The organism is Nocardioides hwasunensis, from assembly GCF_014779665.1.
Taxonomy (GTDB): domain Bacteria; phylum Actinomycetota; class Actinomycetes; order Propionibacteriales; family Nocardioidaceae; genus Nocardioides; species Nocardioides hwasunensis.
In genome coordinates this window covers 52,492-108,973 of record NZ_JACXYY010000001.1, presented here as the reverse complement: position 1 = coordinate 108,973, position 56,482 = coordinate 52,492, and the positions used below count along the sequence as shown (strand labels likewise).

Genomic DNA, 56,482 nt, shown 5'->3' with positions numbered 1-56,482 from the left:
GGCGTTGCTCGCCTCGAGGTCGCGGACCTGGTCGGCGAGGTCGCCCTTGCTGCGGAACCACTGCGGCACGGCCGTGAAGGGGCGTACGGCGGCGTCCGCGGCCGTCTCGGCCGGGCCGAACGCCTCGCCGACCGCGCGGCGCACGGGCTCCACCGGCGAGCTGCCACCGCCGGACACGTCGAGGGTGATGACGGTGACGCTCGCGAGCACGAGCGCGACCAGCAGCGAGCGCGGCGCGCGGTTGCGCGACTCGAGGCGGTCGAGCCCGGTCCAGCGGCGCTCGCGCCCGTCGTTGCCGAAGGCGCCCATCAGAACCGCCGCACGTCGGACACGAGGACCTGCTGGAGGGCTTCGAACTCCTCGACGCACTTGCCGGCGCCGTAGGCGACCGAGGACAGCGGCTCCTCGGCGACGTGCACCGGCATGCCGGTCTCGTGGCGCAGTCGCTCGTCGAGGCCGCGCAGCATCGCGCCGCCGCCGGTGAGCACGATGCCGCGGTCCATGATGTCACCGGCCAGCTCCGGCGGTGTCTGGTCGAGCGTGGTGCGCACGGCGTCGATGATGTTGTGGATCGGCTCCTCGATCGCCTGGCGCAGCTCGGAGCTGGAGACGACGACGGTGCGGGGCAGGCCGGAGACCATGTCGCGGCCGCGGATCTCGGCGTCGGGCTCGCTGGGGAGCGGGAAGGCCGACCCGAGGGTCATCTTCATCTCCTCGGCGGTGCGCTCCCCCAGCATGAGGGAGTACTCCTTCTTCATCCACGCGATGATCGCCTGGTCGATGTCGTCGCCCGCCGTGCGGATCGACAGGCTGGTGACGATGCCGCCGAGGCTGATCACCGCGACCTCGGTGGTGCCGCCGCCGACGTCGACGACCATGTTGCCGGTGGCCTCGTGGACCGGCAGGCCGGCGCCGATCGCGGCGGCCATCGGCTCCTCGACGATGTAGACCCGGCGGGCGCCGGCCTGGTAGCCGGCCTCCTTGACCGCGCGCTGCTCGACCGCGGTGATGCCGCTCGGCACGCAGATCACCATGCGGGGCTTGGCGAAGTAGCGGCGGCGGTGCACCTGGTGGATGAAGTAGCGCAGCATCTGCTCGGTCGCCTCGAAGTCGGCGATGACGCCGTCCTTGAGCGGCCGGATGGCGGCGATGTTGTCGGGCGTGCGGCCGATCATCCGCTTGGCCTCATGGCCGACGGCGAGGACCTCGCCGGTCGTGGTGTTCATCGCGACGACCGACGGCTCGTCGAGCACCACGCCCTTGCCGCGGACGTAGACCAGCGTGTTGGCGGTGCCGAGGTCGACGGCCATGTCGCGGCCGATGAAGCCCCCGCTCGTGATGTTCAGTGCCATTGCCGCTGCTGCCCCCGCAGGTCGGGTCGTTCAAAGGGAAGTGGGGTCAGCGGTGCATCCGACCCACGCTCAGGTTAGGTACGTCTCTCCCCGGTTCGCGGTAGGACACGCGCGGGGCGGGTGGGGCGTGTGCGACACCGGTGGCGGGGTGTCGCGGCGCGGGTGGCGGCGCCAGTCCTGGACACGTGTCCGCGATGTCGACCCTGTCCGGGGCTCGGGCGGGCAGCTTCTCGGACACGTGTCCGCGATGTCGACCCTGCGCGGGGCTCGGGAGGGCAACTTCTCGGACACGTGTGGGGTTCGGGCCCGCCTGGCAGGGTCGGCGTACGACCGTGGCGGCACGCGACATCGATCCGGCCGCCCCGGATGTCGTACGCCGCCAGGGTGGCGGAACCCGGTGTCGTACGCCGCCAGGGTGGCGGCGGTCAGGCCGGAGGGTTCAGAGCTGGGGGAACCAGATGCCGATCTCGCGGGCGGCGGACTCCTCGGAGTCGGAGCCGTGGACGAGGTTCTGCTGAACGGCCAGGCCCCAGTCACGGCCGAGGTCGCCGCGGATGGTGCCAGGGGCGGCGACCGTGGGGTCGGTGGCCCCGGCGAGGGACCGGAAGCCCTCGATGCAGCGCTGACCCTCGATGACGACGGCGAGGACCGGGCCGGAGAGCATGAACTCCACCAGCGGGGCGTAGAACGGCTTGCCCTCGTGCTCGGCGTAGTGCTCGGCGAGCAGCTCGGGGGTGGCGTCGCGCAGCTCGACGGCCGCGAGCGCGTAGCCCTTGGCCTCGATCCGGCGGAGGATCTCGCCGGAGAGGCCACGGCGTACGCCGTCGGGCTTGACGAGGACGAGGGAACGCTGCACGTCGGTCATGCGAGCAGCCTAGCCAGCGCTCGACCCGCCGCTGACAGCGGTCAGGAGGACGGTCACCGCTAGCTGGCCTGCTCCTCGTGCCAGGCCGCCCACGCCGCGGCACGCTCCCGCTCGATCTTGCGACCCAGCAGGTCGGCGGTGGCCCAGAGGGCCGCGAAGATCGCGCCGAGCACGAACATCACCGGGATGACGAAGCCCAGCGCGACGGCAGCCGCCTGGACGGCGTAGCCGGCGCCGTACGCCCACTCGGCGCGCAGCGCTCCGGCCAGGAGGAGGCACACCAGGGCCAGGCCCAGCCCCACGCTGAGCGCCGTCGCCGTGCCGACCCCGGCGATGGTGATCATCACCGGGGTGGTCAGACCGAGCGTGATCGCCTCCAGGCTGAGCACCGCGGCGCACATCCCACGGCGGGGCGAGCGCTCGGTCCTGGCGGCCGGCGCCGGATCGGGGGCGGGGGGCTCGCTCTCGCTCATCGGCGGCCCTTGAGCAGGGCCCGCGCCTCGCCCACGGTCACCACGGAGCCGGTGACCAGGACCGCGCCGGAGCCGATCGAGACGTCGATCGCCTCGCCGGCCTCGGCGAGGGTGGCGCCGCGCTCGATCGCCTCGGCGAGGTCGGGCACGACGCTCACCCGGTCCTCGCCGAAGACCTCGACCGCGACACGGCCGAGGGCGGCGGCAGACATCGACCGCGAGGTGGAGTTCTGGGTGCAGACCACGTAGGCGAGGTGCGGCTCGAGCGCAGCGAGCACACCCTCGTAGTCCTTGTCCTCCATCACGCCCATCACGCCGACGAGCGGACTGAACGAGAAGGAGTCCTCCAGGGCCTCGCCGAGCGCCTCGGCGCCGTGCGGGTTGTGCGCGGCGTCGAGCACGATCGTGGGGCTGCGTCGGATGATCTCCAGGCGCCCGGGCGAGGTGACCTCGGCGAAGGCGGCGCGGACCAGGTCGGCGTCGAGCTCACCGGTGCCGAACGCCTCGACGGCCGCCAGCGCGAGTGTCGCGTTCTGCGCCTGATGGGCACCGTAGAGCGGCAGGAAGACGTCGTCGTAGTGACCCCGCAGCCCCTTCAGGGTGACCACCTGCCCGCCGACGGCGGGAGAGCGGGTCACGACGCCGAACTCGATCCCCTCGCGGGCGATCGTCGCGCCGACCTCGGTGGCGCGCTCGAGGAGCACTGCGGCGACCTCGGGCGTCTGCTCGGCGAGCACGGCGACGGAGCCGGGCTTGATGATCCCGGACTTCTCGACCGCGATCGTGGCAGGGTCGGACCCGAGGTACTTCTCGTGGTCGACCGCGATCGGCAGCACCACGGCGACGTCGGCGTCGATGACGTTGGTGGCGTCCCAGGCCCCGCCCATCCCGACCTCGACGACGGCGACGTCGACCGGGGCGTCCGCGAAGGCGGCATAGGCCATCCCCACGATGGTCTCGAAGAAGCTCAGCGGGTGGTCCTGCTCGGCATCGACGAGATGGGTGTAGGGAGCCACGTCGTTGAACGCGCGCACGAAGGCCTCGTCGTCGAGCGGCTCCCCGTCGACGGAGATCCGCTCGCTCATCTTCTCCAGGTGCGGGGAGGTGAAGCGTCCGGTGCGCAGGTCGAGCGCGCGCAGGAGGGTCTCGATCATCCGGCTGGTGCTGGTCTTGCCGTTGGTGCCGGTCAGGTGGATCGACCGGAACGAGCGCTGCGGCTCGCCGAGCAGCTCGGTGAAGGCCTGGATCCGGTCGAGGCTCGGCTCGAGCTTGGTCTCGGGCCAGCGGGACAGCAGGGCGTCCTCGACCTCGGCGAAGGTCTGGGCGAGGCGGGGCGCGTCGGGGGTCTCAGTCATCTCGCAGCGAGTCTATGGGCCCTCGGTTCCGACACGCTCGCTGCGCTCGCCGCAGCTACGCCCCGGTCGGGACCTTGACGAGGTGCTCGGCCATGTCGACGACCGGCTCGTAGCCGAGCCCGGCGTAGACCTTGTTCGACGTGGGATTGGCGATGTCGGTGAACAGGCACATCCGGTCCCCGGCCTCCAGGCCGCGTCGGGTCAGCTCGCCGACGACGTACGACGCGATGCCGCGGCCGCGGAACTCGCGCGGCGTGAACACCGGACCGATCCGCGCGACGCCGTACGACGGCAGGCCGGAGCCGGTCAGGTGGGAGAGCGTGCCGTCCGGCAGCTCCCACAGCCACTCCACGCCCTCGCGGATCCGGATCAGCACGCTGTCGAGGGTGTTGTGCTCGCCCGAGGCGGGATCCGGCACGCGGCCGGCCTGCTCGTCGGCCTCCTCGTGGAAGGCGGCGAACCACGCGAGGACCAGCTCCGCGTCGTCCTCGGTGGCGCGCCGCAGCCGACCCTCGGGCGCGGGTGGGACGGTGACGCCGGTGCACTCCCACAGGCGGGTCGCCTTGTCGCTGACCATCTCGCCGCCGATCAGGTCGGCCGTGGCGCGGGCCAGGACCGCGGACCCCGGCAGCGCGCCGTTCGCGCCGCCGAGGAGCTCGCCGCGCTCGTGGAGTGCGCTGGCGAGCGCCTGCGCAGCGGCCTCGGGCATCGGCATCGAGAAGGTCGGGTACGACTTGAACGGCGCGGTCCGCATCGCCGCGCTCACCGGCGTACCAGAGCCGTCACGGACCACCACCCACCAGCGCGCGAACGGTGCGCCGACGTCGGCCCAGGAGTCGATCCCGGCGGCGATCTCGCGATCGGTGCGCTGGCTGACGCTGGCGATCACGCTGCCCAGCACCGGCTCGGCGGCGAGCACGCCGGCAGCGGCCTCCAGGAACGGCGCGGGGGTGCCGAAGAACTCCAGCGTGAAGGTGTCGCTCATGGAGCCACGCTAGGACTCCCACCCCGCGGGTCGATACTCGTTTTCGCAGGCAGGAGGCCCGTCAATAGACTCGGAGCATGACTGAGAACCCCACCACCCCGACCACGGATACGACGAGCACCGAGCCGCGTGCCGTCGTCGTACCCGAGCGTCCGGCGCTGGAGGGCCTGGAGGACAAGTGGTCGCAGGCGTGGGCCGCGAACGACACCTACGCCTTCGACCGCACGCAGCCGCGGGAGAACGTCTACTCGATCGACACTCCCCCGCCGACCGTCAGCGGCTCGCTGCACGTCGGCCACGTCTACTCCTACAGCCACACCGACCTGATCGCGCGCTACCAGCGCATGCAGGGCAAGGCCGTCTTCTACCCGATCGGCTGGGACGACAACGGCCTGCCGACCGAGCGCCGCGTCCAGAACTACTTCGGCGTCCGCTGCGACCCCGCCCTGCCCTACGACGCCGACTTCACCCCGCCGGAGAAGCCGGACCCGAAGAAGCAGGTCTCGATCAGCCGGCCCAACTTCATCGAGCTGTGCGAGCAGCTCGTCGTCGAGGACGAGAAGGCCTTCGAGGCGCTGTGGCGCCAGCTCGGCCTCTCGGTCCAGTGGGACCCGACCTACACCACCATCGGCGACCACTCCCGCACGGTCAGCCAGCGCGCCTTCCTGCGCAACTTCGCCCGGGGCGAGGCCTACCTCTCCGAGGCGCCGACCCTGTGGGATGTCACCTTCCAGACCGCGGTCGCGCAGGCCGAGCTCGAGGCCCGCGACTACCCGGGCGCCTACCACCGCGTCGCGTTCCACCGGCCCGACGGCACCCCGATCCACATCGAGACCACCCGTCCCGAGCTGATCCCGAGCGTCGTCGCGCTGATCGCGCACCCCGACGACGAGCGCTACCAGCACGTGTTCGGCACCACCGTCACCTCGCCGGTCTTCGGCGTCGAGATCCCCGTCCTCGCCCACCCGGCCGCCGAGCCCGACAAGGGCGCCGGCATCGCGATGTGCTGCACGTTCGGCGACCTCACCGACGTCATGTGGTGGCGCGAGCTCGACCTGCCGGTCCGCACGGTCGTCGGCCGCGACGGACGCCTGACCCGCGAGACGCCCGAGTGGCTCGGCGCCGACGGGGCCGCGACGGCGTACGCCGAGATGGCGGGCAAGACGACCTTCAGCGCCCGCGAGGCGATGGTCGCCCTGCTCCGCGAGTCGGGCGACCTCGACGGCGAGCCCACGGCGACCCAGCGGATGGCGAACTTCTACGAGAAGGGCGACAAGCCGCTCGAGATCATCGCCACCCGCCAGTGGTACATCAAGAACGGCGGTCGCGACGCGGCGCTGCGCAAGGAGATGCTCGTCCGCGGCGAGGAGATCACCTGGATCCCCGCCCACATGAAGCACCGCTACGACAACTGGGTCGGCGGGCTCAACGGCGACTGGCTGATCTCGCGCCAGCGGTTCTTCGGCATCCCGTTCCCCGTCTGGTACCCGCTCGACGCCGACGGCGAGCCGGACCACGACCACCCGCTGATGCCGTCGGAGGACCAGCTGCCGATCGACCCGTCGACGCAGGCGCCGCACGGCTACACCGAGGACCAGCGGGGCAGGCCCGGCGGCTTCGTCGGCGACCCCGACGTGATGGACACGTGGGCGACCTCGTCGCTCACCCCGCAGATCGCCGGTCAGTGGGGCGTCGACGACGACCTCTTCTCGCGGGTCTTCCCCTTCGACCTGGCCACCCAGGCGCACGACATCATCCGCACCTGGCTGTTCTCCCGGGTCGTGCGCGCCGACCTCGAGCACCAGGTGGTGCCGTGGTCGCACGCGATGATCTCGGGCTTCATCGTCGACCCCGACCGCAAGAAGATGTCGAAGTCGAAGGGCAACGTCGTCGTCCCGACCGACATCCTCGACAAGTACGGCGCCGACGCCGTGCGCTGGCGCGCCGCGATCGGCCGCCCGGGCATGGACTCGCCCTTCGACGAGTCGCAGATGAAGGTCGGGCGTCGGCTCGCGATGAAGGTGCTCAACGCCTCGAAGTTCGTGCTCGGCAACGTCGGAGCCACGGCGCTGAGCCCGGCCGCGGTCAGCGCGCCGGTCGACTGCGCCCTGCTCGGCGCGCTCGAGATCGTGGTCCGCCGGGCCACCGAGGCGTTCGACGACTACGACTACACCACCGCACTCGAGGTCACCGAGAAGTTCTTCTGGGAGTTCTGCGACGACTACCTCGAGCTGGTCAAGGAGCGCGCCTACAGCTCCGAGGGCGGCGCCGGCACCGACTCGGCCCGGGCCACGCTCGCGATCGCGCTGCACGTGCAGCTGCGCCTGCTCGCACCGTTCCTCCCCTATGCCACCGAGGAGGTCTGGTCGTGGTGGCAGGACGGGTCGATCCACCACGCACCGTGGCCGACCGCGGCCGACCTCGGCTCCGCCGCCGCATCGCAGCCCGTCGTCCTCGAGGCCGTCGCCGCCGCGCTGACCGGCATCCGCGGCGCCAAGTCGCAGGCGAAGGCCAAGATGCGCGCGCCGCTCTCCCGCGTGGTGATCACCGGGCCCGACCACCTGGTCTCCGCGGCCCGCGAGGCGGCCGACGACCTCCGTGCCGTCGGCACCATCGTGGGCGACCTCGAGTTCGTCACCAACGACTCGGCCAACGAGCTCGGGGTCACCGCCGAGCTCGCGCCCACCGAGGACTGACGGCTCGCCGCTCCTTCTGTCCCGCAGCGGTGAGTGAGACATCATCCGAGCGTCGAGAACGTGCCTCACCCACCGCTCACGGCACGGGAGCGACGTGGGGGTCGGAGCGCACCGCCCGTCGGCCCGACCCCCACAACCGGGCCGACGGCGGCTTGCGCCCACTGCAGGAGAGACGTCGTCGGACGACGGTCATGACGCCGAAGGCGCAGAGGACTAGACCACCGGGTGATCGGGCATCCCGATGACCGGGAGGGTCAGGCGGACTTCTTCTTGCGGCCCTCGGACTCGCGCAGGACGAGCGTGGGTGCGACGTCGTCCTGGACGACCTCGCGGGTGACGACCACCTTCGCCACGTCACCGCGCGAGGGGACGTCGTACATCACGTAGAGGAGGACCTCCTCGATGATGGCGCGCAGGCCACGGGCGCCGGTGCCCCGCTCGAGCGCGGCCTCGGCGATCGCGTCGATCGCGTCGTCGGTGAACTCGAGCTCGACACCGTCGAGGTCGAAGAGCTTCTGGTACTGCTTGATGAGCGCGTTGCGCGGCTCGGTGAGGATCTGGACGAGGGCCTCACGGTCGAGCTTGCTCACGCTCGCGATCAGCGGCAGACGGCCGATGAACTCGGGGATCAGGCCGAACTTGGTGAGGTCCTCGGGACGGACCTGGGCGAGCAGGTCGTCGGCCTCGCGCTCGGCGGCCCCGCGGACCTCGGCGGTGAAGCCGAGCGACTTCTTGCCGACACGCTGCTCGATGATCTGCTCGAGCCCGGCAAAGGCACCACCCACGATGAACAAGATGTTGGTGGTGTCGATCTGGATGAACTCCTGGTGGGGGTGCTTGCGACCACCCTGCGGAGGAACCGAGGCGGTGGTGCCCTCCAGCATCTTCAGCAGCGCCTGCTGGACGCCCTCGCCGGAGACGTCGCGGGTGATCGAGGGGTTCTCCGACTTGCGGGCCACCTTGTCGATCTCGTCGATGTAGATGATGCCCGTCTCGGCCTTCTTGACGTCGTAGTCGGCGGCCTGGATGAGCTTGAGGAGGATGTTCTCCACGTCCTCACCGACGTAGCCGGCCTCCGTCAGCGCGGTCGCATCGGCGATCGCGAACGGGACGTTGAGCATCCGGGCGAGTGTCTGCGCGAGGTAGGTCTTGCCGCAGCCGGTCGGACCGACGACGAGGATGTTGGACTTGGCGACCTCGACGACGTCGTCCTTGACCTTGCCGCTGACGGGCTGCAGGCCGGACTGGACGCGCTTGTAGTGGTTGTAGACGGCCACGGCCAGCGACTTCTTGGCGTGCTCCTGGCCGATCACGTAGGAGTTGAGGAACTCGAAGATCTCGCGAGGCTTGGGCAGCTCCTCGAGGCTGACCTCGGAGCCCTCGGCGAGCTCCTCCTCGATGATCTCGTTGCAGAGCTCGATGCACTCATCGCAGATGTAGACGTTGGGGCCAGCGATGAGCTTCTTGACCTGCTTCTGGCTCTTTCCGCAGAAGTTGCACTTGAGCAGGTCGCCGCCGTCACCGATTCGTGCCACGAGTCGTGTCCTCCAGTTCTGCCGAGAGGGGGCCTCGGCATCCCACACCTTGCACCGTGCTGCTCACCAACGAGCCCCACGACGGTACCCCGTGCCGGCCCCGGGAAGGGGCCGGACACGGAATGTCGCGGGGCTTGACCATTCTCGCGCGCCGGGCCTCAGACGAGGGCCGGAGCGCCCTTGCGCGACTCGATCACCGCGTCGATCAGGCCGTACTCGACGGCCTGGGCGGCGGTGAGGATCTTGTCGCGCTCGATGTCGGCGCTGACCTGGTCGATGTCCTTGCCGCTGGAGTCGGCGATCATCCGCTCGAGCAGCTCGCGCATGCGCAGGATCTCGTTGGCCTGGATCTCGATGTCGGAGGTCTGGCCGAACGTGCCCTCGGTGTAGGGCTGGTGGATCAGGATGCGGCTGTTGGGCAGCGCCATCCGCTTGCCCTTGGCGCCCGCGCCGAGCAGGATCGCGGCCGCCGAGGCCGCCTGGCCCAGGCACACCGTCTGCACGTCGGGCTTGATGAAGCGCATCGTGTCGTAGATCGCCGTCAGCGCCGTGAACGAGCCGCCGGGGCTGTTGATGTAGATGCTGATGTCGGTGTCGGGGTTCATCGTCTCCAGGCACATCAGCTGCGCGATGACCGCGTTGGCCACGTCGTCGCTGATCGGGGTGCCGAGGTAGATGATGCGCTCCTCGAAGAGCTTCGCGTAGGGGTCGATCCTGCGGAAGCCGTAGGAGGTGCGCTCTTCCCACTGCGGGATGTAGTAGTTCATGTCAGTCCTTCGTCCTGGCCGGGCGGCCCTCGTCGGCGGCTTCGCGCGCACTGGTGATGACCTGGTCGACGAGGCCGTACTCGACGGCCTGGTCCGAGGTGAACCAGCGGTCGCGGTCGGCGTCGGCCACGACCTGCTCGACGCTCTGGCCGGTGTGCTCGGCGATCAGGTCGAGCAGCACCTTCTTGATGTGGAGCGACTGCTGGGCCTGGATCTTGATGTCGGAGGCCGAGCCGCCCATGCCCGAGGAGGGCTGGTGCATCATGATGCGCGCGTGGGGCAGGGCGTAGCGCTTGCCCTTGGTGCCGGCGCACAGCAGGAACTGGCCCATGGAGGCCGCCAGGCCCATGCCCACGGTCGCCACGTCGTTGGGGATGTAGTTCATCGTGTCGTAGATCGCCATGCCGGCGTCGACCGAGCCGCCGGGGCTGTTGATGTGGAGGAAGATGTCGGCCTCCGGGTCCTCCGCGGAGAGCAGCAGGAGCTGCGCGCAGATCGCGTTCGCGTTCTGGTCGCGCACCTCGGAGCCGAGGAAGACGATGCGCTCACGGAGGAGGCGCTGGTAGATGTGGTCGTCGAGGCCATACATCCCACCGGCGCCGTTCATCTCGGGCGAGAGGGCTGGGCTGGAGTTCTGGTTCACGCTGGCGACACTAGCCGGAAGGACGGACACATCCACGCGATGACCCGTCTTGTTCGCCCACAGCGGATCGACGCACGCCGCGCCCGGCTCGTCCGTGGCACTCCGGCCCCAGCCGGCCGTGTGGTCTACTCGGGCCCATGTTGCGGGTCACGCTGCGAGGGGCAGACCTGCCCACGGCCACGCTCGGCACGGGCGAGCGCCTGCTCTTCGGCCGCTCGCCCCACCAGGGCCTGCGCACGGAGGACCCCGACCGGGCCCTCGACGTCACCGTGCTCGAGCTGCCGCGCTGCGCGCCCCACGTGTCGCGGCTCCTGGGCGAGCTCGAGATCGGCGAGGAGATCGCTCGGCTGAGGTGGCACGGCGCGGGCGAGACCCAGGTGGCCAGCCTGTTCGACGCACCCGGCGGCGCGCGCCGGGTGACCCTCGTCGAGGGCATGTCGCTGCTGCTCGACGAGGGCGAGAACCACCTCGTGGTGATGCGCGGGCGCGAGCTCGGCCCCGACGACTTCGACGACCTCACGATCGTCGTCGACGTGGCGACGCCCGGCGACGACGCAGCCGCGCGCGTGTCGGTCGCCGCCAGCGGGATCGACCGCGACTCCTCGGCCACCGCCCCCTCGCCCGGGCTCGTCGCGCACTCCCGGGAGTGGTACGTCGCCCTCGCGCTCGCCGAGCCCTGGCTCGTCGGCACCGACGACTATCCGCGTCCGCCGACCAACCGCGAGATCTACGAGCGCGTGCTGCGGTGGCACGGCTACGCCTGGAACCTCGAGCGCTCACAGCGCGTGGACGACGCCATCAAGGCCATCTCCTCCCTCGCCTTCAGCCTTCGCGACGATCCCTTCCGCTCCACCAACGGACGGGCGAGCAACGTCCGCTTCGCCGTCGGCCGGCGCACGGCCGAGGTCCGGCTCGTCACCGCCGACGACCTCGTCCGGGTGGAGCAGGCGGTCCGTGACCGCGCCGCGCAGGTGTCCCCCCGCCCAGGCCCGGAGGCCTGAGCCGAGCCCGTCCCCGGCACGGCGGAACGTTCCGCCCCGTGGTTTGCGGCTGTGGTGCGGGGGGCAACCGTCCTGTGAGGATGGAGCCGACCGGCACACCACACGGACGTGCCGGCCACACGAGGGGTGGATCGATGGGGGCAGGACGCGCGAGGGCAGGACGCGCGAGGGCCGACGACGCGTCGGGGCGTACGCCGCGGGCCGGGCGCCTGCGCCGGATCGCCTCGCGTCGTCAGTCGAAGGGCGCCGCCGAGCTGTCCGTGGTGCTCGTCGCGGTCTCGCTCGTCGCCGGCGTCCTCTTCGGCAACGGACTGTCCCGCACGGCCGTCGAGCTGGCCGACGGGCTGACGTGGCTGACCGACGACCCCAACGGCGACGTCATCCAGGTCAACCCGGCCCTGGGCCGCACCGAGGTGCGTCGCTCGGTGGCCGAGCCCGGCCACGACCTGTCCCTCGCCGAGTACGCCGGCTTCCTCTACGTCATCGACAACACCGACGGGGTGCTGTCGACCATCGACGTCACCACCCTGGAGCAGGCCGGCCGCCGGGGCGTCGCGGGTGGCGGCGCCGCGGAGACGCTGACCGACGGCACGACCGTGTTCCTGGTCGACCGCGCCGAGCACACCGTCGCGGCCATCGACCCCCTCACCACCGACGAGATCGGCCGGGTCTGGGTCGAGCGCCGGGGACTGGCCGACGTGACGGTCGACGGCGAGGGCACCCTGTGGTCGCTGGACCGGACGGGGCGACTCACCGGCCTGCGCTGGTCGCCGACCGAGGGGAGCTTCGAGGAGCAGGACTCCCGCCAGCTCGACGCCAGGGGCGCAGCCGTCGTCGTGGGGCACGAGCAGGGCGCCACCGTGACCGGGGCGGAGCCCGGCCTCGTCGTGCAGGTCGGCACCGACCGCGACGTCGAGCAGGCGACGGACGTGCTGGCCGACCCGCTGCTGGCTCCGCTGCGCACCCCGGGCGCGCTGACCGCCACCGCGTCCCCGGAGACCTCGCGCATCGTGATCCTGGCGCGGGGCCGGCTGGCCGAGGTCGCCCTGGCGGCCTCCGGCTGCGCGGCTCCCGGACGACCCGAGGTGTTCGGCGAGCGGGTCTACGTGCCGTGCTCGGGCGAGGCGAAGGTCCTCCAGCTCGACGCCCAGGGACGTTTCGCGGGGCCACCGATCTCCACCCCGCCCGGCCAGGACCCCGAGCTGGTGCTCGACGGCGACACGCTCCTCATCAACGTGCCCGGGGCACGCACGGGCGTCTCCGTCGGCCAGGACGGCTCCACCACCGAGTTCTCCCGAGGCGGCGGCGACACCGCCGTACGCGATCCGCAGGACATCGAGATCCCCGACAGCCAGGACACCACCGATCCCGACCAGGACGAGGAGTCCGTGCAGGCGGACCCTGAGTCCACCCAGGGCGGACGCGACCCGGGACGCGACGGAGGCAGGGGTCCCGGCCGTGGCAACGACGGCCCGACGTCGACCCCCACCCCGACGTCCACCCCCACTGCGACCCAGACGCCCACCCCCACGCAGACCCCCACCCCCACGCAGACACCGACACCGACGCCCACCCCGACGCCCACCCCGACGCCCACGCCCGGCGCCGAGCCGAGCGCTCCCACCGACGTGCGCGCCACGGCCCTCGGCAGCACGCAGGTGCAGGTCGACTGGTCCTACGGCGGACAGACCCCGGAGGACTTCGCCGTCACCGAGGTCGGTGGCCCGGTGCTCGCGACGGCCGGCGGGGCGGACCGCAGGGCGGTCGTGACGGTCGTGCCCGGCCGGAGCTACACCTTCGTGGTCACCGCCCGGCTCGGTGATCGCTCGGCGGCCTCCACGGTCTCCAACACGGTGACCACCCAGCCCGACCCCGTCCTCGGCACGCCCGCCTCGGTCCGGGCGACGGTCGTGTCCTCCACCCAGGTGCAGGTCGACTGGGCCTACACCGGCGACGTACCCGACGAGATCGTCGTCGCCACGGCCGGCGGCACCCAGGTCGGTCGCGTCGGCGGTGCTCAGCGCCAGGCCGTCGTGACGGTCCCGGCGGGAGAGCAGGTCTCCTTCCGGGTCACCGCTCGTCTCGGGGGCGAGTCGAGCACCTCCTCGGCGTCCAACGCCGTCACGCCGGCGGGCGTGCCCGGTCAGGCGCCCGGCGTGTCCGCCGCGGGCGTCTTCGGCGGCACCTGGCAGGCCCCGACCTACGCCGTCACGGTGTCGTGGGACGCCGCACCGGCCAACGGCTCCGCCATCACCGGCTATCGCGTCACGGTCTCGACCGGCACCCGGTCGGAGACCGTGACGCTGGGTGCCGGCGCGCGATCCCACACGCTCACCAGCTCGTGCGACCGCACGGCCAACGCCTCGTGCTCCCCAGGTGGCGGCGGCTCGGCCTCGGTGACGCCGATCAACGGCGAGGGCACCGGGCCCCAGGCCGACGCGAGCGCGACGGACTCCGGGAGCATCCCGGTGGAGCCCCTGCCGGGTGGTGGCGCCGACCACGTCAGCGGTCAGAACATGCAGTGGGAAGGGCCGGCCTACGAAGGCAGCGGCACCCTCACGCTCACAATCAGCCCGCCACCGGACTGGCGCACGTTCGGCGGCTCCTGCACTTACCAGGCGTCGGGAGCCGGAGTACGCGGTGGCGGATCGGGCACGATCCCCTGCGGTGCCACCTCGCTCGCCATCCCTGTCTCGCACGGCATCGTCCGGAGCCAGAACGCCGGCACGGTGACCCACTACTACTCCGTGACGTTCCAGGCCGCCAACACCGGTGGAACCGTCACCAGCGCTCGCCACGACGGGACCTACACCGGCGGTTCGCTGTGCCAGACCTGCCCCATCCCCTGATCGTCCCCGCCGAACGTCCTCCAGGAGACCCGTTGTGACCACCCTTGCCCCGACCACTGCCACCACGGAGCAGGAGGTCGCCGAGTTCCGGCGCGCGCACCAGCGCCTCGGCGACGCCGTCGAGGTCGCGGTGCGCGGCAAGCGCTCGGTCGTCGACCTCGTCCTCGTGGCCACCTTCGCCCGCGGGCACGTGCTCGTCGAGGACCTCCCCGGCACCGGAAAGACCACGCTCGCCCGGGCCCTCGCCCGGGCGCTCGGCGGGGAGATGCACCGCGTCCAGTTCACCCCCGACCTGCTGCCCAGCGACGTCACCGGCACCAGCGTGTTCGACCCCCGCGACGGCCAGGTGCGCTTTCGACCCGGGCCCGTCTTCGCCCACGTCGTGCTCGCCGACGAGATCAACCGGGCGGCCGCGAAGACCCAGTCGGCTCTGCTGGAGGTCATGGAGGAGCACACCGTCAGCGTCGACGGCACCGCGCACCCGGTGCCGGAGCCGTTCACGGTCATCGCGACGCAGAACCCGATCGACCTCGACGGCACCTACCGGCTGCCGGAGGCCCAGCTCGACCGGTTCATGGTGCGCACCAGCCTCGGCTTCCCCGACCTCGAGCACGAGCTCGAGGTGCTGCGTCCCGGGAGCACCGCCGGTCGCATCGACGACGTGCCCGTGGTCAGCGACCCAGGGGAGATGGCCCGGCTCTCGGCCGTCGTCGAACGGCTGCACGTGGCCGACCCGATCCTGACCTACGCGCGCCAGGTCGGCGTGGCGATCCGCGAGGACCGCCGGGTGCGCCTCGGTGCGAGCACCCGCGGGCTCCGGTCCCTGGTACGCGCGGTGCAGGCCTACGCCGCCTCGTGCGGTCGCCACTACGCCATCCCCGACGACGTACGCCGTCTCGCCGAGCCGGTCCTGGCGCACCGGACCGTGCTCACCCGCGAGGCCGTGCTCGAGGGCCACACGGCGATCGGCGTCGTGCAGGCGGCCCTCGACGACGTCGCACCCCCGCAACCGGACCGCGTGTGAGGCCCTGGCGAGCCACCACGCCCCGCGGTCGGTGGATGCTCGTCACCGGCCTGCTGCTCGCAGTGGGCGGCGTGCTGCTGCGCTACCCGGTGATCGCCGCGCTCGGCGCGTTCGTCGTCGCGCTCGTCGTGGTCGAGGTGGTCGCCGTCCTGCGTCGTCCCGACGTGGAGGTCCACCGCACCGTCGATCCCCTCGTCGTGGTCCGGCAGGACCCGTGCGTCGGCCACCTGAGGCTCGCCGGTGGCCGCGCCGGCCTGGTCCGCACCCTCGCGCAGGAGAGCATCGACGGCGTCCTGACCGCTCCCACCCACGTCGATCCGCGCGGCGCCGAGACGACGTACGACATCGCGACCAACCGTCGCGGGCTCCTGGAGGTCGGACCGCTCCGGCTGCAGCGCGTCTCGCTGTGCGGCATGGCAGCGACCACCACCCAGGGCGGCGACGTCGTCCGCCTCCGGGTGCTCCCCCGACGCATCCCGCTGGCCTCGCTCCCCCCCGGCCACCGGCGCGCCGCCACCGGCGGCGGTGACAGCCTCGAGCTGGGCGGCACCGACCTGGTCGGGCTGCACGAGTACGCCGTCGGAGACGACCTGCGGCGCCTGCACTGGGCGACCAGCGCCCGCACGGGCACCCTCATGGTCCGCGAGGACGCCGACCCGGCCCAGCCGCACGTGTGCGTCCTGCTCGACGACCGCGAGGAGAGCTATGCGGCCGGCGACGACTTCGAGGAGGCGGTCGAGCTCGCCGCCGCACTGTGCCGCGTCGCGGGTGAGGCCGGCGACCCCCTGCGGTTCACCACGGCCAGCGGTCGCCACGACGTCCTCGTGCCCGGGTCGACCACCCGGCAGGTGCCACGGGAGGCGCACGAGCTCGAGCTCCTGCTCGCCGAGATCGACGCGGCGCCGGGCCGCGAGCTCCGGCAGGTGCACCACCGCGGGCTCGACGTCGCGGTGGTCGTGACCGGCAGCGCGGCGGAGCTGCCCCTCCTCGCCCTCGCGGTCGGCGAGGCGCTCGACCCGACCCTGTGCGTCGTGGACCCCGATCCGGCCGTCCCGTCCGGGGCGGTCGGCACCACGACGGTGCTGCGCGCGCCCGGCTCGCGGACGCTGGCGCGCCTGTGGGACGGGCAGGTGCGATGAGGACGACGTCCGGCACCTGGACCATCGTCTGGGCCGGGGCGCTGCTGGTGCTGGGCGGCCTGTCGCTCGCCACGGCGTGGAGCGGCCCGGTCCCCGCGCTGTGCCTGGCCGGCGCGGCCGTGGTCCCGCTGGCGATCGGCCGGGCCGTGCTGCGGCTCGGGATCTCGGCGTGGGCGACGGCCGCGGTCCTGGTGTCCCTGCTGGTGCTGGGCGCCTACGTCCTCGCCGCCGACGCCGGGTCGTCGTTCTCCGACACGGTGACCGACGCCGTGCCGCGGCTGCTCACCACCGCGCGGCCGCTGCCGGTCCGTGCCGACCTCCTCGTCGGCCCGCTCCTCCTGACCGCGCTGGTGTCGCTGCTGGTCGCGATCCGGCTCACCTCCGACCGGCGGGTCGCCCCGGTGGTCGGTGCCCTCGTCCTCTACGTCGCGGGCACGTTGCTCACCGCCGGTGAGGGAGACCCCCGCGGCCTGCTGGCCTCGCTCCTCGTGGCGTGCACGCTGCTCGGCTGGGTGGTGCTCGACGAGCACCGCCACCGCACCGCGCGCCGCACCGCCCTCGCAGCGGTCCTCGCGCTGAGCGCGACCGGCCTGCTCGCCGCGTCGACCACGCTCGCGTGGTCGCGACCGTTCGAGCCGCGCACCCTTGTCGACCCGCCGACCGTCGACGTGGTCGCCAGCAACCCCCTCGCCCACCTGGGTGCGTGGACCAGCGACCCCGACCGGCTGCTGCTCGAGGTGGCCGGGCCGGTCCAGCCGCTCCGCCTCGTCACCCTCGACACCTACGACGGCGCCGGCTGGACCACCGGCACGCGCTACCAACCCGTCGGCGAGGTGACGTACGACGACTCCCGGCCGCTGCTCGGCACCAGCCCCCGCACGTCCACGGTCCGGGTCGAGATGGTCGACATCGAGGGCCGCTGGCTGCCCAGCCCGGGCTGGCCGACCGCGGTCTCCGACCCGGACGCCGTGGTCGAGCCCACCTCCGGCAACCTCTACCTGCCCAGCAGCGACGGCATCGTGCGGACCGGGACCTCCACCTCGACACGCGACCTCACCTACAGCGTCACGGCCGTCGCCGACTCACCGGACGAGCGTCGCTTGGCGAGCGCGACGGTGCCGTCCCGGGCCGACCTCGCGCCCTACCTCGCACTGCCCCCGCTGCCCCAGCCGCTCGCCGCCTTCGCCGAGCGGTCGGTGACCGACGCAGTGACGCCCTACGACCGGGCCGTCGCCATCGAGACCCTGCTCCACGACCGTGCCCGGCTCTCACCCACCGCCGTGTCCGGCTCGCAGCTGTGGCGGATCGGCACGTTCCTCCTGGCCGAGCGCGGCACCCCCGGGGCTCGCGTCGGCACCGCGGAGCAGTTCGCGACGTCGTTCGCGATCATGGCCCGGCACAACGGCCTGCCGACACGGGTCGTGGTGGGCTTCCGCCCCGACGCGGACGCCCGCGCAGGGGCTGGGGGGTGGTCCGTGCGCGGACGCCATGCGACGGCCTGGCCGGAGGTCTACTTCGACGAGCTGGGCTGGGTCCCCTTCACGCCCACCGACGAGCGCCCGCCGCAGCGCTCGGACGAGGAGACCATCAAGCGGGGCCGCGGTGAGGACCCCGGCCCCGGACCGGACGCCGACGACCGGGAGAGCGGGACCGGGAAGGTCGACGACCCGGCCACGCCTCCGACCTCAGAGCGGACCGACGGACCCGTCGTGCCGGCAGCCCTCGTGGTCGGTGCGCTGCTCGCGATCCTCGCGCTGCTGCTGGCTGCCCGCCGGATCCGCTCGTGGCGGCACCTGCGCGACGGCGCGGTGGGGGCCTGGGCCGAGGGGCGCGACGCGCTCCGCCTCGCCGGGATGCCCGTCGCCGCCCACCAGACGGCCGACCAGGTCGCGACGATGGCCGGCGAGCGCCTCGGCACGGACGCCGTCCACGTCCTGGCGGCCGAGGCCCAGCGGGCGGCGTTCGCGCCACCCGGGACCACCGTCGGGGAGGTCATGCCTGCGCTGCACGACGTACGCCGTTGCGCACGGCGGGCGGTGCCCGGCTGGCGTCGGTGGTGGTGGCGCTTCGACCCGTCGGTGTTCCTCAGGTGAGGACGAGGCACCGCTGGTCGGACTGACCCACCGCCCCGTCGGGCATCTGGAGCACCATCACGAAGCACACCCGGCCGGGGGGCTGCGACAGGGTGAAGCGCGCCTCGGTGCGACCCGCCTCGAAGTAGCGGACCGGACGCTGCTCGGGGCTCGTCTGGGCGAGGATGAACGTCGCCTCGCCGTCGCTGGGGTCGGTCCACTCGACGGTGATCTCACCGGCGTCCTCGAGCAGGCCCCGCATCCGGAACGCGAGCTCGGGGTCGAACCTGTCGACCGGCTCGCCCTCCGGGTCGGGCGTCACCTCGTCCACCGGCTTCGTCCCCGACGTCGCGTCGAGCGGCGGTGCTGCGGACGGGTCGTCACGCAGAAGGGCACCCGCGATGCCGAGGGCCGCGCCCACCAGGACGGCGAGCACACCGAGCAGCACGACCGGCCGGCGGTGCCGCGCGGGTCGCTCCGTGCCGACGCCGTCGGCCGCCTCGTCGGGTTCGTCTCCCGGTCGCGACCGGAGGTGGGTGTGCTCGTGGACCGGCTCGACCGGAGCCGCCGGCACGTCGCCCTCGCGCTCCTCGCCCGGCTCAGCACCGTCCTCTGGGTCCGGCTGGGGGTCGACGGACAGAGCCGGGACGTCGGCGAGCGCACCTCGGCGTCGCGTCGCCTCGTGCGGGGGCGGCCCGCCCGTCGGCGACGAGTCACCCGCGGCGCGGGCGGCAGCGCCACCGCCGGGCTCCCAGGCGCCGTGCCGCAACCGCAGCAGCGCCTCGTGCACCTCGGCGACCGAGCCCCAGCGAGCCGTGACGTCCTTGACGAGGCAGCCCGCGATCACCTCGCCCAGCTGTCCGACGTCGGTGGAGAACGGTCGGGGCGCCTCGGTGCGGGCCCGACGCAGGTAGGCCAGCGCGGAGTCGTCGTCGGGATCGTCGCTGGCGAAGGGCGCGCGCCCCTCGAGCAGGGTGTACAGGGTGGAGCCCAGCGACCAGATGTCGTCGGCGGGGGTCGGCGGGTGACCGTCGAGGATCTGGGGCGAGGCGTGCCGATAGGTGAACGCCTCGACCGAGGAGGTGTACTCCGCGTCGACCAGCCGGGCGATGCCGAAGTCGGCCAGCACCCACGAGGTCGGCAGCACCAGCACGTTCTGCGGCTTCACGTCGCGGTGCAGGAAGCCCTGGGCGTGCGCGAAGGAGAGCGCGTCGGAGAGCACCAGCCCGATGCGGACGACCTCGTCGGGCGGGAACGGCCCCTGCTCGCGGAGGCGGTCGTTGACGGTGCCGCCGTCGTAGTACTCCATGACGATGGCCGGGCGCCCGGAGGCGGTCGTGCCGGTGTCGAGCACCGTGACGATGTTGGGGTGCTGGCGACCCAGCCCGACGGTGATCTCGATCTCGCGGGCGAAGCGTGCCGAGCTCTCCGCGTCGTCGACGAGCAGCACCTTGACCGCCACGTCGCGGCCCAGCCGGGGCTCGCGGGCGCGGTAGACGACCGACTCGCCGCCGCGGCCCACGACCACGAGGTCGGTGTAGCCCTCGAGGGCCTCGACCGGAGGCGGCGGCCCGTCGGTAGGCGGACGCCACGCGTGGTGCCCGCTCCCGCTGTCGACCATCCGTTCTCCCCCGGTGCTCCCCCTGCGCCCGCCGGGTCGGACGGGCCCGGCGATCGTACCGGGCGGCTACGGTCCGAGCGCGACTTCGGCCAGGACCTCGCGGAAGACGCGGAAGCGCTCCTCCCCGACCTGGTCGGACCATGCCTGCTCGCAGCTGGCGAGCACGTCGGCCGCGCGCGCCACGCCGTCGCGCCCGCGATCGGTGACGCGCACGACCTTCGCCCGCGCGTCGTGGTCGGCGACCGCCACCTCGACCATGCCGAGCGAGGTGAGCTGGCGGACGAACTGGCCGCATCCCTGCGTGGTCATCTCCACCCGGTCGGCGAGCTCGCTGATGGTCAGGCCCTCGGGCGGGAGCGACTCGAGCACCCGCAGCTGGGAGGGACGCAGCTCGGGCGCGTCCGCGGCCAGCTGGCCGCGGAGCCGGCCGAAGACCATGCCCAGGAGGATCGCGAGGTGGGGCTCGGTCGACGTCGGCAGCCCGACCAGACCACCCTTGACTCCAGTCATGAAAGCAACTTACCTTTTCAGACCATGAAAGCAACTTTCGCGCCTGGCTCCCACCGGCGGGAGGTGCTCGGCGACGACGACGTCGCGGACGGCGAGCTCGAGGCGATGGTCGCCCGGCTCTGGGGCGTCGCGTCGGTCTCGCTGCTCGACTCGGAGGCGGAGCCGGTGGCCTACGACGTCGCGTCGATCCTCACCGGCGCCCGCACCTGGGTGCGCGGTCACGCAGACGCCGGCAACGGTCCGCGGCCGTTCGTCCTGTTCGTCAAGCGGGTGCACAGCTGGCGGCACTCCCCCGCGTTCGCGCAGGTGCCGGTGGAGATCCGCGAGTGGGCCGCCGCAGGTGTGCCGTGGCGGGCCGAGCCGCTGGTCTACGCCTCCGACCTGGCCGACCGGCTGCCCGAGGGGCTGACCATGCCGCGTGCGCTGAGGGTCGAGGAGCACCCGGACGAGACCGCCGTGGTCTGGCTCGAGGCCGTCGACGCCGATCCCGTCCCCTGGACGGCGGACGACAGCGTCCACGCCGCCCGCCTGCTCGGCCGGCTCGCCGCCAGTCCGGCCGTGGTGCCGCTCGCCGCGATCGACCCGCTGCCGTGGCACATCCAGTCGTTCGTCGACGGCCGACTCGCCCACACCGTGCTGCCCGGGCTGCACGACGAGGCCACCTGGCAGCACCCGGCGGTGTCGCGGCACTTCGGCGACCTGCGCGAAGCCCTGGCGGCGACCGCGCGCCACCTCGACGCGCTCGCTGCCGAGTTCGCCGCCTCGCGCCACCTCACCGCGCACGGCGATGCCTGCCCCAACAACCTGCTGCGCCGTGAGGGCGACCCGGGCTTCACCGTGATCGACTTCGGATTCTGGCGCCCGCAGCCGGTCGGCTTCGACCTCTCGCAGCTCCTCGTCGGGGACATCCAGATCGGCCGGCAGGACGTGGCGGACCTGCCGGAGCGCGCTGCCGCCTGCGTGGAGTCGTACGCCGCTGGGCTTGCGGACGAGGGGCTCGAGGTCTCGCTGGCCGAGGTCAGGCGCAGCCACGCCGTGAGCCTCATGCTGTTCAACGGACTGCCCAGCCTCCCCACCGAGATGCTCCAGGAGGAAGCCGGGCTCGTCGCCGCCGGCGGCGTCACCGCCGAGTTCCGCGACGCCTTCGACCACTGGGCCGAGCAGCGAGCCGGCATCGCCCGCTACGCACTCGGCGTGCTCGCGCAGACCGAGCCGGCCTGAGCCGACCCACCCTGCCGCGGCCCACGAACGACGAACCGGCGCCCACCCGAGGGGTGGACGCCGGTCGCGGTGCGCTGGTGGTGCGGGTCAGTCCTCGTCGGACTTCGCAGCAGCCTCGTCGCCGGCCTCGTCGGTCGACTCGGCCTCGGCGGACTCCGCCTCCGGCTCGCCGATGGTGCCGTCGGGGCGCAGGTTCTTCAGCTCGACCACGTTGCCCGAGCCGTCCTTGACGGTCGCGGCCTCCACGATCGTCGCGAGCGCCTTGCCGCGCATGATCTCCTGCACGAGCTCGGGGATGTGGTTGTGCTCGAACATGTGGTTGGCGAACTCCTGCGGGTCCTGGCCGGACTGCTGGGCGCGCCGCACGAGGTGCTCGGAGAGCTCGGCCTGGTCGATGCCGAACTCCTCCTTCTTGGCGATCTTGTCGAGGATGAACTGGGCGGCGACGGCGTCGCGGACCCGGCGGTCGAGGTCGGCCTCGAACTCCTCCTGGGTCTGGCCCTCGTCCTCGAGGTACTTCTCCATCGTGATGCCGGCCATGGCGAGCTGCTGCTCGACGTTCTGGCGGCGGGCGTTGAGCTCGTCGGTGACCATCACCTCGGGCAGCGGGATGGAGACCTTCTCGAGCAGGGCCTCGAGCACCGCGTCGCGCGCAGCGGCGGCCTGCTCGAGGCGCTTGCCCCGACCGAGGCGCTCGCGGACGTCGGCGGTGAGCTCCTCGGCGGTGTCGAACTCGGAGGCGAGCTGGGCGAACTCGTCGTCGAAGTCGGGGAGCTGCTGCTCCTGCACGGCGCTCACCTTGACGGTCACCTGGACCGGCTCGCCGACCAGGTCGCCGCCGACCAGCTCGGAGTCGAACGTCTTCTCCTCGTCGGCCGAGAGGCCCACGAGGGCCTCGTCGAGACCGTCGATCATGCCGCCACGGCCGACCTTGTAGGACATGCCCGTGACCTCGCCACCCTCGACGGTCTCGCCACCCTTGGCGGCGACGAGGTCGATGGTCACGAAGTCACCCTCGGCGGCGGCACGCTCGACGGGGGCGAGGGTGCCGAAGCGCTCGCGGAGTGCCTCGACCTGCTCGTCGACGTCGGCGTCGGTGATCTCGATGTCCTCGACGCTGGCCTCGAGGCCGTCGTAGGAGGGCAGCTCGAAGTCGGGCTTCACGTCGACCTCGGCGGTGAACTCCAGCACGTCGTTGTCCTCGAGCTTGGTCACCTCGATCTCCGGCTGGGCCAGCGGCTCGAGGTCGTGCTCCTGGAGCGCGGCCATGTACTGCTCGGGCACGACGGCGTTGATGGCCTCGTCCAGGACCGGACCGCGGCCGATCTGGCGGTCGATGACCGCCGGCGGGACCTTGCCCCGGCGGAAGCCGGGGACGTTGATCTGCTTCGCGATCTTCTGGTACGCCGCGTCGAGGCTCGGCTTGAGCTCCTCGAAGGGCACCTCGACGGTCAGCTTGGCCCGGGTCGGGCTCAAGGTCTCGACGGCGCTCTTCACAAATGTCTCCTGGTGCAAGTGGATGGGGGTGGTGCCGCGTCATGGCAGCCACAGGCAGTCATGGGCTCTGCGGCACGCCCGGCGGCAGCCGCAAACCCGATGAGTCTATCGACGGTGTGGGCGCAGGCCGAATCACGCCCACACCGTCGTCCGGAGGTGGCCCGCGCGCTCAGTCGACCGTGTCGAACGCCGCCCGCAGGCGCGGGACCCGACGCAGGACCAGCTGGTCGAACGCCAGCACCGCCAGGAGGGTCACCCCGAAGAGCGGCAGGAAGATCCCGAGTGCCGCGAGCGCGGCCACGAGCCACCACGTCGCCCGTACCGGCATCTTCCCGCGCGGTGCTCCCATCGATCCACTGCGTGCGGGCCTGCGACGCCACCACATGAGCGGCCCGGAGACGCACATGAACAGCACCGCGACGCAGAACGCGAAGGCGAACCAGAAGCTGACGAGCCCCAGGCTGCGTCCCTCGTGGAGGCCGATGCCCTGCGCGACGGCCTTGGCCGCCAGGGGGTAGTCGTCGAAGCCGTACTGCGAGCGCACCTCACCGGAGTACTGGTCGACGTGCACCGTGCGTTCGCGGCTCGGGTCGTGGAACGCGTCGCCGATCACCGAGAACACCCCGTCGTTGCCGCTCGGCAGGGCGATCGTCATCGGGTGGGTGAGCCCCTCCCGCTCGGCGACCACGACGGCTGTGTCCACGTTGGCCACCGAGTCCAGGTCGGCCCCGTCCGGGTCCGACGACGGCACCTCGGTGGCTCCCTGCGCCCACGGCACCTCGCGTACGGCGTGGCTGTGCGGCAGGGACTCGTCGAGCCGTGAGCCCGGCTGGGACTCCGCCCCGTGGTCGAGGCTCCACATGGACGTGCCCTGGGAGGTCGCGATCTCCTGCACCTTGGCACCCCAGAAGCCGGTCCAGGGCAGTCCGGTCACGACCATCATCAGGAGCCCGACGCCGGCCACGGACCCCACGAGGGCGTGCCGGCTGCGCAGCTTGGCCCCCGGTGCCTTCTTGGTGCGCCGTCGGAGCCGGGCCTTCCGTCCGGCGAAGAAGAGGTAGTAGCCGGTGAGCGACATGACGATCGCCCAGCACACCGCCACCTCGATGAGGCGGTCGCCGAGGACGCCGCCCATGAGGTCGGCGTGCAGACGGACGGCGTAGCCGGACAGCGTGGTGTCGGGGTCGAGCTCCCCGAGCACCTCGCCCCGCCAGGGGTCGACGAAGACGTCGACCGTCGTCCCGTCGTCCTTGGTGACGGCGAAGGCGGTCGTGTCGTCGGGACCACGGCCCTCGCGGATCAGACCGATCTCGTCGTCGGGATAGGCGGCCTGGGCGATGTCGAGCTGGTCCGACAGCACGTAGGGCAGCTGCTGGCCGGCCGGGGCCTCGGCCTTCATCAGGTCGCCGTGCATGAGCGGCTCGAGCTGGAACCTCAGCAGGTAGATCAGCCCGGTCACGGCCAGGACCGCGAAGATCGGCACGACCACGAAGGATGCGTAGAAGTGCCAGCGCCAGAAGGCGCGGAACAGGCCGGAGGGGGTGACCCGTGGACGCACTGACGGCGTCCGCGGTCGTTGGAGGGTGGTCATGGTGGAGCTCCTCGCACAAAGAGACGTGTGACACGCCCCGGGCTCACGTCGACGTCAACCGGGGCGGTGCAGGACAGCGCTCACCCGAGGGGTCCGGCCGTGTGCGGTCGGCGGACGGGCTCAGTGAGGCAGGAGCGCCACGGGCGGGCCACGTCGGGCGGGGCCGCGGGACCAGACCGGAAGGAGCGGGAGGGGATCGAGCGCCACCCGGCGTACGCCGACCGCGCGCCGCCCGGCGAGCAGCACGACGGGGTGCAGGCCGACGGCCACCGCGGCGCGGGCGAGCAGGCTACGGGCTGAGCACCGAGCGAGGCGGACGAGCGTCCAGAGCGCGCGCTCCCCCACAGCGAGCCACAGGGCGACGGCCGCGGCCGCACCGATGTGCGTCGCGGCCATGACGGGATGGGCCACCATGTCGTCGATCCCGTGCGTGAGCCAGGCGGGCGAGGGCCCGCCACCCGGGTGCACCATCTCGCCGTGGGGCCCGTGCGCCATCGCTGCCCCGGCCGCGTGGCCGCCCAGCCCGGACAGCACCCCGTGGACGACCACCTGGCCGCCGACGGTGAGGGTGACCAGGCGCAGCGCCGAGGCCTCGCCGCCGAGCACGACGGCGCAGGCCCCGGCGACGACGGCGTACAGCGTGAGCATGCTCGCCCAGCCCGGCATCGCCCCCGCGGCCGACACGTGCGCGAACGTCCCGGCGGCCACGACGACGGCGGCCAGCAGCAGCGCGCGCACGGACCGCACGAGCAGGCTGGCGCGGAGGTCCATGTCGGGGCGACAGGACTCGAACCTGCGGTCTCCTGCTCCCAAAGCAGGCGCGCTAGCCACTACGCTACGCCCCGTCAAGCGGGTCCCGTCGTGCCTCCGGGGGCCTGCCTGGAGCGGATGACGGGAATCGAACCCGCGTAGCCAGTTTGGAAGACTGGGGCTCTACCATTGAGCTACATCCGCGCTGCACGGCGGCGTCGTCGACGCCGGTGCGGGAGTCATGGTGCCACACGCGGCTCAGCGCCGGTGCACCAGGAGCAGGGCACGGTCGTCGTTGCGCGACCCCAGGGCCTCCACGAGCCGCTTGGCGCCGCCCTCGAACTGACCGCGGAGCAGGCGCTCGGCCTGGCCGAGCATCCGGTCGATCCCGAGGCTGATGTCGCGCGTGCGGGTCTCGACCATGCCGTCGGTGTAGAGCAGCAGGGCGTCGCCGGGGCGCATCTCGCCCGAGACCGCCTCGTAGGTCACGTCGTCGATGAGGCCCAGGACGGGGCCCTCGGTCTCGAGCACCTCCCAGCGACCCGAGCCGGCGTGGCGCAGCGCGGCGGGCGGGTGTCCGGCGCTGCGGAGGTCGTAGTGGCCGGTGGCGAGGTCGAGCGAGAGGTGGATCGCGGTGGCGAAGCCCTCGTCCCAGTCCTGGCGCAGCAGGAAGGTGTTGGCGGCGGCGAGGAACTCCCGGGGAGGGAGCGCGCTCAGCAGACCGCCGATCGCACCTGAGAGCAGCAGCGCGCGGGTGCCGGCGGCCTGTCCCTTGCCGGACACGTCGACGACGACCATCTCGAGCCGTCCGTCGACCTCGGAGGCGACCACGAAGTCGCCGGCGAACGGCGTGCCACCGGCCGAGCGCAGCTCCGCCGCGGCGTACCACTGGTCGGGAAGGTGCGGGATCCCGCCCTGGCGCAGGATCCGGTCGCGCAGGTCGACGAACATCATCTCGCCCTGCACGCCGGCGACGCCGAGGCGCGAGCGTCGGCGCGACGAGACGAGCACCATCAGACCGAGGGTGACCATGACGCCGAAGGCCACCAGGACCCGTGAGCTCGCGTCCTGGCGGAGCGTGACCACGGTCAGGACCACGAGGACGTACACCACGAACCAGGGCAGCTGTCGCGGGCCGAGCACCAGGCTGGAGAAGATGAGCGGCACGAGCAGGGTGACCAGCGGAGCCCAGGCCGGCAGGAACCAGATCGCCACACCGATCAGGAGCGTCACGAGGACGAGGGCGGTCACCATCCGCGAGCCCCGCGGGACCAGCCGGGCGGCGGACCTCTCGAGCCAGTGGCCCACGTCGGCAGCTGGCGTGTGGTCGGGGGGAGAACTCATGGCCGAGCTCCTCGCGACGTCCCAGTGTTCCTGGGAGGAGACTGTACGGCCCGGGAACGGAACTTCGGCTGACATCGGGGGCACCAGAACACGTTGCGTCCGACGAGCTCCCCGGTCTTGATGATCGAGCCGCAGACCAGGCACGGCAGGGAGGTCCGGCGGTAGACGTAGACCTCTCCCCCGTGGTCGTCCTCGCGCGGCGCCCGGCCCATCGCCTCGGGAGTGTGCTCGGGCCGCACGGTGTCGATGCGCCCGGTGCGCACCCCCTCGGCCATCAGGCCGACGAGGTCGGCCCACATCGCACGCCACTGGCCCACGCGCAGGGTCTCGCCCGAGCGCAGGGGGTGGACGCGGTGCCGGAACAGGACCTCGGCGCGATAGACGTTGCCGACACCCGCGAGCACCGCCTGGTCCATCAGGAGGTCGCCGATCGGACGCTGGCTCCGCGAGATGCGGCGCCAGGCGAGGTCCGGGTCGGCGTCGGCCCGCAGCGGGTCGGGGCCGAGCCTCGCCAACACGCTCGCACGACGCTCGGGGCCGATGAGGTCGCACACGATCGCGCCGCGCAGGTCGGCGTACGACGTGCCGCGCGGGCCGTCAGGCGCGACGCTCACCAGGCGGAGCCGCACGGCGCCGACCGGGTCGGGCACGCCTGCGGTGCCCTCCCCGAGGCCCGTGTGGACGTCGAACCGGCCGATGAGTCCGAGGTGGACGTGGATGAAACGCTGGTCCTCGAGCTCGACGAAGAGGTGCTTGCCGGCGGAGTCGGCGCCCACGAACCGGGAACCGTCGACCTGCTCGGCGTCGGCTGCGAACCGACCCTGCGGGGAGGAGACCCGGACCCGGCGTCCGGCGAAGGCCGCGCTGAGGTCGTCGGCGAGCTTGCGGAGGGTGTGGCCCTCAGGCATCCGGCCCGCGCAGAGCAGACTCCGGCAGCGCCGGGAGCTCCTTGGTCTCGTCGTAGTCGGTGAGCTGGGAGATGCGGCGGACATGGCGCTCGTCGCCGGAGAACGGGGTGGCGAGGAAGACCTCGACGAAGCGGGCCATGTCCTCGACCGAGTGCATCCGGCCCCCGACCGAGACCACGTTGGCGTCGTTGTGCTCGCGGGCCAGGACCGCGGTCTCCTCGGACCAGACGAGTGCGCAGCGAACGCCGGTGACCTTGTTGGCCGCCATCTGCTCGCCGTTGCCGGAGCCGCCGATGACGACGCCCAGGCTGTCGAGGCCGGCCGCGCGGTCACTGATGACACCCTCCCCGGCGCGCAGGCAGAAGACGGGGTAGTCGTCGGCGGCGTCGTAGACGAACGGTCCGTGGTCGACCGCCTCGTAGCCGTGGTCGATCAACCAGGTGAGCAGGTGGTCCTTCAGCTCGAGGCCGGCGTGGTCGGAGCCCAGGTGAACGCGCATGGGAGCAGTCTCCCAGAGCCGTGGGAGACTCAGCCGAGGTGCTGGTCGAGGTAGCCCGAGACCGAGCGGACCAGCGGCTCGGACGCCGTGAAGGCCGCGTGTCGCCAGAAGCCGTGCGTCTGGCCCAGGCAGCGGATGCCGACTGTCTCCACGCCGGCCTCGGCGATCCGGCGGGCGAGCTCCTCGCCCTCGTCCCTCAGCGGGTCGTCCTCGGCCGTGGCCACGAACGTGGGCGGCAGCGTGTGCAGCCGCTCGGAGAGCAGCGGTGCGAGATCGGGGTCGTCGTAGTCGGCCTCGGTCCGGGCGTACTGCTCCCAGTACCAGGTCCCCTCGGACGGGTCGAAGCCCGAGCCGGCGCCCTGCTGCCACGAGGGGAAGCTGCCGCGCGGGTCGAGGAAGGGGTAGACGAGCGCGACCACGTCGAAGAACCCCGGGTTGCGCAGCGCGGCGACGAGCGCGAGGTTGCCGCCGGCCGAGTCGCCGTGGGCGGCGTACGGGCCGGTGAGGTCTGGTCGACCACCCTCGCGCCGCAGCCAGCCGACGACGGTGTCGAGGTCGTCGGGGGCGGCGGGGAACCGGTCCTCGGGCGGCCGGCGGTAGTCCACGCTCAGCACCCGGCGGCGCACGCGGTTGGCGAAGCGCCGGCACACCGCGTCGTGCACGTCGATGTCGTTGAGCACGAAGCCGCCGCCGTGCGCGTGCAGGACGAGACCGGGTCGCGGGTCGTCGGGGGTGTAGAGCCGGCAGCGCACGCCGTCGGCATCGACGTCCTCGACCGAGGCGACGCCCTCGCGCGGCAGGGCGAGGTTGGCCAGTCGCACCTCCTCGCGGTGCGCCGCGATGTCGAACCCGGGCGCGCTGAGGTCGGGGCCGGTGTCGGCCGCGACGGCAGCACGCACCTCGGGGTACATCACCGGGTGCTCACCGCGACATCAGGGCGTCGAGCGCGACCGCCACGGACGCCGCGACGCGGAAGTCGACCCGCTGGTCCGGCACCGACACGCGGTAGCGGTCGCCGATCGACATCGCCCGCTCGACGGAGAAGAGCGTCTGACCGGCGTCGTCGAGGAAGTCGAAGTGGATCGGCAGGAAGGGCAGCTCGGTGAAGCGACGCACCAGGGCGACGACCTGGTTGCGCTCGCGCCCGGTGCCGGCGTAGCCGGGACCCTCGATGTGGAAGGTGGAGCGCAGCAGCGACGCACCGAAGTCCTTGCGGAAGAATCCGATCTGGGCGCCGGACTCGTCGGTGATGTCGTAGCCGGCGTTGAGGTCGAGCCGCTGCCGGGCCTTGAAGCCGAAGACCGGTCGCGACTTGCCGGCGTCGGAGAAGAACGTGACCTGCTCCTTGAAGGCCAGCCGCTTCTGCTCGGCGAGCGCCATCAACCGCGTCGGCGTGCCGGCCTCGTCGGACTCGGAGACCTCGTAGCGGTTGATCATCATGGTCAGCTTCTGCTTCACCACGAAGTGGGGCAGGTACATCTCCGTCATCGCGCGAGCTCCTCCTCGATGACGGACGGGTCGAGCTTGGTGAAGACCGGCGTCGGCTTGGCGACCTTCGCGCCCACGACGACCGGTCGCGACTCCCACGTCGGCGTCGCGGAGTAGTCGCCGGTGATGATCGAGTACGCCGTGTGGCCTGCGCCGTTGTCGGGCTCGAGCTCGTCGACCTGCTCGATGCGCGGCATCGGCATGAGCTCGCCCTCACCGCCGATCACGGTGTGCACCTGGTTCGCGGCGTGCGGCAGGAAGGGTGCGAGAAGGGTGTTGCAGTCGCTCACGCACTGCGCCGCCACGTGCAGGACGGTGCCGAGGCGCTCGCGCTGCGACTCGTCCTTCATCTTGTAGGGCTCGGTGACCGTGAGGTACTTGTTCACCTCGCCGACCACGCGCATCGCCTCGGCGACCGCCGCCCGGAGCCGGTGCTTCTCGATGAGCGCGCCGACGCCCGCGAAGCCCTCGCGGACCGCGGCGAGCACCTGCTCGTCGACCTCCTCGAAGGGGCCGGCGGCGGGGATCTCGCCGAAGCTCTTGGCGATCATCGTGGCCGTCCGGTTGACCAGGTTGCCCCATCCGGCGACGAGCTCGGAGTTGTTGCGGGTCACGAAGTCGGCCCAGGTGAAGGCCGCGTCCGAGGTCTCGGGGCCGGCCGCGCAGATGTAGTAGCGCAGCGCGTCCGGTCCGTAGCGGGCGAGGAAGTCACCGACGTAGATGACGTTGCCGCGGCTGGTGGAGAACTGCGAGTCACCGAAGGTGAGGAACTCGCTGGAGACCACCTCGGTGGGCAGGTTGAGCGTGCCGAAGGCCCCCGGCTCCCCGCCGCGCGCCCCCGCGCCGTTGTGGGCCAGCAGCTCGGCGGGCCAGATCTGGGAGTGGAAGACGATGTTGTCCTTGCCCATGAAGTAGTAGGACTCCGCCGAGGCGTCGTTCCACCAGTCGCGCCACCGCTCCGGCTCACCCGAGCGCCGCGCCCACTCGATGGAGGCCGACAGGTAGCCGATGACCGCGTCGAACCAGACGTAGAGCCGCTTGGTCGGCTGGTCCTCCCAGCCCGGCACCGGGATGCCCCAGTCGATGTCGCGGGTCATCGCGCGCGGGCGGATCTCCTTGAGGATGTTCTGGCTGAACTTGATGACGTTGGGCCGCCAGAGGCCGGTCGCCTCGCGCTGGTCGAGCCACTCCCCCAGCGCGTCGGCCAGCGCCGGCAGGTCGAGGAAGTAGTGCTGGGTGTCGATGAACTGGGGCGTCTCCCCGTTGATCTTCGAGCGCGGGTCCTTCAGCTCGGTGGCGTCGAGCTGGTTGCCGCAGTTGTCGCACTGGTCGCCGCGGGCCTCGGTGTAGCCGCAGATCGGGCAGGTGCCCTCGATGTAGCGGTCGGGCAGGGTGCGGCCGGTCGACGGGCTGATCGCGGTCTTCGTGGTCTCCTCGACCATGTAGCCGTTGCGGCGACAGGTCTCGAACATCTCCTGCACGACCGAGTAGTGGTTGCCCGTGGTGGTGCGGGTGAAGAGGTCGTAGGACAGGCCCAGGCCGCAGAGGTCGTCGACGATCACCTGGTTGTACGTGTCGACGAGCTCGCGTGCCGGGACGCCCTCGTTGTCGGCGAGGACCAGGATCGGGGTGCCGTGCTCGTCGGTGCCGCTGACCATCAGCACGTCGTGGCCCGCCATCCGCATGAACCGGCTGAACACGTCGGAGGGCACGCCGAAACCGGCCACGTGGCCGATGTGGCGCGGGCCGTTGGTGTACGGCCAGGCGACGGCAGACAGGACACGAGTCATGGGGCGATCCTAGTGAGCGCGCGCCACCCGGTTTCCCCGGGCTCGCGGTCCGGCTTCAGGAGAAGTCGAGGTCGCCCGTGCGCGTGCGCTTGAGCTCGTAGAAGTAGGGGAACCTCGCGAGCGCCACTGCGCCGTCCCAGAGCTCGCCGGCCTCCTCGCCGCGCGGGATCTTGGACAGCACGGGACCGAAGAACGCCGAGCCCTCGATGTGGATGGTGGGCGTGCCGACGTCGTCGCCGACGGGGTCCATGCCCTCGTGGTGGCTCCGCGCCACCGCCTCGTCGAGCGACTCGTCGTCCCAGGCCTCCACCAGCTCGGCCGGCAGGCCCGCGTCGGCCAGCGCTGCCGCGGCGGCCTCCTTCGTGAGCTCCTCGCCGTTGTTGTGGTGGCGGGTGCCGATCGCGGTGTACCAGTCGCCGAGTGCGGTGTTGTCGTGCTCCTGCGCGATCTTGATGGCGACCCGGACCGGCTTCTCCTTGCCCGCGAGCATGTCGCGGTACTCCTGCGGGATGTCCTTGTCCTTGTTGAGGTACGCCAGGGACATCACGTGCCACTTCACGTCGATGTCGCGGACCTGCTCGACCTCGCGGATCCAGCGCGAGGTGATCCAGGCGAACGGGCAGAGCGGGTCGAACCAGAGGTCAGCGGTAGCCATGTCCACCTCAATCACGCACCGACCCCGATCTATTCCTGGCCGTTGTGGGCCGCCTCACGTCGCGGTGGCAGGATGCGCAGCATGCCTGGAACCAACCTCACCCGCGACGAGGCCGCTGCCCGCGCCACCCTGCTGGACGTCACGTCGTACGTCGTCGACCTCGACCTCACGAGCGCCACCAACGCCGACGAGTCGACCTTCGCCTCCACGACCACGCTCGAGTTCACCTGCCGCGAGCCGGGGGCGAGCACCTTCGCCGACCTGGTCGCGCCGGGCGTCCGCGAGATCACCCTCAACGGCCGCAGCCTCGACCCGGCGACGGCGTACGCCGACAGCCGGATCGCGCTCGACGGCCTCGAGGCCGCCAACACGCTCGTCGTCACCGCCGACTGCGCCTACTCCAACACCGGCGAGGGCCTGCACCGCTTCGTCGACCCCGCCGACGACCGGGTCTACCTCTACAGCCAGTTCGAGGTTCCCGACGCCCGCCGCGTCTTCACCACCTTCGAGCAGCCCGACCTGAAGGCCGTCTTCACCTTCAACGTGACCGCTCCCGCCCACTGGCTGGTCGTCTCCAACGCCGCCACCCCGGAGCCCACGCCCGTCAGCGACGGCGTCGCGGTCTGGAACTTCCCGACCACCAAGAGGATGTCGACCTACATCACCGCCATCGTCGCCGGCGAGTACCACGGCGAGTTCGACACCTACGAGGGCAAGTTCGGCACGATCCCCCTGGGTCACTACTGCCGTCAGTCGCTCAAGGACCACATGGACACCGCCGAGCTGGTGAAGCTGACCAAGCAGAGCTTCGAGTTCTTCGAGGAGCAGTTCGACTACCCCTACCCGTTCGGGAAGTACGACCAGCTCTACGTCCCGGAGTACAACGCGGGTGCCATGGAGAACGCCGGCTGCGTGACGCTGCGCGACGAGTACCTCCCCCGCAGCCGCCAGCCGCGCTCGTTCTTCGAGTTCCGCGCCTCGGTCATCACGCACGAGATGGCGCACATGTGGTTCGGCGACCTGGTGACCATGAAGTGGTGGGACGACCTCTGGCTCAACGAGTCGTTCGCCGAGTGGGCCTGCTACTGGTGCGAGGCCAACGCGACCGAGTTCGACGACGCCTGGACCGGCTTCGCCAACGCCCGCAAGCAGACCGGCTACCGCGCCGACCAGCTGCCCTCGACCCACCCGATCGCGGCCGACAACGTCGACCTGCACGCGGTCGAGGTCAACTTCGACATGATCACCTACGCCAAGGGCGCCTCGGTGCTCAAGCAGCTCGTCGCGTGGGTGGGCATCGACCCGTTCCTCGAGGGCCTGCGCGCCTACTTCCGGGAGTGGGAGTACGGGAACCCGGAGTTCAAGGACCTGCTCGCCACGCTCGAGAAGTCCTCCGGACGCGAGCTCCAGGGCTGGGCGCGTGAGTGGTTGCAGACCGCGGGCGTCAACACCCTCGCCCCGGCCTTCGAGCTCGACAGCGAGGGCCGCTACACGACCTTCGCCGTCGAGCAGACCGCCCACCCGGACTGGCCCACCCTGCGCCGGCACCGTCTCGGCATCGGCCTGTACGACGCGGTGCAGGACGAGAACGGCGAGGCCCGGCTGGTCCGGCGCGACTACGTCGAGATCGACGTCGAGGGCGCGACCACCGAGGTCCCCGAGCTCGCCGGCGTCGCACAGCCCGCACTGCTGCTGCTCAACGACGAGGACCACGCCTACGCCAAGATCCGCCTCGACGAGCGGTCGCTCGCGACGGCGATCTCGTCGCTCTCCACGTTCGACGACTCCCTGCCGCGAGCCCTGGTCTGGGGCGCGGCGTGGGACATGACCCGCGATGCCGAGATGCGCACCCGCGACTGGGTCGACCTGGTGCTGGCCAACATCGGCGCGGAGACCGACGCCTGGGCGGTGACCCGGATCCCCGCGTCGACGGCGATGGCCGTCGCCGCCTACTCCGACCCCGCCCACCGCGCCGAGCTGCGGGAGACGTGGGAGTCGGGGCTGCGCGAGCTGCTCGTGGCCGCTGCGCCCGGCAGCGACCACCAGCTCACCTTCGCCCGCTCCTACGCCGGCGCCGCCCGCAGCGACGAGGCGCTCGGCGAGCTGATCGGCCTCCTCGACGGGTCGTTCGCCGTCGAGGGGCTCGCGGTCGACCAGGACATGCGCTGGACGCTGATCAACGCGCTCGCCCGGGCCGGGCGATTCGGCGACGCCGAGATCGACGCCGAGCTCGAGGTCGACCAGACCATCTCCGGCAAGGAGCAGGCCGCCGCCGCCCGGGCCTCGCAGCCCACCGCGGAGGCCAAGGAAGCGGCCTGGAACGCCGTCCTCGACCCGTCGACGCCCAACGAGACCGCTCGCGAGATCGCGTTCTCCACCTTCCGCTACGGGCAGGAGGACGTCGTCGCGCCCTACCTGGAGAAGTTCCTCACCGCGTCCGAGACCCTGGTCGACGTGCTGGGCTTCCACAAGGCGTCCGTGGTGCTCGAGTACGGCTTCCCGAAGTCGCTGGGCTCGGCCGAGACGCTGGCGCGCCTCGATGAGTGGCTCGCCGACAACAACGCGCCCAAGCAGGCACAGCGCTACATCGGCGAGGCCCGTGCCGACATCGCCCGAGCCCTGGCCGCGCAGGCCTGCGACGCCGGCTGACATCTGCTGGTCGAGGTGTGAGGAGCCCCTCCCCGCGAGCGATCGCGGAGAGGGGCTCTTCGCTCGACTCAGGCGTGGAGGGTGTTCTGCGGGCGGGCGTGCTCGGCGAGCATCGCGATGCCTCGCTGGAGCCCGACCAGCAGGTTGCCGGCGGCGAACTCCGACGACATGGCCAGCACGGCCAGCTCGACCTCGGCGTCACTGAGCCGACGGCGTACGTCACCGCCCGTGACGACCTCGATCACCCGGCGGCTCGGGTCGACGAGGACCAGCAGGCTCCGCGACGGCGCGACCAGGCGGTTGTGCAGGCGCGTGGCCCAGGCCCGGGTGTCGTCACCCTCTGCGGGGCCGACGTAGACGGAGAACTCGAAGCGGCAGGTCTCCTCGGCGACGCGGATCGCCCGGTCGAGCGCCAGCCGGTCGGACTCGGTCAGCGGCTCACCAGCGGCCACTTGCGCCACCCGCCCGGGAGTCCTCGCCGTCGGGGGCCGGGAGCTCGGCGACGCCCTGCCGCGGGCCACCGATCCACTGGGCCTGCGCGTGGGCGTCACCGGAGTGGTCGGGCAGCAGCTTCTCGCCTCGGACCATCGCCGGGAGGTAGACCGCGAGCGCGATGAGCACGAACAGCAGCAGCGGGCCACCGACGAGGACGCCCAGGGTGTGGAGGGCGTCGAGGTGCGAGTGGTCGTACTGGCCTCCCCAGCCCTCGGGCACGTCGGCGTGGGCCGGTGCGGCCAGCAGGGCCAGCACGGGAGCACCGGTCAGGACGAGGCCGTGGAGGCCTCGGCGGGACGAGCGGGGGCGGCTGACGGGCGTGCTCACGAGTACCAGGCTATCTGCATACTGGCGGGCATGCCTCACCCCCTCACCACCGCGATCATGAACGTGACCGAGGTCTCCGGGAGCGGGACCACTCCACACAGCCTCCTCGCCACCTGCACCCCCGAGAAGTGGCTCTGCACGTGGGTGCTGGACCGGACGGGCAACGAGGGGCTGGCCGACGTGAGCGACTGGATCGTCGGCAAGCCGAGCGCCCTCGTGGGGCTGCTCCTCATCGGCTTCCTCGTCCGGTGGCTGCTCCACCGGATCATCGACCGGATCGTCAAGCGCGCCGAGATCGGCGTGCTCCCCAACCGGCTGAGCCGGGCCATCGCCGGAGGCAAGGTGGGGGCCGCGCTCAACCTCACCGAGGACCCGGGCTACTCGCGCCGGGTTCAGCGGGCCAGCACCATGGGGTCGTTGCTCAAGAGCATCGTCTCCGGCGTCGTCTTCACCGTCATCGCGCTGATGTTCATCTCCGAGCTCGGCTACGACATCGCTCCCCTGATCGCGAGCGCGGGCATCATCGGCGTCGCGCTCGGCTTCGGCTCCCAGGCGCTGGTGAAGGACTTCCTCTCCGGGATCTTCATGATCTTCGAGGACCAGTACGGCGTCGGCGACGAGGTCGACCTCGGCGAGGCCTCCGGGACCGTCGAGGCCGTCAGCCTGCGGGTCACGCGCCTGCGCGACGTCAACGGCACCGTCTGGTACGTCCGCAACGGCGAGATCCTGCGGGTCGGCAACATGAGCCAGAACTGGGCGCGCACCGTGCTCGACGTCAGGGTCGGCTACGGCGACGACCTGGTGCGGGTCCAGCAGGTGCTGGCCGAGATCGGCCGCGACCTGTGGACCGACGAGGACTTCAGGGGGCGGGTGATCGAGGAGCCCTCGGTCTGGGGCATCCAGGACCTCGGTCCGGAGTCGGTCGTGGTCCGGGTCGCGATGAAGACGGCCCCGCTCGAGCAGTGGGCCGTCGCGCGGGAGATGCGCCAGCGGATCAAGGCACGCTTCGACCTCGAGGGCTTCGAGATGCCGGCTGCCCAGCGCGTGTCCTGGACGCGCGAGGACGGCGACACCGCCGAGGACCCCGACGGCGTCCTCCCCCCGGCCGCCGCGGACGACCAGCCGCCCGCCCGCGGGCCGCGCCGGGCCGAGACGGAGTCGACCGAGGTCGGCGAGGACCCGTCCTGAACAATGGCGGCGTGACCACCACCTTCTACGACGAGATCGGCGGCGAGTCGACGATCCGCACGATCGTGCACCGCTTCTACGAGGGTGTGGCCGACGACGAGCTGCTGCGCCCGATGTATCCCGAGGAGGACCTCGGCCCGGCCGAGGAGCGGTTCACGCTCTTCCTGATGCAGTACTGGGGTGGTCCGACGACGTACTCCGACAACCGGGGTCACCCTCGCCTGCGGATGCGGCACGCGCCGTTCGAGGTCACCCCCGCCGCCGCGGAGCGGTGGCTCGTGCACTTCCGCGCGGGCCTCGACGCGGCCGGCCTGCCCGCGGACCAGGACGAGCGGTTCTGGGACTACGTCACCCACGCCGCGCAGTTCATGGTGAACACCCTGGAGTGACCAGCGGGCGGCGACGGTGCCGGCGACGTCGGGTCAGGCCGTGACCAGCCCGCGGAACCGGTCCGGCACCGGGGTCGGACGACCGGTCTCGTTGTCCATGCAGACCCCGACCACCCGGGCCCGGGCGAGGACCTGGTCACCGTCGCGCACCACGGACTCGAAGACGACCGACGTGCTGCCGATGCGCGATACCCAGGTGCGGCAGTCGTACGGCTCGGGGCGGAACAGGATCGGGCGCTTGTAGTCGACGTCGGTCTGGGCGACGACCAGGTGGTAGCCGTCATCGAGCTCGCGGCCGTGGGCGGCCATCAGATGGATGCGCGCCTCCTGGAAGTACTCGAAGTACTTCACGTTGTTGACGTGGCCGTAGACGTCGACGTCGCTGAACCGCACGTGCACGGGATAGCTGCCGCCCGGCACGTCGATCGGCTCCGGGGCGGCGGTCGGGCGCACCGGCTCCGCGGGCTCGAGGAGCCGGCCCAGCATGTCCCTCTCCTCGGGGTGCAGCCTGCGCGGGCGCTCGGTGGCGAAGACGTACGGCGTCAGCACGGTGCGAGCCTCGAGGTGGACCGTTCGCTCGCCGGCGTCGTCCTCGGCGAAGATCTCGTAGGCCATCGTGAAGCTCGCCGCGCGGACCTCCGTCACCCAGCACTCGATCGAGACCGGCGCCGGGCCGAAGGTGAGGGACGAGACGTAGGTGACCTCGTGCCGGACCACCACCACGCCCTCGGCCAGGTCCTCGCTGCGGCTGTGGGGGGCGTGCGTGCGGAACAGGTCGACGCGCGCCTCCTGGAGGTAGTCGACGTAGGTGACGTTGTTGACGTGGCCGAGCAGGTCGAGGTCGGCCCACCTCAGCGGGCAGCGGTAGAGATGGCGCACGCCCCGATCGTCGCAGACGCGCGTGGTCGGGGCGGCGGGAGAGTCGCCCGGCGGGACGGCGTCCGGCCAGGGTGGATCAGGCGAAGTGCAGGCGACCGTAGTAGGCCGGGATGGACTCGTGGCGGGCCTGGCGGTCGCGACGGGTCTCTCGGAGCGCGGCGGGGACCGTCGCAGCGATGAGCACGAGCGAGGCGAGGACGGCGACGGCGACGATGGCCAGCAGCGTGATGACGGCGGCGGGAGAGAGGAGCTCCATGGTTCCGGTTCCTTCCAGAGGCTGGACTTTCTACTTATGTAGAAGCCTACTCTTCTACGGCTGTAGTACAAGTCGGCCCGGTAGTGTCGTGCGTCACGAGCCGGGGACGAGCTCCCACCAGCGCGCGAGGAGGGTGATGTGAGCACAGCGAGCGGCGAGCTCTCGCCGCGTCGCCGCGAGATCCTCGCGGCCGCCACGACCGTGCTCGCCCAGCAGGGGAACCGGGGCCTCACCCACCGCGCGGTGGACCGGGAGGCCGGACTTCCCGAGGGCAGCTCGTCGGCCTACTTCCGCACCCGCGACGCGCTGATCGGGGCCCTCGGGGCGTTCGTAGCCGATCGTCTGGCCGACGACGTGCGCGCACTCGGCAGCCGACTGGCCTCGTGTCCCGGAGACCACGAGCGCGCCGTCGCCGAGGTGTCGAGGTTGTTCTCCCACTGGCTGGACCAGCCCGACCTCCTCGCCGCCCGTCTCGAGCTGACGGTGGCGGCCACGCGCGACACCGCGCTGGCCGAGCGCTTCACGCAGTGGCGCGAGGACCTGCTGGGGACGGTGCGCGAGCTGATGAGCGCCGCGGGCGAGGACGGTGGTGCCTCCGCGGAGACGCTCGTCGCCGCTCTCGACGGTGTGCTCCTCGCGTCGCTCATGCTGCCGACGCGGCGGAGGCGGGCCTTCGTCGGCGAGAGCGTGGAGCAGCTGCTGGCGGGGCTGGGCGGCGAGCCGGGCCGCGCCTGACCCCTCCGACCGGTCGCCTGCCGTCGCGCGAGGACGGGCTAGGGTGCCGAGAGCCAGTGCAACCGACGAGTAACCGGAGTTCTCCATGCCCGAGGCAGTGATCGTTTCCGCAGCCCGCTCCCCCATCGGCCGGGCCAACAAGGGCTCGCTGAAGGACTTCCGACCCGACGACCTCACCGCCCTGGTCGTGCAGGCCGCGCTCGACAAGATCCCTGACCTCGACCCGACCACGATCGAGGACCTGCTCCTCGGCTGCGGCCTGCCCGGCGGCGAGTCCGGCAACAACATGGCCCGCGTCGTCACCACCCTCCTCGGCCTTGAGGTCCCCGGCGCGACCGTCACCCGCTACTGCTCCTCCTCGGTGCAGACCACCCGGATGGCCTTCCACGCCATCAAGGCCGGCGAGGGCGACCTCTTCGTCTCCGCCGGCGTCGAGACCGTGTCCCGCTTCGCCAAGGGCACCTCCGACCACATCCCCGGCACCCGCAACCCCCTCTTCGACGACGCCGGCGCCCGCACCGACGACTACGCCCAGGGCGGGCAGGACTGGCACGACCCCCGCGAGGACGGCCAGCTCCCCGACATCTACATCGCCATGGGCCAGACCGCGGAGAACGTCGCCCGCCTGCGCGGCCTGGACCGCCAGGAGCTCGACGAGTTCGCCGTCCGCTCGCAGAACCTCGCCGAGAAGGCCATCGCCGACGGCTTCTGGGCCCGCGAGATCACCCCCGTCACCACCCCCGACGGCACGGTCGTGACGAAGGACGACGGCCCCCGCGCCGGGGTGACGTACGACGCCATCGCCGGCCTCGACCCCGTCTTCCGCCCCGACGGCGTGGTCACCGCCGGCAACTGCTGCGCCCTCAACGACGGCGCCGCAGCCGTCGTCATCATGTCCGACACCAAGGCCGCCGAGCTCGGCCTCACCCCGCTCGCCCGCATCGTGTCCACCGGCGTCTCGGGCCTCTCGCCGGAGATCATGGGCCTCGGCCCCGTCGAGGCCACCAAGAACGCCCTCAAGCACGCCGGCATGAGCATCGGCGACATCGACCTCGTCGAGATCAACGAGGCCTTCGCCGCGCAGGTCGTCCCGTCCTACCAGGACCTCGGCATCGACCTCGACCGCCTCAACGTCAACGGCGGCGCCATCGCCGTCGGACACCCCTTCGGCATGACCGGCGCCCGACTCCAGAACACCATGCTCAACAGCCTCGACTTCCACGACAAGACCACCGGCCTGATCACCATGTGCGTCGGCGGCGGCCAGGGCATGGCCATGATCATGGAGCGTATCTCCTGAGCCGCGACCTCACGCGCGGGGCGACGCGGGCGCACTAAGGTGCCTGCATGACCACGACGGGGGAGCCGCGCTGGCTCGACGACGGCCAACAGCACTCGTGGCGTGCCCTGATGATGGGCATGACGCTGCTGGAGGAACGCCTCGACGACGACCTGCGCCGGGAGTTCGGCATGTCACTCACCGAGTACGAGGTGCTGGTCCGCCTCTCCGAGCGGCCCAACCGCGCCATGCGGATGGCCCAGCTCGCCGACGCGATGGCCCACTCCCGCAGCCGGGTGACCCACACGGTCGCCCGGATGGAGCAGGCGGGCTACGTCACTCGCGGCACCACTCCCGAGGACGGTCGCGGTGTCGTCGCGACGATGACGCAGGCCGGCTACGACCTGCTCGTGAAGGCTGCGCCGTGCCACGTCGAGAGCGTGCGTCGCAACATCGTCGACCTCGTGCCCGACGCCGACTTCGCCGCCGTCGGCCGGGTCTTCGACCGGGTCGCCGACCACCTCGTGACCCGCCACCCGGAGGCGGAGATCCGGCAGGGCTGACATGCGCCCGCCGCCCACCGCCGGGCTGGAGTCACCGGATATCCGGTGACTCCCCCGGTTTGCACCCGAGATCTAGGCCGACAAGCGGGAGACTCGGGTGCACAGTACGACGCTGAGGACCCGAGGTCAGTCGCGCGTCAGGCGGCGGTGCGTGACCCGGTGGGGCCGCGCGGCGTCGATGCCGAGCCGCTCGATCTTGTTCTCCTCGTAGGCGGCGAAGTTGCCCTCGAACCAGAACCACTTGGCCGGGTCGGCGTCGTCGCCCTCCCAGGCCAGGATGTGGGTCGCGACGCGGTCGAGGAACCACCGGTCGTGGGAGGTGACAACGGCGCAGCCCGGGAAGTCGAGCAGCGCGTCCTCCAGCGAGGACAGCGTCTCGACGTCGAGGTCGTTGGTGGGCTCGTCGAGGAGCAGCATGTTGCCGCCCATCTTGAGCGTCAGGGCGAGGTTGAGACGGTTGCGCTCACCACCGGAGAGCACGCCGGCCTTCTTCTGCTGGTCGGGTCCCTTGAAGCCGAAGGAGGCGACGTAGGCGCGACTGTTCATCTCGAAGTTGGCGACCTTGATGAAGTCGAGGCCGTCGGAGACGACCTCCCAGACGTTCTTCTGGGGGTCGATGCCGCCACGGGTCTGGTCGACGTAGGAGATCTTCACGGTCTGGCCGACCTTGAGGTCACCCGCGTCGGGCTCCTCCTGCCCGGTGATCATCCGGAACAGGGTGGTCTTGCCGACGCCGTTGGGGCCGATCACGCCGACGATGCCGGCGCGCGGGAGCTTGAAGGAGAGGTCGTGCATGAGGGTGCGTCCCTCGAAGCCCTTCTCCAGGTCGTCGGCCTCCAGCACGATGTCGCCGAGACGCGGCCCCGCGGGGATGTTGATCTCGGAGGTGTCGATCTTGCGCATCCGGTCGGCCTCGGCCGCCATCTCCTCGTAGCGCGCGAGGCGCGACCTGCTCTTGGTCTGGCGGGCCTTCGCGTTGGAGCGGACCCACTCCAGCTCCTTCTCGAGCATCTTGGCGCGCTTGGCGTCCTTCTGCCCCTCGACCTTCAGACGGTCGCGCTTGGTCTCGAGGTAGGTCGAGTAGTTGCCCTCGTAGCCGTGGATCTGGCCGCGGTCGACCTCGGCGATCCACTCGGCGACGTTGTCGAGGAAGTAGCGGTCGTGGGTGATCGCCATGACGGCGCCCGGGTAGGTCTTGAGGTGGCCCTCGAGCCACTGGACCGACTCGGCGTCGAGGTGGTTGGTGGGCTCGTCGAGGAGCAGCAGGTCGGGCTGCTCGAGCAGCAGCTTGCACAGCGCGACGCGGCGCCGCTCACCACCGGAGAGGTTGTCGACCAGCACGTCCGGCGGCGGGCAGCGCAGCGCGTCCATCGCCTGGTCGAGACGGCTGTCGAGGTCCCACGCGTTGGCGTTGTCGAGCTCGGTCTGGAGGTCGCCGGTCTCCTGCATGAGGGCGTCCTGGTCGGCGTCGGGCTCGCCCATCTCCATGTAGGCGTCCTCGAGGCGCTTCATCTTGCCCTTGAGGTCGGCGACCGCCTCCTCGACGTTCTCCAGGACGGTCTTGCCCTCGGTCAGCGGCGGCTCCTGCTGGAGCATCCCGACCGTGGCCTCGGGGTCCTTGATCGCGTCGCCGTTGTTGGCGTGCTCGAGGCCCGCCATGATCTTGAAGAGCGTGGACTTGCCCGCGCCGTTGGGTCCGACGACACCGATCTTGGCGCCGTGGAGGAAGGAGAGGGTGACGTTGTCGAGAACGACCTTGTCACCGTGGGCCTTGCGCACGTTGCGCAGTGTGAAGACGTACTCAGCCATGTCGGCCAGCCTAGGGGGCGGGGGCCTCCCGCCGACAATCGCCCGGGAGCCTCAGGCAGCCGCCTGCTCGCCAGCCTGCCCGGTCGGCTGTGCGACCGGCTGTGCGACCGGCTGATCATCGCCGGGGGCCTCGAGCGGCGCCGGCCTCGCGAACGTCGTGGTGCCCTGCGACAGGTCGTGTCCCACCGCGCTCGCGACCACCTCGAACGACGTCTGGGGCTTGCCGTCGCGCTCCCAGGCGTCGGCGACGAGCCGGCCGTGGACCACGACCGGGTCGCCACTGTGGAGCGACGTCGCCGCGTGCCGGGCCAGCCTGCCCCACGCCTTCACGGTGTGCCAGGACGTCGTGCCCTTGATCCACTCGCCGTCGCGGAAGCGCGTGGGAGTGCACGCGACGCGGAAGGACGCCACCTGGCGTCCCTCGCCGACGTCGCGCAGGGTGACCTCGCCGCCGATCCAGCCGGTCAGGGTGATCTGGGTGTCGTACATCGCGGGTGCTCCTCGGGAGGGGCGGCGGTGGGTCCGCCGCGGTGCCACCCAGGCTCCACCCGTCGACCGACCGGCACCACGGACGGCGCGGACCCGCTGTGGAGAACCCCGCCGACGGGCTCCCTGTGGACACCCAGTGGCCCGAGAGCCGATCGGCGGTCGAGCGTCAGCGCAGAGCGACGGCGAGACCCTCGCGGACCTCGGAGTACGACGCCAGCTCGGCCTGGATCGGCGCGACGACCATCTCCGCCGACACCTCCGAGATGGCCTTGCGCAGCCGCTTGTCCGCAGCGCGTGCCCGCGACCTCGCCGTCGACGCGACCAGCCACCGGCACACGAGCGCGAGGAGCAGCCCCAGCACGATCCCGCCGACCAGCAGGAGCGTCGGCAGCGGGAAAGCCCCGACCGACGGGGTGGGCGGCTCGGGCACGCGGGCGTAGGTGCCGAGGGCGAGCACCGCGAGCCAGGCCGCACCGATGATCGCCGAGACGATGAGGACGTACTGCAGGATCCGCACGAGCCCGGCCCACGCCGGGATCTTCTCGGCCCCGAGGTCGGTCGTGGCGACTGCCCGGTCGAGCCGGTCGCCCAGGTCGGGCAGGCGGGAGACGGAGGCGGAGCGGACCGCGCTGGCCCACGACGGCGCCATCGGCTCGCTGACCTGGTCGGCGAGCGCACGCACCTCGGTGTCGATCCGGGCGCGCTGGACACCGGTGGCCTTCGGCACGGACGTGCGCGCCGCTCCGGTCAGCTGCTTGCCGGACGAGCCCAGGTCGAGATGCAGCCGCTTGAGCGGGTCGGGCTTGAGCCGGGAGAACCACGCCGTGACCGGCCAGCCGGTGGCGCGGTTGGCCCGGATCCGGGTGGAGTCGGCGACCGCCTTCACCACCGTCGGCACACCGGCCGCCTCGGCGAACGCGTCGTCGAGCGCGGCGACCCGCTCCGGCGACAGCGTCGGCGCCTTGCCGCTGCCTGCGGCGTCCTCCAGGCGCTGGGCGGCCGACTTGACGTCGGCCTCGAGCCGGGAGCGGGTGACCTTCTTCTCCGCGACGCGCTGGGCGATCATGCCGCGCAGCTCGTCGATCCCCCAGCCCTGCCGGGCGCTGACCGGCAGCACCGGCACGCCGGCCAGGCCGTCGGCCTCGAGGAGGCGGCGCACGTCCTCGACCATGGCGACGCGGCGGTCCTCGGGGACGGTGTCGATGTGGTTAAGGACGACGAGCATCACGTCGCTGTGGCCGGCGAGCGGCTTGAGGAAGCGGTCGTGGATCGCGGCGTCGGCGTACTTCTGCGGGTCGAGGACCCAGACCAGCATGTCGGCGAGCTGCACCAGGCGCTCGACCTCGAGGTGGTGGGAGACCTCGGTGGAGTCGTGGTCGGGCAGGTCGAGCAGCACGACACCGCGCATCTCGACGTCCTCGTCGGCCTTCGACAGCATCGAGTCGCGCGTCACCTGGTGGCGGGCGGGGATGCCGAGCCACTCGAGCAGCTCCTCGGCGCCCTCCTTGCCCCACACCACCGCGGTGGCCCACGACGTGGTGGGACGGCGTACGCCGACCGCGGCGAGCTCGAGCCCGCTGAGCGAGTTGAAGGTGGAGGACTTGCCGGACCCGGTGGCTCCGCCCAGCGCGACGACCGTGTGGTCGGCCGAGAGCCGCAGGCGGCTGGCCGCGCGGGCGGCGACGGTGGTGGCGTCCTCGACCACGGCCTCGTCGACGCGACCGCGCGCCGCAGCCGCGGCGCGCTCGAGTCCCTCGACGCGGGCGCCGATGTCAGAGCTCCGGGTGACCAGCTTCTTGGCCCCTTCGAGCAACGACGTCATCTCTCCCTCACGGTCCGGGTGGCTGTGGATGCCCCAACCCTAGGGGGCGGAGCCACCGTCGTCCGACACCCGGGGCGCCTGCGCCTCCCCGGTGCTCTGCCCGGTGGCCGTCGGGTGGGTCGCGGCGTAGCGCAGGTCGTCGACCTTGCGAGCCGCCGAGCGCATCCGCTCGGGCGCCTCGGGCGAGATCTGGAGGCTGTCGAGGACGTCGGTGTAGCGGCGCCGCTCGGAGTCGAGCAGCTCGCTCATCTGGGTCTCCAGGCGCAGCCGCGCTCGCTCGGCCAGCGACCGCACGGCCTGGTCGCCGAACACGGCCTCGAGCAGCTTCTGCCCCAGGATCGCCGAGCCGCCGGCGATGCCGGCCTCGGCGCCGGTGACGCCGGCGGTGTGGGCGAACACGACGATCATCAGGGCGACCGAGAGGCCGTTGACCCCGAAGGCGAGGAAGCGAGCGGTGGAGCGCTTGTCGGCGCCCTCGGTGCGGACCATCTCCAGCACGTCGTCCTGCCAGTCGCGCACCGCCCTCTCGGCCTTGCGCCGGAAGTCGCGCGACGCGCGGCCGAGGTCCTCGCCGGCGTCCTTGAGCAGGATCTGCCCGGCGGCGGTGCTCCGCCAGGACGCCTCGGCGCGCTCGGCGGCGGCCTCGGCGTGCTCGAGGATGAGGGTCTCGAGGCCGGACTCGACCGCGACCGTCACCCGCTCCGCCTGCTGGGGCTTGCCCTTGATGGCGTTGACGACCTTGTCGCGGATCCAGCCGACCCGGGTCTCCAGCGACTTGAGCAGCTCGCCGGTGCCGACGAACTCCTGCCACCGCGCGAGCACCTCCCCGCGCAGCAGGGTGCCGTCGGCGGACGCCTCGGAGACCGCCTGCACCGCGCGGTCGTAGGCCTCGCCCGCGTCCTCGCGCAGCCGGCGCACGGCGTCGACCTGCTCGGTGGCGGCGTCGGCGACGGAGTGCGTACGCCGACCCAGCGTGCGGATCGCGCCCTCCAGGGTCTGCTGGACGACGGACGCGCGTGCGTCCTGGTCGTCGGCCAGCGCCTGCAGCCACTGCCGGATCTCGATGACCGACGACGAGGGCAGCAGCCCCATCTCGGAGACCTCGCCCTCCTCGACGCTGAACAGCGGGGAGTCCTTGAGCCCACGGCTGGCGAGCATGCGCGCCAGGTGGGTGGAGATCGTGGTGACGGCGTCTGGCGGGGTGCGGTCGAGGACGATCGCGACGGCCGCCGACCGCTCGGCCGCCTTGCGCAGGAAGTCCCACGGGACCTGGTCGGCGTAGCGCGCGGCCGAGGTCACGAACAGCCACAGGTCCGCCGCGGACAACAGCTGCGCGGCGAGCACGCGGTTGCGCTCCTCGACCGAGTCGATGTCGGGCGCGTCGAGGATGGCCAGGCCGGGCGTCATCGCCGTGGAGGAGACGAGCTGGAGCGCCTCGGGGTCGTTGGTCTGGCGCTCGACGCGCTCGAGCTCGGGCAGCAGGCGGTCCTGGCCGAACCACTTCGCGTCGTCGGGGTGGTGCACCAGCACCGGCGAGCGCGTGGTCGGTCGGAGCACACCGGGCAGGGTGACCCGGGTGCCGACGAGGGAGTTGACCAGCGTCGACTTGCCGGCTCCGGTCGAGCCGCCGACGACCGCGAGCAGCGGTGCGTCGAGGGTCATCAGCCGCGGGATGACGTAGTCCTCGAGCTGGTCGACGATCTCTGCCCGCGCGGCGCGCTGCTCCTCCGCGCCCGGCAGCTCGAGCGGCAGCCGCGCCTCGGTCAGGGCGCCTCGCAGCCGCACCAGGGCGGTGACCATGGCGTTGGTGGCGTCGGGAACCCGTCGCTCTTCCTCGTGCTCGCTCATCGGGTGGGTACCACCTGTCCGGGGAAGGAGATGTAGGGGCGGATCCGGCGCAGCTCCTCGACGTGCTCCTGGCCGCGTGCGGAGAAGTCGCTCGGTGCGGTGCCGCGGAGGTAGCGGTGGTGCAGGAAGCCGAGCTCGATCGCGGCGGCCTGGTAGGTGCGCATGCCTCGCTCGCCCTCCGGGCCACCCTGTCGACGCGCCCACTGGCGGGCCTGGCGACGGGCGGAGAGGTCGACCAGCCAGGGGATGTCGGTGGCCGGGAGCAGGCCGCGGTCGGCGGCGTCCTGCAGGGCGTGGGTCAGCAGTGGCCGCTCGGAGCGGCGCCGGTAGACCGCGAAGGCGACGACCGCGAGGAACGCTGGGAACATCAGCGTGGCGTAGACGGCGAAGAAGTGTCCGGTGCCCGAGAGGGTCGAGGAGTTCCAGAGTCCGTGCAGGAAGGCGGCGATGGCGAAGCCCGCCAGCGGCGCCAGCACCCGGACCGACCAGCGCCGCGAGGCGATCGCCAGGCCCACCCCGATGCCCGTGAAGACCGTGAAGAAGGGGTGCGCGAACGGACTGATCAGGCACCGGATGACGAAGGTGCCGGTCAGCGCCTCGGTGCCACCCGGGCCGATGCCGTCCGTGCCGTCGTAGGCGGCGGCGAGGTAGAGGATGTTCTCGGTGTAGGCGAAGCCGATGCCGACCATGCCGGCGTAGACGATGCCGTCGAGGATGCCGTCGAGCTCGTGGCGGCGCCACCACAGCAGCAGCAGGAGGAACGCACCCTTGGTGGCCTCCTCGGTGACCGGGGCCACCACGGCGAGGCTGTCGCGCTCGCTGGCGCCACCGGCCATGCCGATGCCCTGGAAGACGAGGGCGGCGGCGGTGGCGACGAAGGCGCCCCACAGCAGGCCGGCGACGAGCAGGCTGCGCGGCTCCGGCTCGTAGCGGTCGAGCCACATGAAGCAACCCACGAGAGGGCCGACCGGGACTGCGGCGAGCAGCGCGGCGAGGGCCAGCGATCCGGGCGCCCCGGACAGGGCGACCACGAGGGCCATCGCGAGGGCGCCGAGCAGCACCAGGATGCCCACCACGACGGTGAAGGCAACACTGTCGCGACGGCCTCGGTGCATGCCCTGACCCTAACGGAGCAGCGACGACCGTCACGCTCCGGCGCACCCCCACGGGCGGGGGCCACCTGCCTCGTGCGACCTCGTGCGCGAGCCTGCGCCCGACGTACAGTGACCGGGTGAGCGAGCCGACTGCCGAGACCCCCGCCGAGACCGCCCAGAGCACCGAGCCGAGGACCGAGTCGCACGACCCGGCCGTGCCCGCGGCCTACGCCGCGTTCATGCGTGAGGGCTGGGGCGAGCGTCCGCTCGACGTGCCCCGGCACCCGGTGGCCGACCTCGCCGGCGCGCGCCGCGCGAAGCTCGCCGAGGCGTTCCCCGACGACCGGCTCGTGCTCCCCGCCGGGACCTACAAGGTGCGGGCCAACGACACCGACTACCGCTTCCGCCCCGACACCGCGCACACCTACTTCAGCGGCAACCAGACCTCAGACGCCGTGCTGGTCGTCGAGGACGGCGAGTCCGTCCTCTACGCCCGCCCGCGCTCGGAGCGTGACACCGACGAGTTCTTCCGCGACCGGCAGTACGGCGAGCTGTGGGCCGGTCGCCGCCCCTCGGCGCAGGAGATCTCCGACTCCCTCGGCGTCGAGGTCCGCCACGTCAAGGACCTGCCGTCGTGGGACGACGACCGCAAGACGCGTGACGTGACGACCGACGAGGACCTCGCCCGAGTCGCCGACGAGCTGCGGCTGGTCAAGGACGACTGGGAGATCGGTGAGCTGCAGGAGGCCTGCGACATCACCGCCCTGGGCTTCGAGGACTCGGTCCGCGACTGGGACCGCGTGCTGGAGTTCGGCGAGCGCTGGATCGAGGGCACCTTCTTCCGCCGTGCGCGTGCGATGGGCAACGACATCGGCTACGACTCGATCTGCGCGGGCGGCTCCCACGCGACGACGCTGCACTGGATCGACAACACCGGCTCGATCCAGCCCGGCAAGCTCGTGCTCCTCGACATGGGCGTGGAGGGCCACAACCTCTACACCGCCGACGTCACCCGCACGCTGCCCGTCGACGGCACCTTCACCCCGTTGCAGCGCGAGCTCTACGACCTGGTCCAGGCCGCGCAGGAGGCCGGCATCGAAGCCGTACGCCCCGGCGCGCCGTTCCTGGCCGCGCACAACGCGGCGATGAAGGTCATCGCCCACGGGCTGGAGGACATGAAGCTGCTGCCGGTGTCGGCGGAGGAGGCCCTCGACCCGGAGTCGAAGGTCTACGCCCGCTGGACCCTGCACGGCACCTCCCACATGCTCGGCATGGACGTCCACGACTGCGGTCGCGCAGCCGCCGACCTCTACCCCAAGGGCGACCTCACCGAGGGGATGGTGCTGACCGTCGAGCCGGGCCTCTACTTCCAGGAGGACGACCTGCTCGTGCCCGAGGAGCTGCGGGGCATCGGCATCCGCATTGAGGACGACATCCTCGTGACCGCCGACGGCAACCGGAACCTCTCCGCCTCGCTCCCCCGCACGTCGGCCGACGTCGAGGAGTGGATGGGGCGCCACATCGGTGGGTGAGGTGCGAGGAGCGCCGGCGACGAGCCTCGACGCCACTGACGGCCACCTCCGCTGCCACCACTACGACGCGTTCCGCTGCCGCTCGTGCACCCTGCTCGAGGTCCCGCGTCCCCGGCAGCTCTCCGACAAGGAGGCGCACGCTCGGTCCCTGGTCGACGCCCCGGTCTGGCTGCCGACCGTCGCGGGCCCCGGAGCGGCCTTCCGCAACAAGGCCAAGATGGTCGTCGGCGGGGGCGCGGAGGCCCCGACGCTGGGCATCCTCGATCGTGACCTCGCCGGCATCGACCTGCGTGACTGCGGCCTGCACTCCCCCGGCCTGCGGTCGGCGCTCGAGCACGTCGCCGCCTGGATCAGCCATGCCGGCCTGACGCCGTACGACGTCGCGGCGCGAGCAGGCGAGCTCAAGCACGTCCTGCTGACCGAGTCGCCCGACGCCGAGCTCATGCTCCGTCTCGTGGTGCGGTCGACCGCGCTGGAGGCGCGGATCCGCTCGCGACTGCCTGCGCTGCTGGACGCCGTGGCGGGACTGCGGGTCGTGACCATGAACATCCAGCCCGAGCACAAGGCGGTGCTCGAGGGCGACCGGGAGATCGTCCTCACCGAGGCCGCGGCACTGCCGATGCGGCTGGCGACCGGGGTGACGCTGCGGCTCGGGCCGAGGTCGTTCTTCCAGACCAACACGTTCGTCGCCGAGGCGCTCTACACGCAGGCACGCACCTGGGTCGACGAGCTGCCGGACGTCGGGTCCGTGTGGGACCTCTACTGCGGGGTCGGCGGCTTCGCCCTGCACCTCGCACGTCCCGGACGTGACGTGCTCGGCATCGAGGTGTCCGCCGACGCCGTCGACGCGGCCACCGTCACGGCGGCCGACCTCGGCGTGGCCGCGCGGTTCGTCGCCGCCGACGCGACGGCGTACGCGCTGGCCGCGCGGACGGCTCCCGACCTCGTGGTCGTCAACCCGCCCCGGCGCGGGATCGGCGCCGACCTCGCCGGGTGGCTCGAGGACTCCGGCGTCGACCACGTCGTCTACTCGTCCTGCAACGCCGAGTCGCTGGCTCGCGACCTGGGGCTGATGCCCTCGCTGCGGCCGGTCCGGGCGCGGGTGCTCGACATGTTCCCGCACACGAGCCACTACGAGGTCGTCGCGCTGCTTGCCCGGTGAGGCTCAGCCGCGACGGACCTTCGGGCTGCGGCCCATGCTCGTGATGCTCAGCCCGCCCCAGAAGGCGTCGTCAGCCCAGCTGGCGAGGTTGGCCGAACCGTCGGGCTGCGGGGTGACCCGGATCCGGTTGGCGCCTGCGGCGACCTGGACCCACCTCGGGGAACCGATGCACGAGGTGGGGGCTGACGCGACCAGCGTGCTCGCGGCGACGTCGTAGCGGGCGCGGACCGTCCGGCAGGGCTTCGGTCCCGCGATGACGGTGCCCTCGTCGTCGAGCACCGTCACGATGCCGCGGCCCGGAGGCAGATCGGCCCTCGTCCGACCCCGGTACACGGCCACGCTGAGGTCGTACCGGCCCTCCGGTGTGGAGGCTCTTGGCGTGCGCCGCAGCGGGCACGAGGAGGACGGCGGGCACCAGCGTGGCGACGGGGCGCGCGGAGAATCGGATCACGCGCGAACCCTGGGGTCCGCGCTGCCCGGCCTGTGACGGCAAACACGGAATCGAGAGGATGATCCTCCGGTTGAGCCGGACGTGTGCACCCTCCTGGCTGTCCCCACGACCGTGGGTGAGCTGCTGACGCAGCGTCGAGCCGTGGACCTCGCACGCACCCAGAGCGCCCTCTGACGACTCTCGCGCCGCCGCCCGACCTCCCCGTCCCCACGTCGGCGGCACCCGTCACGTCGTGGTGTCGCTTCGAAAGGTTATCTTTCCAGTATGAATACTTCTGTTAAGGCGCCGGAGCAGCGCACCCGCCGCTTCGCGCTTCCCTCGTTCGGCGTGCAGGTCCTGATCGGACTCGTCCTCGGCGTGGTCCTCGGCCTGGTCGCCCGCAGCATCGGCGCCGACGGCGTCGACGCCACGACCGGCGAGGTCGATCCCAACTGGCTCACCGAGACCCTCAGCACGATCGGTGGCACCTTCGTCACGCTGCTGCGCGCCGTCGTGCCCCCACTGGTGTTCTTGGCCATCGTCGCCTCGATCGCCAACCTGCGCGAGGTCACCGGAGCGGCCCGTCTGGCGTGGAAGACGCTGGTCTGGTTCGCCACCACTGCGCTGATCGCCGTGTCGATCGGCATGGTGCTCGGCCTGGTGCTGCGCCCGGGAGACCACACCAGCGTCAGCGCCGACGCGGCCACCGCACCGTCGTCGACCGGCTCCTGGCTCGACTTCCTCAACGGGCTCGTCCCGTCCAACGTCCTCGGCCTGTCCGGCTCGGCGGGCGACGACGGCAGCGTGTCGATGTCGTTCGACGTGCTGCAGATCCTGGTCGTCGCCATCGCTGTCGGCATCGCCACCCTCAAGGTCGGCGAGGCCGCCGACCCGTTCCTCACCTTCGTCCGCTCGGCGCTCGCCGTCGTGCAGAAGGTGCTGTGGTGGATCATCCTGCTCGCCCCGATCGCCACCGTCGGCCTGCTCGGCAACGCCGTCGCCAGCTACGGCTGGGACGCGCTCGGCTCGCTCGGCATGTTCACCGTCGCGATCTACGTCGGCCTGGCCCTCGTGCTGCTCGGCGTCTACCCGGCGCTCCTGCGGCTCAACGGCCTGTCGATCCGGCAGTTCTTCTCCGGGGCCTGGCCGGCGATCTCGCTGGGCTTCGTGTCGCGCTCCTCGATCGGCACCATGCCGGTCACCCAGTCGGTCACCGAGCGCAACCTCGGCGTCCCGCGCTCGTACGCCTCGTTCGCCGTGCCGCTCGGCGCCACCACGAAGATGGACGGCTGCGCCTCGATCTACCCGGCGATCTCGGCCATCTTCGTCGCGCAGTTCTTCGGTCTCGACCTGTCCATCACCGACTACGTGCTCATCGCCTTCGTCTCCGTGATCGGCTCGGCGGCCACCGCCGGGGTCACGGGCGCGACCGTGATGCTGACGCTCACCCTGTCGACGCTCGGCCTCCCGCTCGAGGGCGTCGGCCTGCTGCTGGCGATCGACCCGATCCTCGACATGGGCCGCACCGCGGTCAACGTCGCCGGCCAGGCGCTCGTCCCGACCATCGTCGCCAAGCGGGAGGGCATCCTCGACCACGAGGCGTACGACGCCCCGCGCGGGCGTGACGCCTGGCGCGAGGACGCCGAGACCCGCGAGCCGGCGACGGCCGCTGCCTGAGGTCGGTGCTCGACGTGTGATGGTGGGGTTGCCCGGGTAGCCGCACCATCGCCCGTCCGGGGCTGGGATACTGCTCCCGCCAGCCCCCGTAGCTCAGCTGGATAGAGCGAGAGACTTCTAATCTCTGGGCCGCAGGTTCGAGTCCTGCCGGGGGCGCCCACCTCTTCCCGACACGCCCCGCAGCCTCCCCGGCTGCGGGGCGTCGTCACGTCAGGATGTGGCCAGGCCCCGCCACGTATGAGGTTGCGGGGCCGCACACATTTCCCGCGACGGGCGTCAGCCGGCGTAGGCGTCGATCTCGCCGCGGATCCGCGTCTTGACGTCCTCGGGCGCGAAGGACGCGGCGACCGCCGCCCGGGCGAGGTCGGCCACGCCCTGCTCGTCGAGGTCGAGCAGACCCGCGGCCACCTCGTAGTCGTGGTTGAGGGTCGTGGAGAACATCGGCGGGTCGTCGGAGTTGATGGTCACCGCGACCCCGGCGTCGACGAACGCACGCAGCGGGTGGTCCTCGATCCGGTCGACCGCGCGGGTGGCGATGTTGGAGGTCGGGCAGACCTCGAGCACGACGTCCGTGTCAGCGAGGTGGGCCAGCAGGTCCGGGTCCTGGGCGGCGGACGTGCCGTGGCCGATCCGCTCGGCACCGAGCAGGCGTACGGACTCCCAGACGGTCTCCGGCCCGGTGGTCTCGCCCGCATGGGGGACGGAGTGCAGGCCGGCGGCCCGCGCCCGGTCGAAGTGCTCGGCGAACTGTGCCCGCGGCACACCGATCTCCGGTCCGCCGAGGCCGAAGCCGACCAGGGCGTCGGTGCGGTGCTCGAGGGCGTACTCCAGCGTCGCGTCGGCGGCCGGGATGCCCGACTCGCCGGGGATGTCGTAGATCCAGCGCAGCACGAGCCCGAAGTCGCGCTCCGCCGCCACGCGCGCGTCCTCGATGGCGTCGGTGTAGTCGCGGATGTGGATGCCTCGCACCACGGACGTGTACGGCGTGCAGGTGAGCTCGGCGTACCTCAGCTGCTGGCCCTCGGCCATCTCGCGCGCCACCTCGTAGGTCAGCAGCCGGACGTCCTCGGGCGTGCGGACGAGATCGACCACGGCGAGGTAGACGTCGATGAAGTGGGCGAAGTCGCGGAAGGTGAAGAAGTCCCTGAGCTCCTCGAGGTCCGAGGGGACCCCCGCTGCCGGGTGGCGCGCCGCGAGCTCGGAGACGATCCGCGGCGACGCCGACCCGACGTGGTGGACGTGCAGCTCGACCTTCGGGAGGCCGGTGATGAAGTTCTGGAGGCTCACGCCCCGCAGTGTGTCAGGAACCGCCCGCGCCGCCGGTGCCGGCGAGGATCTCGTTGGCGAGGTCCTGCATCGTCTGACCCGTCGCGCGCTGGCCGTCGATGAGCACGGTCGGCGTCGCCGTGACGTCCGCCTTGCCGGCGGCGTCCGCGGCGGCGTCCACCCAGCCCTCGAAGGCCATGTCCTCGATGCCGGGGCGCACGTCGGCCTCGGTCGCGCCCGCCTCGACGGCGAGATCGACGATGTCGTCGGTGCTCGGGTACGGGCCGCGCTCCTCGGGCTGGTTGGCGTAGAGCAGGTCGTGGAACTCCTTGGCCACCTCGGGACCGGACTCGTTCAGCACCACGGCGAAGGCGTTGGCCGCCTCGGGCGAGTAGTCGCTGACGCGCGAGAGGAACGGGATCGGGCGGTACTCGACCTTGACCTCGCCGGCCTCGATCGCCGCGTTGAGCTGGTCGCCGACGGTGGCCTCGAGCTGTCCGCAGAACGGGCAGAGGAAGTCCTCGTAGATGACGATCGACTTCGGGGCGTCGTCCTCGCCGACGACCAGTCCGTAGCTGGCCGAGGCACCCTGGGGCGCGGTGTCCGGCTTGTCCGAGCCGAGGTTGGTGACGAGGAAGTAGCCGCCCACGAGGAGGACGAGCACGGCGGCGACGATGCCGAAGCGCGACATCTGCTGCTTGCGCTTGGCAGCCTTGCGCCGCTCCTCGGCGAGGGCCTTGGCCCGCTCGTTGCGGGACTGGCGCTGCTCCCGCCTGGCCTGTGCGGCGGCCTTCTCCTCGGGGGTCCTGCTCTTCTTCTGCGCCATCGAGCTTCCTTCGTGCGTGCGGTGGTCGGGGTCGGTGCGACTCCTGAAGATTAGGAGACGAGCCTGAATCGAGACTGAGAGCGCTGCCCGCCGCGGTGTCGGCACCGGTGGGTAGGGTGGCCGTTCGTGAGCGACAGACTGGTGTGGATCGACTGCGAGATGACCGGCCTCGACCTGGGCGCCGACGCCCTGATCGAGGTGGCCGCGCTCGTGACGGACTTCGAGCTGAACGTCCTCGGCGAGGGCATCGACGTCATCATCAAGCCGTCCGACGCCGCGCTGGAGCAGATGGTCGAGTTCGTCCGGAGCATGCACGAGAAGTCCGGTCTCCTCGACGAGCTCGCCGGCGGGACGACGCTCGCCGACGCCGAGGAGCAGGTGCTGGCCTACATCAAGGAGCACTGCGCCGACGGCAGCCGTCCTCCGCTGGCCGGCAACACCGTCGCCACCGACCGCGCCTTCCTGGCCCGCGACATGCAGGCGCTGGAGTCGTTCCTGCACTACCGGATCGTCGACGTCTCCTCGATCAAGGAGCTCTCCCGGCGCTGGTTCCCGCGGGCCTACTTCGCGGCGCCGACCAAGCGCGGCAACCACCGCGCCCTGGCCGACATCCAGGAGAGCATCGAGGAGCTGCGCTACTACCGCGAGGCCGTCTTCGTGCCCCAGCCGGGTCCCGAGAGCGCCCAGGCGCGGGAGATCGCGGCCCGCCACGGCGGCCAGCTGACGGGCCTCGGTCCGGACACCGGCACCAATTCCAGCTCCACGGACTGAGTGCCCTACACTTCTCGTCGTCCTCGCGTGACGCGCGAGCAGACATGGTGGGTATAGCTCAGCTGGTAGAGCGCCGCCTTGTGGTGGCGGATGTCGCGGGTTCAAGTCCCGTTACTCACCCCAGGTGAGTCGAGGCCCTGACCGGACGGTCAGGGCCTCGACCCGTGTCAGGCACCACCCGCGACCGCGACTCTGATCACGGTCTACGTTGGGTCGATGCACCCCGGGAAGAGCAGCTATGACGTCGTCGTGGTCGGCGGCGGTCACAACGCCCTGGTGAGCGCGGCCTACCTCGCCCGCGCCGGCCTGTCCGTGGTGGTGCTCGAGCGCCTGGGACGCACCGGCGGCGCCGCGGTGTCGGTCGAG

At 71.8% G+C, this 56,482-nt stretch carries 51 protein-coding genes and 4 tRNA genes (2 of these 55 running past the window's edge); 20 read left to right on the top strand and 35 right to left on the bottom strand.

What is annotated here, in order from left to right:
* The 6 genes from mreC to IEZ25_RS00580 all read right to left on the bottom strand — a co-directional run.
* Positions 1-309 carry the start of a rod shape-determining protein MreC gene (gene mreC, locus IEZ25_RS00605; protein ID WP_191197470.1) on the bottom strand. Its footprint begins 627 nt before the window's first position, so the window shows 309 of its 936 coding nt (coding positions 1-309); it begins with the start codon at positions 307-309; its stop codon lies off the left edge, out of view.
* Positions 309-1,352 (bottom strand): rod shape-determining protein, encoded by a 1,044-nt coding sequence (locus IEZ25_RS00600; RefSeq protein WP_191197469.1) that lies wholly within the window; start codon positions 1,350-1,352, stop codon positions 309-311. The genes mreC and IEZ25_RS00600 overlap by 1 nt, the downstream gene beginning before the upstream one ends.
* A gap of 439 nt (positions 1,353-1,791) precedes the next feature.
* Positions 1,792-2,217 (bottom strand): nucleoside-diphosphate kinase, encoded by a 426-nt coding sequence (ndk, locus tag IEZ25_RS00595; protein ID WP_191197468.1) that lies wholly within the window; start codon positions 2,215-2,217, stop codon positions 1,792-1,794.
* Positions 2,218-2,276: 59 nt separating this feature from the next.
* Complete coding sequence (locus IEZ25_RS00590; protein ID WP_224748252.1) at positions 2,277-2,690, bottom strand: DUF4233 domain-containing protein; 414 nt, start codon at positions 2,688-2,690, stop codon at positions 2,277-2,279.
* Positions 2,687-4,045 carry a bifunctional folylpolyglutamate synthase/dihydrofolate synthase gene (locus tag IEZ25_RS00585; RefSeq protein WP_191197467.1) on the bottom strand — a complete coding sequence of 453 codons (1,359 nt, stop codon included), beginning with the start codon at positions 4,043-4,045 and terminating at the stop codon, positions 2,687-2,689. Before IEZ25_RS00585 ends, IEZ25_RS00590 begins: the two co-directional genes overlap by 4 nt.
* Before the next feature lie 55 nt (positions 4,046-4,100).
* Complete coding sequence (locus IEZ25_RS00580; protein WP_191197466.1) at positions 4,101-5,030, bottom strand: GNAT family N-acetyltransferase; 930 nt, start codon at positions 5,028-5,030, stop codon at positions 4,101-4,103.
* Between the two features lie 77 nt (positions 5,031-5,107).
* Here IEZ25_RS00580 and valS point away from each other — a divergent pair, with 77 nt between their 5' ends.
* Positions 5,108-7,726 (top strand): valine--tRNA ligase, encoded by a 2,619-nt coding sequence (gene valS / locus IEZ25_RS00575; protein ID WP_191197465.1) that lies wholly within the window; start codon positions 5,108-5,110, stop codon positions 7,724-7,726.
* A gap of 254 nt (positions 7,727-7,980) precedes the next feature.
* On the opposite strand, the gene clpX is transcribed toward valS, so the two are convergent.
* From clpX to IEZ25_RS00560, 3 genes are all read right to left on the bottom strand, one after another.
* Positions 7,981-9,261 (bottom strand): ATP-dependent Clp protease ATP-binding subunit ClpX, encoded by a 1,281-nt coding sequence (clpX, locus tag IEZ25_RS00570; protein WP_191197464.1) that lies wholly within the window; start codon positions 9,259-9,261, stop codon positions 7,981-7,983.
* Positions 9,262-9,419: 158 nt separating this feature from the next.
* On the bottom strand, positions 9,420-10,028 hold the full coding sequence (locus tag IEZ25_RS00565) for an ATP-dependent Clp protease proteolytic subunit (RefSeq protein WP_191197463.1): 609 nt from the start codon (positions 10,026-10,028) through the stop codon (positions 9,420-9,422).
* Between the two features lies 1 nt (position 10,029).
* A complete protein-coding gene (locus tag IEZ25_RS00560) occupies positions 10,030-10,635 on the bottom strand; it encodes an ATP-dependent Clp protease proteolytic subunit (RefSeq protein ID WP_191198067.1) in 606 nt (201 codons plus the stop codon).
* Between the two features lie 173 nt (positions 10,636-10,808).
* On the opposite strand from IEZ25_RS00560, the gene IEZ25_RS00555 reads away from it, so the two are divergent.
* The 5 genes from IEZ25_RS00555 (at position 10,809) to IEZ25_RS00535 (ending at position 18,777) form a co-directional block, all read left to right on the top strand.
* Positions 10,809-11,672 carry a hypothetical protein gene (locus IEZ25_RS00555; RefSeq protein ID WP_191197462.1) on the top strand — a complete coding sequence of 288 codons (864 nt, stop codon included), beginning with the start codon at positions 10,809-10,811 and terminating at the stop codon, positions 11,670-11,672.
* Between the two features lie 134 nt (positions 11,673-11,806).
* Positions 11,807-14,521, top strand: coding sequence for a fibronectin type III domain-containing protein (locus tag IEZ25_RS00550; protein ID WP_191197461.1), 2,715 nt, complete (start codon positions 11,807-11,809; stop codon positions 14,519-14,521).
* A gap of 34 nt (positions 14,522-14,555) precedes the next feature.
* Entirely contained in the window at positions 14,556-15,545 is a 990-nt protein-coding gene (locus IEZ25_RS22045; protein WP_191197460.1) for an AAA family ATPase, read from the top strand.
* A 35-nt stretch (positions 15,546-15,580) separates the two neighbouring features.
* The gene (locus IEZ25_RS00540) at positions 15,581-16,684 is read left to right on the top strand and encodes a DUF58 domain-containing protein (protein WP_191197459.1); all 1,104 of its coding nucleotides are present in this window, start codon (positions 15,581-15,583) and stop codon (positions 16,682-16,684) included.
* Positions 16,681-18,777: a transglutaminase family protein gene (locus tag IEZ25_RS00535; protein WP_191197458.1), complete on the top strand. Its 2,097-nt coding sequence runs from the start codon at positions 16,681-16,683 to the stop codon at positions 18,775-18,777. Before IEZ25_RS00540 ends, IEZ25_RS00535 begins: the two co-directional genes overlap by 4 nt.
* Here the strand turns inward: IEZ25_RS00535 and IEZ25_RS00530 are convergent.
* Together IEZ25_RS00530 and IEZ25_RS00525 are read right to left on the bottom strand one after the other, a co-directional pair.
* Positions 18,770-20,377 (bottom strand): serine/threonine-protein kinase, encoded by a 1,608-nt coding sequence (locus IEZ25_RS00530; RefSeq protein ID WP_191197457.1) that lies wholly within the window; start codon positions 20,375-20,377, stop codon positions 18,770-18,772. The genes IEZ25_RS00535 and IEZ25_RS00530 overlap by 8 nt on opposite strands.
* A gap of 66 nt (positions 20,378-20,443) precedes the next feature.
* Entirely contained in the window at positions 20,444-20,887 is a 444-nt protein-coding gene (locus IEZ25_RS00525) for a MarR family winged helix-turn-helix transcriptional regulator (RefSeq protein WP_191197456.1), read from the bottom strand.
* Between the two features lie 24 nt (positions 20,888-20,911).
* Between IEZ25_RS00525 and IEZ25_RS00520 the strand changes: the two genes are divergently transcribed.
* Positions 20,912-22,108, top strand: a complete 1,197-nt coding sequence (locus tag IEZ25_RS00520) for a phosphotransferase (protein ID WP_191197455.1) — start codon at positions 20,912-20,914, stop codon at positions 22,106-22,108.
* Between the two features lie 87 nt (positions 22,109-22,195).
* Here IEZ25_RS00520 and tig read toward each other — a convergent pair whose 3' ends face one another.
* The 12 genes from tig to IEZ25_RS00460 all read right to left on the bottom strand — a co-directional run bounded on the left by tig (position 22,196) and on the right by IEZ25_RS00460 (position 32,630).
* The gene (gene tig, locus IEZ25_RS00515) at positions 22,196-23,605 is read right to left on the bottom strand and encodes a trigger factor (RefSeq protein WP_191197454.1); all 1,410 of its coding nucleotides are present in this window, start codon (positions 23,603-23,605) and stop codon (positions 22,196-22,198) included.
* A 169-nt stretch (positions 23,606-23,774) separates the two neighbouring features.
* Positions 23,775-25,196, bottom strand: coding sequence for a PepSY-associated TM helix domain-containing protein (locus tag IEZ25_RS00510; protein WP_191197453.1), 1,422 nt, complete (start codon positions 25,194-25,196; stop codon positions 23,775-23,777).
* Positions 25,197-25,316: 120 nt separating this feature from the next.
* Positions 25,317-25,967 carry a hypothetical protein gene (locus IEZ25_RS00505; protein ID WP_191197452.1) on the bottom strand — a complete coding sequence of 217 codons (651 nt, stop codon included), beginning with the start codon at positions 25,965-25,967 and terminating at the stop codon, positions 25,317-25,319.
* A gap of 1 nt (position 25,968) precedes the next feature.
* Positions 25,969-26,041: transfer RNA gene (locus IEZ25_RS00500), tRNA-Pro, on the bottom strand.
* A 35-nt stretch (positions 26,042-26,076) separates the two neighbouring features.
* Positions 26,077-26,150, bottom strand: a tRNA-Gly gene (locus tag IEZ25_RS00495).
* A gap of 54 nt (positions 26,151-26,204) precedes the next feature.
* A complete protein-coding gene (locus IEZ25_RS00490; protein WP_191197451.1) occupies positions 26,205-27,290 on the bottom strand; it encodes a PP2C family protein-serine/threonine phosphatase in 1,086 nt (361 codons plus the stop codon).
* Entirely contained in the window at positions 27,287-28,198 is a 912-nt protein-coding gene (locus tag IEZ25_RS00485; protein WP_191197450.1) for an Fpg/Nei family DNA glycosylase, read from the bottom strand. Before IEZ25_RS00485 ends, IEZ25_RS00490 begins: the two co-directional genes overlap by 4 nt.
* Positions 28,191-28,697, bottom strand: coding sequence for a ribose-5-phosphate isomerase (locus tag IEZ25_RS00480; protein ID WP_191197449.1), 507 nt, complete (start codon positions 28,695-28,697; stop codon positions 28,191-28,193). Before IEZ25_RS00480 ends, IEZ25_RS00485 begins: the two co-directional genes overlap by 8 nt.
* 29 nt (positions 28,698-28,726) lie before the next feature.
* The gene (locus tag IEZ25_RS00475; RefSeq protein WP_191197448.1) at positions 28,727-29,608 is read right to left on the bottom strand and encodes an alpha/beta hydrolase; all 882 of its coding nucleotides are present in this window, start codon (positions 29,606-29,608) and stop codon (positions 28,727-28,729) included.
* Positions 29,609-29,618: 10 nt separating this feature from the next.
* Positions 29,619-30,185: an LURP-one-related/scramblase family protein gene (locus tag IEZ25_RS00470; protein ID WP_191197447.1), complete on the bottom strand. Its 567-nt coding sequence runs from the start codon at positions 30,183-30,185 to the stop codon at positions 29,619-29,621.
* Complete coding sequence (gene metG / locus IEZ25_RS00465; protein WP_191197446.1) at positions 30,182-31,975, bottom strand: methionine--tRNA ligase; 1,794 nt, start codon at positions 31,973-31,975, stop codon at positions 30,182-30,184. Before metG ends, IEZ25_RS00470 begins: the two co-directional genes overlap by 4 nt.
* Positions 31,976-32,030: 55 nt before the next feature.
* The gene (locus IEZ25_RS00460; protein ID WP_191197445.1) at positions 32,031-32,630 is read right to left on the bottom strand and encodes a DsbA family protein; all 600 of its coding nucleotides are present in this window, start codon (positions 32,628-32,630) and stop codon (positions 32,031-32,033) included.
* 81 nt (positions 32,631-32,711) lie between these two features.
* Between IEZ25_RS00460 and pepN the strand changes: the two genes are divergently transcribed.
* Positions 32,712-35,279, top strand: a complete 2,568-nt coding sequence (gene pepN, locus IEZ25_RS00455) for an aminopeptidase N (protein ID WP_191197444.1) — start codon at positions 32,712-32,714, stop codon at positions 35,277-35,279.
* Between the two features lie 68 nt (positions 35,280-35,347).
* Here pepN and IEZ25_RS00450 read toward each other — a convergent pair whose 3' ends face one another.
* Both IEZ25_RS00450 and IEZ25_RS00445 read right to left on the bottom strand, forming a co-directional pair.
* Complete coding sequence (locus IEZ25_RS00450; protein ID WP_191197443.1) at positions 35,348-35,731, bottom strand: DUF5130 family protein; 384 nt, start codon at positions 35,729-35,731, stop codon at positions 35,348-35,350.
* Entirely contained in the window at positions 35,718-36,101 is a 384-nt protein-coding gene (locus IEZ25_RS00445) for a hypothetical protein (RefSeq protein WP_191197442.1), read from the bottom strand. Before IEZ25_RS00445 ends, IEZ25_RS00450 begins: the two co-directional genes overlap by 14 nt.
* Positions 36,102-36,131: 30 nt before the next feature.
* Here IEZ25_RS00445 and IEZ25_RS00440 point away from each other — a divergent pair, with 30 nt between their 5' ends.
* Together IEZ25_RS00440 and IEZ25_RS00435 are read left to right on the top strand one after the other, a co-directional pair.
* On the top strand, positions 36,132-37,289 hold the full coding sequence (locus tag IEZ25_RS00440) for a mechanosensitive ion channel family protein (RefSeq protein ID WP_224748251.1): 1,158 nt from the start codon (positions 36,132-36,134) through the stop codon (positions 37,287-37,289).
* A gap of 11 nt (positions 37,290-37,300) precedes the next feature.
* Entirely contained in the window at positions 37,301-37,678 is a 378-nt protein-coding gene (locus IEZ25_RS00435; protein WP_191197441.1) for a globin, read from the top strand.
* A gap of 33 nt (positions 37,679-37,711) precedes the next feature.
* Here IEZ25_RS00435 and IEZ25_RS00430 read toward each other — a convergent pair whose 3' ends face one another.
* Together IEZ25_RS00430 and IEZ25_RS00425 are read right to left on the bottom strand one after the other, a co-directional pair.
* Positions 37,712-38,557: an acyl-CoA thioesterase gene (locus IEZ25_RS00430; RefSeq protein ID WP_191197440.1), complete on the bottom strand. Its 846-nt coding sequence runs from the start codon at positions 38,555-38,557 to the stop codon at positions 37,712-37,714.
* A 76-nt stretch (positions 38,558-38,633) separates the two neighbouring features.
* Positions 38,634-38,813, bottom strand: a complete 180-nt coding sequence (locus IEZ25_RS00425; RefSeq protein ID WP_191197439.1) for a hypothetical protein — start codon at positions 38,811-38,813, stop codon at positions 38,634-38,636.
* Positions 38,814-38,951: 138 nt separating this feature from the next.
* Here IEZ25_RS00425 and IEZ25_RS22040 point away from each other — a divergent pair, with 138 nt between their 5' ends.
* The 3 genes from IEZ25_RS22040 to IEZ25_RS00410 all read left to right on the top strand — a co-directional run bounded on the left by IEZ25_RS22040 (position 38,952) and on the right by IEZ25_RS00410 (position 41,390).
* The gene (locus IEZ25_RS22040) at positions 38,952-39,548 is read left to right on the top strand and encodes a TetR/AcrR family transcriptional regulator (RefSeq protein WP_191197438.1); all 597 of its coding nucleotides are present in this window, start codon (positions 38,952-38,954) and stop codon (positions 39,546-39,548) included.
* 85 nt (positions 39,549-39,633) lie between these two features.
* On the top strand, positions 39,634-40,848 hold the full coding sequence (locus IEZ25_RS00415) for an acetyl-CoA C-acetyltransferase (RefSeq protein WP_191197437.1): 1,215 nt from the start codon (positions 39,634-39,636) through the stop codon (positions 40,846-40,848).
* A 47-nt stretch (positions 40,849-40,895) separates the two neighbouring features.
* Entirely contained in the window at positions 40,896-41,390 is a 495-nt protein-coding gene (locus IEZ25_RS00410) for a MarR family winged helix-turn-helix transcriptional regulator (RefSeq protein WP_191197436.1), read from the top strand.
* Between the two features lie 126 nt (positions 41,391-41,516).
* Here the strand turns inward: IEZ25_RS00410 and ettA are convergent, their stop codons facing one another.
* From ettA to IEZ25_RS00385, 5 genes are all read right to left on the bottom strand, one after another.
* On the bottom strand, positions 41,517-43,199 hold the full coding sequence (ettA, locus tag IEZ25_RS00405; RefSeq protein ID WP_191197435.1) for an energy-dependent translational throttle protein EttA: 1,683 nt from the start codon (positions 43,197-43,199) through the stop codon (positions 41,517-41,519).
* A 51-nt stretch (positions 43,200-43,250) separates the two neighbouring features.
* Complete coding sequence (locus IEZ25_RS00400) at positions 43,251-43,688, bottom strand: single-stranded DNA-binding protein (RefSeq protein ID WP_191197434.1); 438 nt, start codon at positions 43,686-43,688, stop codon at positions 43,251-43,253.
* A gap of 166 nt (positions 43,689-43,854) precedes the next feature.
* Positions 43,855-45,510 carry a YfjP family GTPase gene (locus IEZ25_RS00395; RefSeq protein WP_191197433.1) on the bottom strand — a complete coding sequence of 552 codons (1,656 nt, stop codon included), beginning with the start codon at positions 45,508-45,510 and terminating at the stop codon, positions 43,855-43,857.
* 39 nt (positions 45,511-45,549) lie between these two features.
* Positions 45,550-47,358: a dynamin family protein gene (locus IEZ25_RS00390; RefSeq protein WP_224748250.1), complete on the bottom strand. Its 1,809-nt coding sequence runs from the start codon at positions 47,356-47,358 to the stop codon at positions 45,550-45,552.
* Complete coding sequence (locus tag IEZ25_RS00385) at positions 47,355-48,473, bottom strand: PrsW family intramembrane metalloprotease (RefSeq protein WP_191197432.1); 1,119 nt, start codon at positions 48,471-48,473, stop codon at positions 47,355-47,357. Before IEZ25_RS00385 ends, IEZ25_RS00390 begins: the two co-directional genes overlap by 4 nt.
* A 116-nt stretch (positions 48,474-48,589) precedes the next feature.
* Here IEZ25_RS00385 and IEZ25_RS00380 point away from each other — a divergent pair, with 116 nt between their 5' ends.
* Complete coding sequence (locus tag IEZ25_RS00380) at positions 48,590-49,984, top strand: aminopeptidase P family protein (RefSeq protein WP_318151961.1); 1,395 nt, start codon at positions 48,590-48,592, stop codon at positions 49,982-49,984.
* Positions 49,977-51,146 carry a methyltransferase domain-containing protein gene (locus IEZ25_RS00375; RefSeq protein ID WP_318151960.1) on the top strand — a complete coding sequence of 390 codons (1,170 nt, stop codon included), beginning with the start codon at positions 49,977-49,979 and terminating at the stop codon, positions 51,144-51,146. The genes IEZ25_RS00380 and IEZ25_RS00375 overlap by 8 nt, the downstream gene beginning before the upstream one ends.
* 3 nt (positions 51,147-51,149) lie before the next feature.
* Here IEZ25_RS00375 and IEZ25_RS00370 read toward each other — a convergent pair whose 3' ends face one another.
* On the bottom strand, positions 51,150-51,485 hold the full coding sequence (locus tag IEZ25_RS00370; protein ID WP_191197431.1) for a hypothetical protein: 336 nt from the start codon (positions 51,483-51,485) through the stop codon (positions 51,150-51,152).
* A 376-nt stretch (positions 51,486-51,861) separates the two neighbouring features.
* On the opposite strand from IEZ25_RS00370, the gene IEZ25_RS00365 reads away from it, so the two are divergent.
* Together IEZ25_RS00365 and IEZ25_RS00360 are read left to right on the top strand one after the other, a co-directional pair.
* Positions 51,862-53,253 (top strand): dicarboxylate/amino acid:cation symporter, encoded by a 1,392-nt coding sequence (locus tag IEZ25_RS00365; RefSeq protein ID WP_191197430.1) that lies wholly within the window; start codon positions 51,862-51,864, stop codon positions 53,251-53,253.
* An 82-nt stretch (positions 53,254-53,335) separates the two neighbouring features.
* A tRNA-Arg gene (locus IEZ25_RS00360) sits at positions 53,336-53,409 on the top strand.
* A 120-nt stretch (positions 53,410-53,529) separates the two neighbouring features.
* Here IEZ25_RS00360 and IEZ25_RS00355 read toward each other — a convergent pair.
* A complete protein-coding gene (locus tag IEZ25_RS00355) occupies positions 53,530-54,540 on the bottom strand; it encodes an adenosine deaminase (RefSeq protein ID WP_318151959.1) in 1,011 nt (336 codons plus the stop codon).
* A 13-nt stretch (positions 54,541-54,553) separates the two neighbouring features.
* The gene (locus IEZ25_RS00350; protein WP_191197429.1) at positions 54,554-55,345 is read right to left on the bottom strand and encodes a DsbA family protein; all 792 of its coding nucleotides are present in this window, start codon (positions 55,343-55,345) and stop codon (positions 54,554-54,556) included.
* A gap of 126 nt (positions 55,346-55,471) precedes the next feature.
* Here IEZ25_RS00350 and orn point away from each other — a divergent pair, with 126 nt between their 5' ends.
* The 3 genes from orn to IEZ25_RS00335 form a co-directional block, all read left to right on the top strand.
* Positions 55,472-56,116 (top strand): oligoribonuclease, encoded by a 645-nt coding sequence (orn, locus tag IEZ25_RS00345; protein WP_191197428.1) that lies wholly within the window; start codon positions 55,472-55,474, stop codon positions 56,114-56,116.
* Between the two features lie 47 nt (positions 56,117-56,163).
* Positions 56,164-56,239 (top strand) — tRNA-His (locus IEZ25_RS00340).
* Positions 56,240-56,332: 93 nt separating this feature from the next.
* Positions 56,333-56,482, top strand: the 5' portion of a protein-coding gene (locus tag IEZ25_RS00335; RefSeq protein ID WP_191197427.1) for a phytoene desaturase family protein. The gene runs 1,419 nt beyond the window's last position; 150 of the gene's 1,569 nt are visible here — the first part of the coding sequence; the start codon lies at positions 56,333-56,335; its stop codon lies beyond the right edge, outside the window.

Bases quoted from the DNA above. Each gene is read 5' to 3' on its own strand.
- IEZ25_RS00520 (WP_191197455.1), top strand. From the start codon at position 20,912: ATGAAAGCAACTTTCGCGCCTGGCTCCCACCGGCGGGAGGTGCTCGGC.
- IEZ25_RS00485 (WP_191197450.1), bottom strand. From the start codon at position 28,198: ATGCCTGAGGGCCACACCCTCCGCAAGCTCGCCGACGACCTCAGCGCG.
- IEZ25_RS00350 (WP_191197429.1), bottom strand. From the start codon at position 55,345: ATGGCGCAGAAGAAGAGCAGGACCCCCGAGGAGAAGGCCGCCGCACAG.
- IEZ25_RS00555 (WP_191197462.1), top strand. From the start codon at position 10,809: ATGTTGCGGGTCACGCTGCGAGGGGCAGACCTGCCCACGGCCACGCTC.
- IEZ25_RS00590 (WP_224748252.1), bottom strand. From the start codon at position 2,690: ATGAGCGAGAGCGAGCCCCCCGCCCCCGATCCGGCGCCGGCCGCCAGG.
- IEZ25_RS00550 (WP_191197461.1), top strand. From the start codon at position 11,807: ATGGGGGCAGGACGCGCGAGGGCAGGACGCGCGAGGGCCGACGACGCG.
- IEZ25_RS00530 (WP_191197457.1), bottom strand. From the start codon at position 20,377: ATGGTCGACAGCGGGAGCGGGCACCACGCGTGGCGTCCGCCTACCGAC.
- IEZ25_RS00540 (WP_191197459.1), top strand. From the start codon at position 15,581: ATGCTCGTCACCGGCCTGCTGCTCGCAGTGGGCGGCGTGCTGCTGCGC.
- IEZ25_RS00470 (WP_191197447.1), bottom strand. From the start codon at position 30,185: ATGACGGAGATGTACCTGCCCCACTTCGTGGTGAAGCAGAAGCTGACC.
- IEZ25_RS00525 (WP_191197456.1), bottom strand. From the start codon at position 20,887: ATGACTGGAGTCAAGGGTGGTCTGGTCGGGCTGCCGACGTCGACCGAG.
- IEZ25_RS00585 (WP_191197467.1), bottom strand. From the start codon at position 4,045: ATGACTGAGACCCCCGACGCGCCCCGCCTCGCCCAGACCTTCGCCGAG.
- IEZ25_RS00415 (WP_191197437.1), top strand. From the start codon at position 39,634: ATGCCCGAGGCAGTGATCGTTTCCGCAGCCCGCTCCCCCATCGGCCGG.
- IEZ25_RS00580 (WP_191197466.1), bottom strand. From the start codon at position 5,030: ATGAGCGACACCTTCACGCTGGAGTTCTTCGGCACCCCCGCGCCGTTC.
- ettA (WP_191197435.1), bottom strand. From the start codon at position 43,199: ATGGCTGAGTACGTCTTCACACTGCGCAACGTGCGCAAGGCCCACGGT.
- IEZ25_RS00475 (WP_191197448.1), bottom strand. From the start codon at position 29,608: ATGTACCCCGAGGTGCGTGCTGCCGTCGCGGCCGACACCGGCCCCGAC.
- pepN (WP_191197444.1), top strand. From the start codon at position 32,712: ATGCCTGGAACCAACCTCACCCGCGACGAGGCCGCTGCCCGCGCCACC.
- IEZ25_RS00365 (WP_191197430.1), top strand. From the start codon at position 51,862: ATGAATACTTCTGTTAAGGCGCCGGAGCAGCGCACCCGCCGCTTCGCG.
- ndk (WP_191197468.1), bottom strand. From the start codon at position 2,217: ATGACCGACGTGCAGCGTTCCCTCGTCCTCGTCAAGCCCGACGGCGTA.
- IEZ25_RS00505 (WP_191197452.1), bottom strand. From the start codon at position 25,967: ATGGACCTCCGCGCCAGCCTGCTCGTGCGGTCCGTGCGCGCGCTGCTG.
- IEZ25_RS00490 (WP_191197451.1), bottom strand. From the start codon at position 27,290: ATGAGTTCTCCCCCCGACCACACGCCAGCTGCCGACGTGGGCCACTGG.
- IEZ25_RS00560 (WP_191198067.1), bottom strand. From the start codon at position 10,635: ATGAACGGCGCCGGTGGGATGTATGGCCTCGACGACCACATCTACCAG.
- IEZ25_RS00385 (WP_191197432.1), bottom strand. From the start codon at position 48,473: ATGCACCGAGGCCGTCGCGACAGTGTTGCCTTCACCGTCGTGGTGGGC.
- IEZ25_RS00565 (WP_191197463.1), bottom strand. From the start codon at position 10,028: ATGAACTACTACATCCCGCAGTGGGAAGAGCGCACCTCCTACGGCTTC.
- IEZ25_RS00535 (WP_191197458.1), top strand. From the start codon at position 16,681: ATGAGGACGACGTCCGGCACCTGGACCATCGTCTGGGCCGGGGCGCTG.
- IEZ25_RS00460 (WP_191197445.1), bottom strand. From the start codon at position 32,630: ATGGCTACCGCTGACCTCTGGTTCGACCCGCTCTGCCCGTTCGCCTGG.
- IEZ25_RS00510 (WP_191197453.1), bottom strand. From the start codon at position 25,196: ATGACCACCCTCCAACGACCGCGGACGCCGTCAGTGCGTCCACGGGTC.
- IEZ25_RS00390 (WP_224748250.1), bottom strand. From the start codon at position 47,358: ATGAGCGAGCACGAGGAAGAGCGACGGGTTCCCGACGCCACCAACGCC.
- IEZ25_RS00425 (WP_191197439.1), bottom strand. From the start codon at position 38,813: ATGGAGCTCCTCTCTCCCGCCGCCGTCATCACGCTGCTGGCCATCGTC.
- IEZ25_RS00400 (WP_191197434.1), bottom strand. From the start codon at position 43,688: ATGTACGACACCCAGATCACCCTGACCGGCTGGATCGGCGGCGAGGTC.
- IEZ25_RS00395 (WP_191197433.1), bottom strand. From the start codon at position 45,510: ATGACGTCGTTGCTCGAAGGGGCCAAGAAGCTGGTCACCCGGAGCTCT.
- metG (WP_191197446.1), bottom strand. From the start codon at position 31,975: ATGACTCGTGTCCTGTCTGCCGTCGCCTGGCCGTACACCAACGGCCCG.
- valS (WP_191197465.1), top strand. From the start codon at position 5,108: ATGACTGAGAACCCCACCACCCCGACCACGGATACGACGAGCACCGAG.
- IEZ25_RS00440 (WP_224748251.1), top strand. From the start codon at position 36,132: ATGCCTCACCCCCTCACCACCGCGATCATGAACGTGACCGAGGTCTCC.
- IEZ25_RS00410 (WP_191197436.1), top strand. From the start codon at position 40,896: ATGACCACGACGGGGGAGCCGCGCTGGCTCGACGACGGCCAACAGCAC.
- IEZ25_RS00480 (WP_191197449.1), bottom strand. From the start codon at position 28,697: ATGCGCGTTCACCTGGGCTCCGACCACGCCGGCCTCGAGCTGAAGGAC.
- IEZ25_RS00600 (WP_191197469.1), bottom strand. From the start codon at position 1,352: ATGGCACTGAACATCACGAGCGGGGGCTTCATCGGCCGCGACATGGCC.